The 57,671-nt window shown below is 48.1% G+C and carries 60 protein-coding genes and 1 tRNA gene (2 of these 61 only partly in view); 6 read left to right on the top strand and 55 right to left on the bottom strand.

The window, feature by feature from the left end; translation table 11 throughout:
- From B8987_RS14615 to B8987_RS14570, 10 genes are all read right to left on the bottom strand, one after another.
- Positions 1-1,071, bottom strand: the 5' portion of a protein-coding gene (locus B8987_RS14615) for an adenosylhomocysteinase (RefSeq protein ID WP_020373102.1). The gene continues 165 nt to the left of window position 1, outside the view; the window shows 1,071 of its 1,236 coding nt (coding positions 1-1,071); its start codon is at positions 1,069-1,071; its stop codon lies beyond the left edge, outside the window.
- Positions 1,072-1,104: 33 nt separating this feature from the next.
- Positions 1,105-1,902, bottom strand: a complete 798-nt coding sequence (mtnP, locus tag B8987_RS14610; protein WP_020373103.1) for an S-methyl-5'-thioadenosine phosphorylase — start codon at positions 1,900-1,902, stop codon at positions 1,105-1,107.
- Positions 1,903-2,153: 251 nt separating this feature from the next.
- Positions 2,154-2,942: a metallophosphoesterase gene (locus B8987_RS14605; RefSeq protein WP_020373104.1), complete on the bottom strand. Its 789-nt coding sequence runs from the start codon at positions 2,940-2,942 to the stop codon at positions 2,154-2,156.
- 5 nt (positions 2,943-2,947) lie between these two features.
- The gene (ndk, locus tag B8987_RS14600) at positions 2,948-3,361 is read right to left on the bottom strand and encodes a nucleoside-diphosphate kinase (RefSeq protein ID WP_020373105.1); all 414 of its coding nucleotides are present in this window, start codon (positions 3,359-3,361) and stop codon (positions 2,948-2,950) included.
- Positions 3,362-3,380: 19 nt separating this feature from the next.
- Positions 3,381-3,764: an adenosylmethionine decarboxylase gene (speD, locus tag B8987_RS14595; protein WP_020373106.1), complete on the bottom strand. Its 384-nt coding sequence runs from the start codon at positions 3,762-3,764 to the stop codon at positions 3,381-3,383.
- Positions 3,765-4,099: 335 nt separating this feature from the next.
- Positions 4,100-4,546 (bottom strand): type II toxin-antitoxin system RatA family toxin, encoded by a 447-nt coding sequence (locus B8987_RS14590; RefSeq protein WP_242823900.1) that lies wholly within the window; start codon positions 4,544-4,546, stop codon positions 4,100-4,102.
- A gap of 23 nt (positions 4,547-4,569) precedes the next feature.
- Positions 4,570-5,820: an aspartate aminotransferase family protein gene (locus tag B8987_RS14585; RefSeq protein WP_020373108.1), complete on the bottom strand. Its 1,251-nt coding sequence runs from the start codon at positions 5,818-5,820 to the stop codon at positions 4,570-4,572.
- Between the two features lie 297 nt (positions 5,821-6,117).
- Positions 6,118-7,863 (bottom strand): peptide ABC transporter substrate-binding protein, encoded by a 1,746-nt coding sequence (locus tag B8987_RS14580; RefSeq protein WP_084661677.1) that lies wholly within the window; start codon positions 7,861-7,863, stop codon positions 6,118-6,120.
- 517 nt (positions 7,864-8,380) lie between these two features.
- Positions 8,381-10,117, bottom strand: coding sequence for a peptide ABC transporter substrate-binding protein (locus B8987_RS14575; protein WP_020373111.1), 1,737 nt, complete (start codon positions 10,115-10,117; stop codon positions 8,381-8,383).
- Positions 10,118-10,274: 157 nt separating this feature from the next.
- Complete coding sequence (locus B8987_RS14570; RefSeq protein ID WP_020373112.1) at positions 10,275-11,189, bottom strand: magnesium transporter CorA family protein; 915 nt, start codon at positions 11,187-11,189, stop codon at positions 10,275-10,277.
- A gap of 258 nt (positions 11,190-11,447) precedes the next feature.
- Here B8987_RS14570 and B8987_RS14565 point away from each other — a divergent pair, with 258 nt between their 5' ends.
- Together B8987_RS14565 and B8987_RS14560 are read left to right on the top strand one after the other, a co-directional pair.
- Positions 11,448-12,359 (top strand): ABC transporter permease, encoded by a 912-nt coding sequence (locus B8987_RS14565; RefSeq protein WP_020373113.1) that lies wholly within the window; start codon positions 11,448-11,450, stop codon positions 12,357-12,359.
- Between the two features lie 14 nt (positions 12,360-12,373).
- The gene (locus B8987_RS14560) at positions 12,374-13,327 is read left to right on the top strand and encodes an ABC transporter permease (RefSeq protein WP_020373114.1); all 954 of its coding nucleotides are present in this window, start codon (positions 12,374-12,376) and stop codon (positions 13,325-13,327) included.
- A 38-nt stretch (positions 13,328-13,365) separates the two neighbouring features.
- Here B8987_RS14560 and B8987_RS14555 read toward each other — a convergent pair whose 3' ends face one another.
- Positions 13,366-13,794 (bottom strand): threonyl-tRNA synthetase editing domain-containing protein, encoded by a 429-nt coding sequence (locus B8987_RS14555; protein WP_020373115.1) that lies wholly within the window; start codon positions 13,792-13,794, stop codon positions 13,366-13,368.
- 83 nt (positions 13,795-13,877) lie between these two features.
- On the opposite strand from B8987_RS14555, the gene B8987_RS14550 reads away from it, so the two are divergent.
- A complete protein-coding gene (locus B8987_RS14550; protein ID WP_020373116.1) occupies positions 13,878-15,404 on the top strand; it encodes an ABC transporter substrate-binding protein in 1,527 nt (508 codons plus the stop codon).
- Positions 15,405-15,841: 437 nt separating this feature from the next.
- Here the strand turns inward: B8987_RS14550 and B8987_RS14545 are convergent.
- The 9 genes from B8987_RS14545 to B8987_RS14500 form a co-directional block, all read right to left on the bottom strand.
- Positions 15,842-15,918 (bottom strand) — tRNA-Pro (locus tag B8987_RS14545).
- 157 nt (positions 15,919-16,075) lie between these two features.
- Positions 16,076-17,029: an ABC transporter permease gene (locus tag B8987_RS14540; RefSeq protein WP_020373117.1), complete on the bottom strand. Its 954-nt coding sequence runs from the start codon at positions 17,027-17,029 to the stop codon at positions 16,076-16,078.
- 15 nt (positions 17,030-17,044) lie between these two features.
- Positions 17,045-17,938 carry an ABC transporter permease gene (locus B8987_RS14535; RefSeq protein WP_020373118.1) on the bottom strand — a complete coding sequence of 298 codons (894 nt, stop codon included), beginning with the start codon at positions 17,936-17,938 and terminating at the stop codon, positions 17,045-17,047.
- Between the two features lie 102 nt (positions 17,939-18,040).
- Positions 18,041-19,804 carry a peptide ABC transporter substrate-binding protein gene (locus tag B8987_RS14530; protein WP_084661676.1) on the bottom strand — a complete coding sequence of 588 codons (1,764 nt, stop codon included), beginning with the start codon at positions 19,802-19,804 and terminating at the stop codon, positions 18,041-18,043.
- A 226-nt stretch (positions 19,805-20,030) separates the two neighbouring features.
- Positions 20,031-21,509: a stage IV sporulation protein A gene (gene spoIVA / locus B8987_RS14525; RefSeq protein WP_020373120.1), complete on the bottom strand. Its 1,479-nt coding sequence runs from the start codon at positions 21,507-21,509 to the stop codon at positions 20,031-20,033.
- Between the two features lie 142 nt (positions 21,510-21,651).
- Positions 21,652-22,653: an NAD(P)H-dependent glycerol-3-phosphate dehydrogenase gene (locus B8987_RS14520; RefSeq protein WP_020373122.1), complete on the bottom strand. Its 1,002-nt coding sequence runs from the start codon at positions 22,651-22,653 to the stop codon at positions 21,652-21,654.
- Positions 22,650-23,966, bottom strand: coding sequence for a ribosome biogenesis GTPase Der (gene der, locus B8987_RS14515; RefSeq protein WP_020373123.1), 1,317 nt, complete (start codon positions 23,964-23,966; stop codon positions 22,650-22,652). Before der ends, B8987_RS14520 begins: the two co-directional genes overlap by 4 nt.
- 235 nt (positions 23,967-24,201) lie before the next feature.
- Positions 24,202-25,503, bottom strand: coding sequence for a transposase (locus B8987_RS14510; RefSeq protein ID WP_084660898.1), 1,302 nt, complete (start codon positions 25,501-25,503; stop codon positions 24,202-24,204).
- A gap of 248 nt (positions 25,504-25,751) precedes the next feature.
- A complete protein-coding gene (locus B8987_RS14500) occupies positions 25,752-26,339 on the bottom strand; it encodes a hypothetical protein (protein WP_020373125.1) in 588 nt (195 codons plus the stop codon).
- A gap of 165 nt (positions 26,340-26,504) precedes the next feature.
- Here B8987_RS14500 and B8987_RS14495 point away from each other — a divergent pair, with 165 nt between their 5' ends.
- Positions 26,505-27,068, top strand: coding sequence for a biotin transporter BioY (locus B8987_RS14495; RefSeq protein ID WP_020373126.1), 564 nt, complete (start codon positions 26,505-26,507; stop codon positions 27,066-27,068).
- 98 nt (positions 27,069-27,166) lie between these two features.
- Here B8987_RS14495 and rpsA read toward each other — a convergent pair whose 3' ends face one another.
- The 5 genes from rpsA to B8987_RS14470 all read right to left on the bottom strand — a co-directional run bounded on the left by rpsA (position 27,167) and on the right by B8987_RS14470 (position 30,425).
- Positions 27,167-28,408, bottom strand: coding sequence for a 30S ribosomal protein S1 (rpsA, locus tag B8987_RS14490; RefSeq protein ID WP_084661675.1), 1,242 nt, complete (start codon positions 28,406-28,408; stop codon positions 27,167-27,169).
- Positions 28,409-28,517: 109 nt separating this feature from the next.
- Positions 28,518-29,120, bottom strand: a complete 603-nt coding sequence (locus B8987_RS14485) for a lysophospholipid acyltransferase family protein (RefSeq protein ID WP_020373128.1) — start codon at positions 29,118-29,120, stop codon at positions 28,518-28,520.
- A complete protein-coding gene (gene cmk / locus B8987_RS14480) occupies positions 29,120-29,806 on the bottom strand; it encodes a (d)CMP kinase (protein ID WP_020373129.1) in 687 nt (228 codons plus the stop codon). Before cmk ends, B8987_RS14485 begins: the two co-directional genes overlap by 1 nt.
- Entirely contained in the window at positions 29,806-30,210 is a 405-nt protein-coding gene (gene aroH / locus B8987_RS14475) for a chorismate mutase (protein WP_037913546.1), read from the bottom strand. The genes cmk and aroH overlap by 1 nt, the downstream gene beginning before the upstream one ends.
- 59 nt (positions 30,211-30,269) lie before the next feature.
- Positions 30,270-30,425, bottom strand: a complete 156-nt coding sequence (locus tag B8987_RS14470) for a DUF2197 domain-containing protein (protein ID WP_020373131.1) — start codon at positions 30,423-30,425, stop codon at positions 30,270-30,272.
- 55 nt (positions 30,426-30,480) lie between these two features.
- On the opposite strand from B8987_RS14470, the gene B8987_RS14465 reads away from it, so the two are divergent.
- Positions 30,481-31,611 (top strand): hypothetical protein, encoded by a 1,131-nt coding sequence (locus B8987_RS14465; protein ID WP_020373132.1) that lies wholly within the window; start codon positions 30,481-30,483, stop codon positions 31,609-31,611.
- Here the strand turns inward: B8987_RS14465 and B8987_RS14460 are convergent.
- The 3 genes from B8987_RS14460 to B8987_RS14450 are packed head-to-tail and all read right to left on the bottom strand — an operon-like array spanning position 31,577 to position 33,899.
- Positions 31,577-32,620: a nicotinate phosphoribosyltransferase gene (locus tag B8987_RS14460; protein ID WP_081503112.1), complete on the bottom strand. Its 1,044-nt coding sequence runs from the start codon at positions 32,618-32,620 to the stop codon at positions 31,577-31,579. The genes B8987_RS14465 and B8987_RS14460 overlap by 35 nt on opposite strands.
- Positions 32,523-33,410: a pseudouridine synthase gene (locus tag B8987_RS20050; protein WP_020373134.1), complete on the bottom strand. Its 888-nt coding sequence runs from the start codon at positions 33,408-33,410 to the stop codon at positions 32,523-32,525. The genes B8987_RS14460 and B8987_RS20050 overlap by 98 nt, the downstream gene beginning before the upstream one ends.
- A gap of 24 nt (positions 33,411-33,434) precedes the next feature.
- Positions 33,435-33,899, bottom strand: a complete 465-nt coding sequence (locus B8987_RS14450) for a RidA family protein (RefSeq protein WP_020373135.1) — start codon at positions 33,897-33,899, stop codon at positions 33,435-33,437.
- Positions 33,900-34,044: 145 nt separating this feature from the next.
- On the opposite strand from B8987_RS14450, the gene B8987_RS14445 reads away from it, so the two are divergent.
- Entirely contained in the window at positions 34,045-34,578 is a 534-nt protein-coding gene (locus tag B8987_RS14445; RefSeq protein WP_020373136.1) for a spore maturation protein, read from the top strand.
- A gap of 270 nt (positions 34,579-34,848) precedes the next feature.
- On the opposite strand, the gene B8987_RS14440 is transcribed toward B8987_RS14445, so the two are convergent.
- The 27 genes from B8987_RS14440 to B8987_RS14310 all read right to left on the bottom strand — a co-directional run.
- Entirely contained in the window at positions 34,849-35,439 is a 591-nt protein-coding gene (locus tag B8987_RS14440) for a nucleoside recognition domain-containing protein (RefSeq protein ID WP_020373137.1), read from the bottom strand.
- A gap of 65 nt (positions 35,440-35,504) precedes the next feature.
- Entirely contained in the window at positions 35,505-36,359 is an 855-nt protein-coding gene (gene panC / locus B8987_RS14435; RefSeq protein WP_020373138.1) for a pantoate--beta-alanine ligase, read from the bottom strand.
- A gap of 13 nt (positions 36,360-36,372) precedes the next feature.
- On the bottom strand, positions 36,373-36,573 hold the full coding sequence (locus tag B8987_RS14430; protein WP_020373139.1) for a hypothetical protein: 201 nt from the start codon (positions 36,571-36,573) through the stop codon (positions 36,373-36,375).
- A gap of 36 nt (positions 36,574-36,609) precedes the next feature.
- Positions 36,610-37,041 carry a hypothetical protein gene (locus B8987_RS14425; protein WP_020373140.1) on the bottom strand — a complete coding sequence of 144 codons (432 nt, stop codon included), beginning with the start codon at positions 37,039-37,041 and terminating at the stop codon, positions 36,610-36,612.
- 173 nt (positions 37,042-37,214) lie between these two features.
- Positions 37,215-38,843, bottom strand: coding sequence for a DEAD/DEAH box helicase (locus tag B8987_RS14420; protein ID WP_020373141.1), 1,629 nt, complete (start codon positions 38,841-38,843; stop codon positions 37,215-37,217).
- Positions 38,840-39,733 (bottom strand): DNA polymerase domain-containing protein, encoded by an 894-nt coding sequence (locus B8987_RS14415; protein ID WP_020373142.1) that lies wholly within the window; start codon positions 39,731-39,733, stop codon positions 38,840-38,842. Before B8987_RS14415 ends, B8987_RS14420 begins: the two co-directional genes overlap by 4 nt.
- Positions 39,699-40,532, bottom strand: a complete 834-nt coding sequence (locus B8987_RS14410) for an ATP-dependent DNA ligase (protein WP_084661674.1) — start codon at positions 40,530-40,532, stop codon at positions 39,699-39,701. Before B8987_RS14410 ends, B8987_RS14415 begins: the two co-directional genes overlap by 35 nt.
- On the bottom strand, positions 40,529-41,296 hold the full coding sequence (gene ku, locus B8987_RS14405) for a non-homologous end joining protein Ku (RefSeq protein WP_020373145.1): 768 nt from the start codon (positions 41,294-41,296) through the stop codon (positions 40,529-40,531). The genes B8987_RS14410 and ku overlap by 4 nt, the downstream gene beginning before the upstream one ends.
- Before the next feature lie 10 nt (positions 41,297-41,306).
- Entirely contained in the window at positions 41,307-41,774 is a 468-nt protein-coding gene (gene ytfJ / locus B8987_RS14400; RefSeq protein ID WP_020373146.1) for a GerW family sporulation protein, read from the bottom strand.
- 66 nt (positions 41,775-41,840) lie between these two features.
- A complete protein-coding gene (locus B8987_RS14395) occupies positions 41,841-42,419 on the bottom strand; it encodes a hypothetical protein (RefSeq protein WP_020373147.1) in 579 nt (192 codons plus the stop codon).
- A 67-nt stretch (positions 42,420-42,486) separates the two neighbouring features.
- Complete coding sequence (scpB, locus tag B8987_RS14390; protein ID WP_020373148.1) at positions 42,487-43,032, bottom strand: SMC-Scp complex subunit ScpB; 546 nt, start codon at positions 43,030-43,032, stop codon at positions 42,487-42,489.
- Positions 43,033-43,038: 6 nt separating this feature from the next.
- The gene (locus tag B8987_RS14385) at positions 43,039-43,731 is read right to left on the bottom strand and encodes a segregation/condensation protein A (protein ID WP_020373149.1); all 693 of its coding nucleotides are present in this window, start codon (positions 43,729-43,731) and stop codon (positions 43,039-43,041) included.
- On the bottom strand, positions 43,728-44,720 hold the full coding sequence (gene trpS / locus B8987_RS14380; RefSeq protein WP_040766880.1) for a tryptophan--tRNA ligase: 993 nt from the start codon (positions 44,718-44,720) through the stop codon (positions 43,728-43,730). The genes B8987_RS14385 and trpS overlap by 4 nt, the downstream gene beginning before the upstream one ends.
- A gap of 33 nt (positions 44,721-44,753) precedes the next feature.
- The gene (gene lysA / locus B8987_RS14375) at positions 44,754-46,076 is read right to left on the bottom strand and encodes a diaminopimelate decarboxylase (RefSeq protein WP_020373151.1); all 1,323 of its coding nucleotides are present in this window, start codon (positions 46,074-46,076) and stop codon (positions 44,754-44,756) included.
- A 204-nt stretch (positions 46,077-46,280) separates the two neighbouring features.
- Positions 46,281-47,810 carry a spore germination protein gene (locus B8987_RS14370; RefSeq protein WP_040766809.1) on the bottom strand — a complete coding sequence of 510 codons (1,530 nt, stop codon included), beginning with the start codon at positions 47,808-47,810 and terminating at the stop codon, positions 46,281-46,283.
- The gene (locus B8987_RS14365; protein WP_020373153.1) at positions 47,797-48,366 is read right to left on the bottom strand and encodes a stage V sporulation protein AE; all 570 of its coding nucleotides are present in this window, start codon (positions 48,364-48,366) and stop codon (positions 47,797-47,799) included. The genes B8987_RS14370 and B8987_RS14365 overlap by 14 nt, the downstream gene beginning before the upstream one ends.
- Positions 48,367-48,383: 17 nt before the next feature.
- Positions 48,384-48,734, bottom strand: a complete 351-nt coding sequence (gene spoVAE / locus B8987_RS14360; protein ID WP_020373154.1) for a stage V sporulation protein AE — start codon at positions 48,732-48,734, stop codon at positions 48,384-48,386.
- Between the two features lie 59 nt (positions 48,735-48,793).
- Positions 48,794-49,819: a stage V sporulation protein AD gene (locus B8987_RS14355; protein WP_020373155.1), complete on the bottom strand. Its 1,026-nt coding sequence runs from the start codon at positions 49,817-49,819 to the stop codon at positions 48,794-48,796.
- On the bottom strand, positions 49,820-50,287 hold the full coding sequence (gene spoVAC / locus B8987_RS14350) for a stage V sporulation protein AC (RefSeq protein WP_020373156.1): 468 nt from the start codon (positions 50,285-50,287) through the stop codon (positions 49,820-49,822).
- A 100-nt stretch (positions 50,288-50,387) separates the two neighbouring features.
- Positions 50,388-51,164 (bottom strand): SigB/SigF/SigG family RNA polymerase sigma factor, encoded by a 777-nt coding sequence (locus B8987_RS14345; RefSeq protein WP_020373157.1) that lies wholly within the window; start codon positions 51,162-51,164, stop codon positions 50,388-50,390.
- On the bottom strand, positions 51,154-51,585 hold the full coding sequence (gene spoIIAB, locus B8987_RS14340; protein ID WP_037913565.1) for an anti-sigma F factor: 432 nt from the start codon (positions 51,583-51,585) through the stop codon (positions 51,154-51,156). Before spoIIAB ends, B8987_RS14345 begins: the two co-directional genes overlap by 11 nt.
- Positions 51,586-51,750: 165 nt before the next feature.
- Positions 51,751-52,086: an STAS domain-containing protein gene (locus tag B8987_RS14335; protein ID WP_026040466.1), complete on the bottom strand. Its 336-nt coding sequence runs from the start codon at positions 52,084-52,086 to the stop codon at positions 51,751-51,753.
- Between the two features lie 84 nt (positions 52,087-52,170).
- A complete protein-coding gene (locus B8987_RS14330) occupies positions 52,171-52,824 on the bottom strand; it encodes a TraR/DksA C4-type zinc finger protein (protein WP_020373160.1) in 654 nt (217 codons plus the stop codon).
- Between the two features lie 26 nt (positions 52,825-52,850).
- Positions 52,851-54,023 (bottom strand): D-alanyl-D-alanine carboxypeptidase family protein, encoded by a 1,173-nt coding sequence (locus tag B8987_RS14325; RefSeq protein ID WP_020373161.1) that lies wholly within the window; start codon positions 54,021-54,023, stop codon positions 52,851-52,853.
- A gap of 99 nt (positions 54,024-54,122) precedes the next feature.
- Positions 54,123-54,998 carry a site-specific tyrosine recombinase XerD gene (gene xerD, locus B8987_RS14320; RefSeq protein ID WP_020373162.1) on the bottom strand — a complete coding sequence of 292 codons (876 nt, stop codon included), beginning with the start codon at positions 54,996-54,998 and terminating at the stop codon, positions 54,123-54,125.
- Positions 54,999-55,182: 184 nt separating this feature from the next.
- Positions 55,183-56,301: an alanine dehydrogenase gene (gene ald, locus B8987_RS14315; protein WP_020373163.1), complete on the bottom strand. Its 1,119-nt coding sequence runs from the start codon at positions 56,299-56,301 to the stop codon at positions 55,183-55,185.
- A gap of 108 nt (positions 56,302-56,409) precedes the next feature.
- Positions 56,410-57,671: the 3' portion of an amino acid permease gene (locus B8987_RS14310; protein WP_020373164.1), read on the bottom strand. Its footprint extends 91 nt past the window's final position; only the last 1,262 of its 1,353 coding nucleotides appear in the window; the start codon falls outside the window, past its right edge — the gene reads right to left on this strand; it ends in the stop codon at positions 56,410-56,412.

Raw genomic sequence — 57,671 nt, 5'->3', positions numbered from 1 at the left:
AAGACCAAAGGTTAAATCCATAATTTCCACGGGATGTCCATCCCCGGCAGCCAAATTCACCAGTCGTCCTTGAGCCAGAAGCCAAAGGGTCTGCTTTGTCGGTAATACAAAGCCTTCAACATTCTCATTGCGACCGGGAATAACCTCAGTGGCCATGGCGCGTAGTCCTTTAACATCAACTTCCACGTCAAAATGACCCGCGTTAGCTAAGACCGCTCCATCTTTCATCTTGACAAAATGTTCAGGACGAATGACATCACGATTTCCTGTAACCGTTACAAAGAAGTCTCCATAGGGCGCAGCTTGGTCCATCGTCATCACTTGATGTCCATCCATCAGGGCTTCATTGGCGCGAACCGGATTAACTTCTGTGACAATGACTCGCGCTCCAAGCCCTCTGGCACGATCAGCCACCCCGCGTCCACACCAGCCATATCCCGCCACAACGACAGTCGTCCCCGCAATCAACAAATTGGTGGTACGCATAATCCCATCCCATGTCGATTGGCCAGTTCCATACTGATTATCGAAAAGATGTTTCATATCGGCATCATTGACGGCTATCATCGGATAGAGCAGCCGATGTTCTCCAGCCAGCGCCCTAAGACGCGTCACACCAGTAGTCGTTTCCTCTGCTCCTCCCAAAACATTTCGGGCTAGATCTTTTCTAGAGGAATGCAGCCGTTCGGTCAATTCTCCACCATCATCGATCAGTAAAGTGGGTTCAATATCCAATACATGTTGATGAAACTGGTCAAATTCTTCATCATTGGCCCCACGAAATGCATGCACTTCTACACCAGTCGTGGCCAATGCCGCAGCCACATCATCCTGGGTACTTAGGGGATTTGAACTGGTGATACTGACACTCGCTCCTCCAATATGTAACAATTCGGCCAATACGGCTGTTTTCGCTTCAAGATGTAAAGAAATTGCGATACGTTGCCCTTTAAAGGGCTGTTCCTTAACATAACGATCGCGCAGCGCGTTTAACACAGGCATCTTGCGGCGAACCCAATTCATTTTGTCGTGACCTAATGATGCAAGCCCGGGATCTTTTAATGTGGACATCGTTTCTTCCTCCTATTGAACTTGTGGTAGGCCTCACGATCCTCCTAATGGAGTATCTGCCGAATTGTGGCAGTAGCAATCTCGCTCTGATTGTAATAAAGGAATACTGGTGACAATCAATTGTTTTAAATATGTCATATTTTGGGCCATGAGATCCAATACTTCTTGATGAGTTAAATGATGCGGCGAGATTCCTGCGGCATAATTTGTAACCAATGCCAACGTACTATAACATAACCCTAATTCTCTTGCGAGAATCACCTCGGGAACACTGGTCATTCCGACCACATCACCGCCAAGAAGGCGAAAGGCTCGAATTTCGGCTGGCGTCTCAAACCTAGGCCCTTCTGTGGCCACATAACATCCCCCGTTGATAGTGGGGTAGCCTCTTGTTACGGCCTGCTGGTAAATGACCTTACGTATGTGAGGACAATACGGTTCTGTCATATCCGTATGGACCACGCCCTGAGGCCCGCCCTCAAAAAAAGTGCTTACGCGTGACTTGGTAAAATCGAGAAATTGATCACACAAAACAACGCTACCAGGGGGCATTGCCACGTTTAAAGAGCCCACAGCCGCCGTCGCCATAATCCGTTCTACGCCAACGTGTTTAAGGGCCCAAATATTCGCGCGATAATTGACTAGGTGCGGCGGAATCTGATGATGTGTCCCATGGCGATTCAAAAAATACACCGCATCGCCCTTTTGATTCACCTGACCTTGAATGATTTCCACGGGGCCGTAAGGTGTTTCTACCCGTAATTCTTGGCTAGAAGCAAGCCAAGACGAATCATAAACTCCTGTTCCCCCAATAACAGCGATTTTCATCATGTATGGCTCGAGATCTCTAAAAAGATCTCCCCGAGAATGAGCCTTTCCCTCCCTTGCGTTGGCGCAACCCTGTGCAGTGTCCAAGGTTGTTGACAACAGTCTTGTATGTTCTCGCCTACTCAATCAGAACGATGAATAGAATAGTCAGCTGCAAAGAACGTTTAGGCTTTTCAACGCATCCATTATGATTTGCGATCTCTGATCCCTGAAAAGACATTGATTGCATTGTACCCTTATCGGCGGTACATTGCTTACTCCCGAGATAATCTAATATAAACAATTTGTGGGCGGGCACCAAATCGTATGGGCAACTCAGAGGACCCTAAACCTCGCGACGTGATCAATACTGTCCCCCTTGGACCGATCCATTTGCCCCACGCATAGCCTTTGCCTACATGGGTGTGACGTACAGGAATAAACCGTCCACATACCGTCACTTGCCCACCATGCGTATGGCCCGATAAAATGAGTCCAAATCGCGAAGCATAGGGAGTTAATACCGCATCGGGACGATGCGAGAGTAAGATGGCAGCCGCCTCTTGAGGGATCTCTGCGTTAATTTTCTCCCAATCGGGTTGCCCTTTGACTAGATCAGGAATTCCTGCCAACCATAATGTATCTTCTCCACGCCGTAAAGGAATCACGCGATTATCTAATAGCCTTTCCCCCACGTTCCATGGCGTGACATCGAGGCGCCCATTGCGGTAATCATGATTGCCACTCACGAAATAAACACCCTCAGGCGCTCGAAGTTGATCGAGCGCATGGGCGATTCGTGATCGCGGCAATGTTTTCCAGGCAAACAAATCACCGGTTACCGCAACAATATCCGCTGTAATTTTCATTTTTTTCAAAAAAGAAAAGGCCCCCACCCGGCCGTGAAAATCGGATAGATGGAGGATAGAAAACCCGTCAAAAGACTTCGGAAGATTTGGAATAGCAATATCGTAACGCGTAAATTGAATCCACCGAGGTTCAATGAGCGCGCTATAAAAGATGAGTCCGGCCACAAGAAGTGGCGTGATGACAAATACCATCATAAAAGTTAAACAAGTTCTTCCGGCGAGAAATAAATGCTTATTTCTCGCTCTGCAGATTCTTCACTGTCTGAACCATGAACAATATTTTCAGTTATGGCCAAAGCGAAATCACCACGAATGGTGCCGGGTTGCGCCTTAACGGGATCCGTTGTTCCCATTAATGTTCGAGCCACTTGAACCGCCTCGCGCCCTTCCCACACCATAGGCACAGATGGACCCGAGGTAATAAATGATATCAATTCTCCATAAAATGGCTTGTCCCGATGCTCTTCATAATGTTTTCCTGCCAATTCCGGAGTAACCTGAATCAATTTCATGGCTTTGAGACGTAGACCTTTTTGTTCCAGTCGACGAATGACTTCCCCGACCAATCCCCGTCTCACACCATCTGGCTTGACCATAACAAATGTTTGTGCCACCTTGAGATCCCCCTAATCGTCAAATCGCAGCCTTTTGCGTACTAACGTTAGACTCGACCAAAACACCCCGGAGGGTTTCCGAAGCGGTAAAATTTTGGGCGCGGAACTGTTCGACGATATAGTTACAGGCATCCCAGGGGTTGACAGAATCGCCGCAAGTAAATACATCCACCGCGGCATAGCCGTGTTCAGGCCAAGTGTGCACGGCTAAATGCGATTCTGAAATGACCACCACCCCGCTTACACCTTGCGGACTAAACTTATGGAAAGCCACTTCACGCACCTCAGCGCCTGCCTTTAAGGCAGCTTGTACCATTATTTCCTCCACGCTGGTGATGTCGTTCAACACGTTGGAATCACAACCATGAATTTCTGCCAAAATTTGTCGACCCAATGCGTTCATCGCATTCCCAACCCCCTTATTTACCCGAGTTGAGCTCGCCTACAGTGTCCTGTCCGACGGCCAGAATAATTTTATCAAAATAAGTCCTTCTGTCAACAAAATAATGCATTTACCCAGAAAAAGATGGACTTTTTTTATTTCTTTCCGACAAAAACTCGTTCTTTCTCTGTTTTTTTCCTGATTTCGCAGTATTACTATGCCATAGATGGTAACCTTCTACAATAGTACCCCATAGGGTACTTGTGTCATCTTCCTTGCATAGCATATCCAATTGACCATCTGCTTCTCAATGGAAAAATATAAAAACAATGCCAGGACATAGAAAAATATTAAGATTACTGTGTTTGGCCTCGTACTTCTCCAGCTATGGCATGCACCATGGCTTTAGCGTTTTCTCTCAGCGCGAGCTTCGCCACGGGATTTAGAAGACTGGCCAACATGGGCATACCAAATTCGAAAGTGGTTTCAAGCGTGACTTCTGTGCCATTTTCTACCGGTTTCAGTTGCCAATATCCTTCAAACGTTTTGAGGTCCCCTTGAATTTGGCGGTAAGTAATGCGCCACAGATCTGGATAAAATTCATCACGCTCAGTCCATTTGAATGTTGCGCCTTGCAGTTTGATGACCCAGACCGAATGCGTATAATTTTCTCCCTGTTCTACAATCGTTACGGACTCCACATTTTTCATAAACCGTGGAAATTGCGCCATATCTGATAAAATGCTGTAAAGAGTATCAATCGGTGCGGGTACAACTTCTGTAATTGTCACCGTAGGCATCATGCGCCCCCCTATCATCGCTGAGTTTAGTCTTCTAGTAAGTCCTCTAAAATATTTTGAACCGTATCCAAAGACTCTCCTAAGGCTTCTATAACCTGATCAAGCTGTTGACGAGTAATAACGAGAGGGGGAATCATTCGGATAACTTTTTCGTTATTCAATGTATAGACAGCCAAAATGTGACGCTGAAAAAGTTCTGATATCAACGCCCCTCCCACTCCCGCATTAGGGACCTCAATACCGATCATGAGTCCTCGTCCCCTGACATCGGTGATCACTTGCGGATATCGCTTCTGTAAGCCTTGTAATTGACTCAAGAAATGGCTTCCCAGTGTCGCCGCTCTCTGAGGTAGTTCTTCTTCAATCGTGACCCGTAATGCCTCCTTAGCTATTGCACAGGCCAAGGGATTGCCGCCAAATGTCGAAGTATGAATCAGAGGCGATGAATCAAAAAAAGTCCAAGCACTAGGTCTTCCGACCACTGCGCCAATCGGAATTATTCCCCCACCTAGAGCTTTGGCAAGGCACAAATAATCCGGAACGATACCAGCATGCTCTACCGCAAACATACGACCAGTTCGACCGATACCCGTTTGCACTTCATCAGCAATTAATAAGGCTCCGGTTTGATCGCACATCTCACGAATTCTCGGCAAATAATCATCCGGTGGAACAATCACGCCGCCCTCGCCTTGGATCGGTTCAACGATGACTGCTGCAGTGTTGTTATCGATAATACCGGCAATAGCCTCGGCGTCTCCATATGGCACATGAATGATATCTGGCACTAACGGTTCAAAAGGAATCCGATATGTATCCCGTCCAGAAGCCGATAATGATCCCATGGTTTTGCCATGAAAAGCTCCATATGTTGCAATAATGCGTGTTCTTCCTGTCTGAATACGGGCAAACTTTAAAGCCGCTTCGACTGCCTCGGTACCGCTGTTACAAAAAAAACTATATTGTAAATCCCCCGGAGTAATGCGAGCCAGTTCTTCCGCCAAATCCACCATAGGACGGTTGAGTAAAATGCGTGAGGACATCGCCAACTCATCTAACTGGGCGTGCGCTTTGGCCACAATTTGGGGATTTTGATATCCTTGAACAAAAACCCCATATCCACCTGCACAATCCAGATATTCTTCTCCATCTTCCGTTACAACAACAGCTCCATGCCCAGTTTTCTCGATGGCATTCAATCCCATAAAACGCAGTGCCCGGGCTAAACCCGGATTGACGTATCTTTCATATCGCGCGATTAATTCTTCCGCATCCATTGTGATACGGTCCCCTCCTTGATTAACTTTCTACATGCGCTTGTCCATTAAGATGTGATTCCCACCTGCTTTAAGTCAAGCATTATGACCATCATACCGCGAATAACGGCCATATGATGCATAATCTTGAGTATACACCTCGGGACAAGCCTATGCCGAGTCATGACTTCGGCATGCCAACACCGTCCGGATTTCCCAAATTTAAACGAACTTTATTCTACTATTCCGCCAAATTTTCGGGCAACAAAAACCGGAGGCTATGCAAGCATAGCCTCCGACGAAGACCCGAGAATACGCTTAGTGATTAATTGTCCAGTAGTTGGGGTAGTTCAGATCTTCAATCGGGTTAAAGGCTGAATTGACACCATGAACGTAAGTAGCCACTTCGCTGAAAGTTGGGGTCCACGGCACCCAAATCACAGGCAAATCCTTCACGGCCCATGCCTGGTATGCATCCATCCGTGCCGTAATTTGGCTGGCTGTGCCAGGTTCATAAGTCTTCTTAATCAATGAGTCCATGGTCGAACTACTGTAACCGCCATAGTTAGCAGCTGACCCGGTTCCAAACAATCCGCCACCAGTGGGGTAATAATCAGGTTCATACGTCCAACCGCCGCCCCACCAGTCAAGTTGCCATTTCGTGGGGTCTCCCTGGTTAGCGTCTGAAATAATCGTGTCGAATGGCTGAGACAAGAGCGTCACCTGAATGCCTTCTTGAGCCCAATCTTGCTTCATCAATTGCACCTGATCCGTGATCGTGTTGCTACCGGAAACATAATCAAGAGTGAACGCAAGTTTTTGACCATTCTTGGTCATAACACCATTAACCAGTTTCCATCCATGAGCTTCCAAGAGTTTCTTTCCAGCTTGTGGGTTAAACGGTGCTGGATTCGTGAGATTGGGATCATCGAACTGCGTGGGCGGTTTCGATGGAATTGGTCCAAATTCGACGACACCGTGGCCGTGAAACAAGCTATTAATCATCCCTTGTTGATCAATACCCATTTCCAGTGCTTCGCGCACATACCGGTGACTGATGATTTGGCCAAACCCACCAGGAGCTTTGGCATTGTAATTGGGTTGGAGATAATTAAATCCGAACAGATATACAGTAGAAAACTTGTCCGCCGTGAGTTCGCCACGAGAATTCCACAGCGAGGGCGGCAAAAAGCCCACATTGACTTTTTGTGTCTTCAAATCAGCGAATTCCGCACTGGAGCTTGTCTCATATTTGTAAATTAACTTACTAATGCTTGCTTTATGCCCATCATAATTGGGGTTAGGCACAAAGGTCCAATATTGGTTGTTGGTCTTCGACGCCGCCGCATCAAATTTAAAGGCTCCATCGACAACATCAAAATATTTAGAACCGGGATCATTGGCAACGGATTGAATAAATTTCAATTCATTGTCGATATTTTTGTGAATATCCCACACCGATTTCGGTGCTGGTAGGATTTGCCCCAACCCGTTATGCAAAAACCACTGGGGGTTAGAGGGTTGAGTGAGTGTCACGACAACCTTGTAAGGTCCCTCGGCAGTAACACTCTTCCACCGAGTAGGAATTCCTCCAATCCCTGCTCCGCCATAACCCCATGGCAAAGACGAGGCGCCCGAACTCGCGGCCAACATGAGTTGTGTTGTCCATACCACATCCGCTGATGTGACAGGTTGGCCGTTAGACCAGTGCCATTTCTTGTTCAAAGTAATCGTATAAACTGTCCCTGTGCTGTTCCAAGTCACATTGGACGCTAACGACCGTTTGTAATCGATGCCGTCCGTCTTGGAAATGTGAATTAAGGGAACATACATCAACGACTGCATTTGGCTGTTTAAGTCACTATAAGCCGTTGATGCCACAACAGGAAACCACCAGTTTGGAGATGTCTGTGGAGCCAACGCGACCACCGCGACATTGCCCACAGGAGATTTAACTGCTTGGGATGAGCCTGTTGATGGTGTAGATGTTGATCCACAACCCGCTAAAACGAGAGACGATCCGATTATGCCCGCCGACAAGACGGCGACAGAACGACGCTTCATTATTATCCTCCTCAAGTAAGTATAAACAATGCATGGCATGAAGCCATTCTTTGTCCTCGTTTGCGGCACAATAAACACTGCCGAAATAAATTTGAGGCATATGGCAATTCGACATCATCATCCAATTTTCCTTCTTATTTTAATTCTTCCACTTTAGAATAAACCGGGTTAAAGCATCTTCTTGATCAAATTTTTTCTGTAGTCTTCATTTCTCAACCAAAAGTTACATTAATATATGCCTTCAAACAGGGGTTTTTGTGGATAGTTATACAAAGCAGTATGCCGTCGTTGAACACGTGTTATTCCCCAAAAAACAAGCAATTATTACCAACTTGTAACCGAATAATTTTGAGGAAATCCTTTATAACATTATCCTGCTGCAAGTATGCCCCACATTATTGTTTATACAATTATTGGTGCCGAACCAATTTTTTCTCCAAAAAAAAGCCGGCAGGAATCTCGTGATGAGATCCCTGCCGGATTAGTCAGTAGTTTCCCCTAATCGATTTACAGAACTTTAGTGATTAATGGTCCAGTAATTGGGATATTGCGTGTTGGTAATAGGATTATAAGTCGAATTAACCCCGTGGATATAGTTAGCGGTTTCGTTAAAGGTCGCCGTCCAAGGCATCCACAACACAGGAAGTTGTTTGGCGGCATAAGCCAAATACGCGTCCATCCGAGTCCGAATCTGACTCGATGTGCCAGGTTCGTAGGTGGCTTGGATGAGATTGTTCATCGTTGTGCTCTGGTAGGCACCATAGTTAGCCGATGAACCCGTCGCGAATAATCCTCCCCCAGTGGGGTAGTAATCAGGTTCATATGTCCATCCACCACCCCACCATACAACCTGCCACTTGTTTGCGTTAGCTTGGTTGGTGTCTGCAATCAAGGTGTTAAATGGCTGGGATTCTAAGTTCACCTGAATGCCTTCTTGAGCCCAGTCTTGTTTCATCAATTGCACCTGGTTCTCAACAGCCGACACGCCCGAGACATAGTCTAATGTAAAGGCTAATTTGAGGTTGCCCTTAGTCATAACCCCATTAACCAGTTTCCAGCCATGGTCTTCAAGCAACTTCTTTCCTGCGGCCGGGTTGTAGGGCGCTGGATTGGTTAAGTTCGAATCATAGAACTGCGTCACAGGTTTCGCAGGAATTGGACTAAATTCGGTTACGCCGTGCCCATGATAGAAACTATTGATCATGCCCTGCTGGTTAATTCCCATCTCTAAGGCTTGGCGAACATAACGGTGTCTAATAATTTGACCGAAGTTCCCTGGCGCCTTGTCACTAAAGTTCAACACCAGGTAATTGAATCCAAATGGATAAGCCGTGCTAAATCGGTCATCAACCAATTGGTTTCGCGAATCGTACAGAGAAAATGGCAAATACCCTACATTAATCTTGTTTTGCTTTAATGCGCCAAACTCTGCACTGTTGCTGGATTCATAGACATAGACCAATTTTTGAATGGATGCTTTGTGTCCGTCATAATTCGGATTCGGCACAAATGTCCAATATTGATTATTGGTCTTCGAAGCCGCTGCATCAAATTTAAAGGCTCCATCCACAACATCAAAGTATTTAGACCCGGGATCATTGGCAACAGACTGGATAAATTTCAGCTCGTTGTCCATGTTCTTATGAATATCCCATACCGCTTTAGGCGCAGGAACTATTTGCCCTAACCCGTTGTGTAAGAACCACTGAGGGTTAGACGGTTTGTTTAATGTCACGATCACTTTATAAGGCCCGTCAGCCGTCACACTTTGCCACCGGGTTGGCAATCCGCCAATACCTGCGCCCCCATATCCCCATGGGAGAGAAGAGGAATTTGAACTCGTTGCCAAAAGCAGTTGCGCCGTCCAAACCACATCTTGGGACGTAACGGGGGTTCCATTGGACCAATGCCATTTCTTATTTAGCGTAATGGTATAAACCGTACCGTTACTATTCCATGACACATTCGATGCTAAAGACCTCGCATAGTCAATGCCATCGGTTTTGGAAATATGCAATAACGGAACGTACATGAGTGAATTCATCTGGGAATTGTAGACCGAAAAAGCGGTTGAGGATTCCACTGGAAAAAACCAATTAGGTGACACTTGTGCAGGCAATGCAACCAACGCCACATTACCTACCGGTGACTTAATGGCCGACGCCGATGAGGCTCCTGAGGTTCCACACCCAGCCAATAGTAACGACGAACCCGCTACAGCTGATGCAAGTAAAGTCAAAGACCGACGTTTCATAATCTTTTGATGTCCTCCCCTGCTGCTCGCAATTTTCGCAAAAATACCAACAAATCACGACAACTTAATTCGACATTCCGAACCATGGAGCATTGTAGTCTAGTCATGGCAATTCGTCTAGGGGGAACATCCGTGCATTCATGCAATAGCGGTGAAGTTATATCCATTTTCTTCTTTTAAATATCCATAACAGAATAATTGAAATTAGCACAACACTGCCGATTACTAAATGAAATCCCCATGGATTACCGGCTCCCGGTATGTGATCAAAGTTCATGCCATATAACGCAGCAATCACGGATGCGGGCATGAACAATGCTGTCACAATGGTAAGGGTCTTAACAATTTCATTGAGGCGATTGGAAACGCTCGAAAGATAGATATCAAGCACGGTATCCATCATTTCACGGTATGTATCGGCCGAATCGGAGAGACGAATGACATGGTCGTACAGTTCAAAGGCGTAAATGGTATCCATACTGGGCTCACCACTCCAATAACGGGCAAGCTGGTAAGCAACATCACGTTCCGAACCAAGAATTCTACGAACCCGCATAATAATGCGTTTCAAACGAAAAATTTCTTCTTTTATCTGCGTATCGTCATTGTCATGCAATGTCTCATGTTCAATATGCGCAACCTTATCGTTAAAATAATCAAAAAATGGAAATGCCATTTCAAGCAGATCGTCAGCGACATAAAATGCCAAATGATTCGAAGACTGGATAAGTTGGGGATGTAATAGCAGCTTTTTGCGGGTTTCTTGAAAATCTTGCGCCACGGTAAAATCCGACGACCATGATAACATCACCTGAGGCGTCACAACAAAATGGACAGCAGCAATCTCGAGCTCATCAGTTTCCAATCCCGTTGGATTCAATTTGAATAAACGTAAATAGAAGAAATGGGGGTAGCGGTCAAACGCAGCTCGAGTATGGCCCTCACCGATAGGGGGCAGGGATATATTAAGAGTTCTTAGCTGGATGTCTAATTCTTGATGAGATGGTGAATTCATATGGACCCAACGGATTGGAGGATTACTATCCTTAAATGTGGTTTCTTGAATCCCCATATGCCACCTCCCACCACAGGGTGCCCCCTTTCCTCAAAAATCATTCATTAAATGGATAAGACCAAAACTAGGAGATGAGGCAGGAGACAATTGGTAGGATGACCAATGTCGATAATTGACATCAAACTCAAGCCCACATTATAATACATTGTCACTAGTTTTCAAACAATTACGGCGCTCATTAAGCTTTCGAAACTTAATGAGCTAAAATAACGACTTGTGCGGTGATAGACGGTTGAGGCAGGAGCGGATAACAACATGATTTCACCAGAACTCGAACTGCAAGATCCCCTTCAAGGGAATCAACCGGTACTGGAAAGAAAACGTAGTGCCTCTCGCGAATGGAGAGCATTTTGGAAAAATCCGCTTGCCCGTTTTGGCGTAGGTGGACTCCTTTTTCTTGTGCTGTTTACATTCGCTGGCCCTCTTTTTTATCATGCCAGTGCCTATCAACCCAATCTTCTCAGCACATTGCAGCCACCTAGCGCGAAATACCCGCTCGGCACGGATAGTTTGGGGCGGGATTACTTAGCGCGAATGATGCTGGGCGGACAATTGTCGCTAGAAGTTGGTTTTGCAGCAGCCTTAATGACAACCATTATTGGAGTCATTTACGGCTTAACGGCAGGTTTGATCGGCGGCGCCGTGGACTCGTTGATGATGCGTCTTGTCGATATTTTTATTGCGATTCCTAGTCTTTTCTTATTGCTCTTTGTAGATTCTGTATTTCGTCCGAGCGCTATTCTCCTCGTTATTATTATCGCTGTGTTGTCGTGGTTTGGCGTGGCACGTCTAGTGCGTTCTGAGGTGCTGTCCCTCAAACGACGCGATTATGTCGAAGCAGCTCGGGCTTTGGGAGCTACAAACTGGCGTATCATGATTAAACACTTATTGCCCAATGTCATGGGAGTTGTGATTGTGAACGCAACGTTCCAGGTCGCCGATGCGATTCTCACCGTGGCTGCCTTGAGTTTCTTGGGCCTGGGACTTCCCCCGCCAACGCCAAACTGGGGGGAAATGTTATCATCTAGCATGTCATACATGTTCCAAAATGCATGGTGGCTCATTTATCCTCCCGGATTGGCAATTCTCCTGGTCGAACTGTCAGTAAACTTTATTGGCGATGCATTACGGCAAGCATTTGATCCTCGCTTGCGGAAGTCCAGTTAGGAGGGCGACACGCGATGTTAAAATACATCTTTCGGCGCGTACTTCAGGCGATTCCCTCCCTTTTGGGTATTACGATAATTGGGTTTTTCTTGGTCCACATTGTTCCGGGAGGACCGGCACAAGCCATGCTGGGACCACGCGCGACCCCAGCTCGAATTGCTCAAGTGGACCAGGAATTTGGCCTTAATAAACCCTTACCTGTACAGTATATTCAATGGTTAGGGCAATTATTACACGGCAATCTGGGTACATCTTACTTTTATAATGAAACGGTGTGGCACTTAATCGCGGTAAATATGCCAAGAACGTTGTCCATCGTGGGTTTGGGTGTTTTGATTGCCCATATTCTGTCCATTCTTTTGGGCAGTTTACAGGCTTACTATCATGACACCAAGTTTGATTACATTATGACGGCGTTAACCTATTTCTTTTATTCGATGCCAATTTTTTGGTTGGGCATCATGATTATCATGTTTTTCTCAATCACGCTGAATTGGTTTCCCAGCGGAGGGCTCTCTAATCCCTTGAATCCCAATCCAGGATTTAGCTCATGGGTTGCCCATACAACATTACCGGTGCTTACAATTGTATTGACTACCGTCGCCGGTTGGGGCCGATACATGCGAACTGCTATGAGCGAGAATCTCATTCAGGATTATGTACGGACCGCACGGGCCAAAGGGATAAAGGAATCTGTTGTCGTCCTCAAACACGCTTTACGTAATTCGGTATTACCATTAATCACTTTGTTGGGATTTGCGCTGCCTAATCTTTTTTCGGGCGCGTTACTGGTCGAAGTGATTTTTAACTACCCGGGCATGGGCTTATTGTTCTGGGATGCGGCCAACCAACGAGACTATCCCGTTATCTTGGGAATTGTGGTTATTACAGGATTTTTAACCATTCTTGGAAATCTCTTGGCCGACTTACTTTATGGGCTCGTGGATCCGCGTATTCAATACAACTAACGCCGGATCTTTTTTCGAACGTCCAAGCAGGCAACACATTATCTGCTTGGGCGTTCTGCTATCTGTGCACAAAGAATGCGTCCTTTACTGCCTCTCTCTCCGACATCCGTCATGCTGATTTCATAAATCCAGCCAAATGTCGTAGACAAGATATGTTCGATGCCAGTAGCAACAAGTTGTTGCGGCAACCGTTCATACAGTTTTTTAGCTGGATTTAGCGGCATGGGACAATCGGACAAATGGTTGAACGAATGAATCACCACGGGCAAGCCATTACGCCGACGCTCCCTGATAAAATCGAGCAAACACCCACTCACACTCTGATCCGTATCTCCTTGTTCCAAGGCCAAGTAGATGACCGTTGCATATTTCACAGAGATAGCGCGGGGGTTTTCACTTGCACTACGGATCGCGGGTAGGGCAGGTAGGGCCGAAAACGCTTGGGTGTAAAAGTATAACGCCTTCACTGTCACATTCTCCTTGTCTGCAACTATTCCCCAAATTTTGTTGCGCCTCTTTGGTATAATACTAAAACATGAAGAAAGGACACATGACAGATCATTCTATGCCTATGCGGAAAAGAATACAGCAGTGGATGGGACTTTTAAGCGGCCTGATGGTGTTAACCGGATGCGGGACGAAAGTCAGTCTACCCCATCCGAGAATCTTTAATCGCCCTCAAATTGTCTTGGGATTCCCCCGGTTTGGACTGAATCCTTTCCAAAGTGCTGGACAACCACATGATTGGATTATGAGCGTCATGTATGACAGTTTGGTCAAAATTCGGCCCAACGGTAACATTGCTCCTGACATTGCCGATAAATGGCAAATTAAAAACCATTATACCGTTTACATTTTTCATTTGAATCCCCATGCCAAGTGGTGGAACGGGCGGCCTATCAGCGTTCACGATGTGGCCTGGTCTTATGAGCTCTACGCCAATCCTAAAGCTCCCATTCCCGCTTCCCAATCCCTGGCCTCGCTTATTCGCAATGTACACATTATTAATGCGAGCACCATTGAAATCCAATTAAGATATCCTGACCCCAGCTTTTTGGCAGACGTTGCCGGTGCCGGGAGCGGGCACTGGATCTTACCGGCGTTCATGGTACACAATGTCCGTATTAGCAAAATAGCTTCGTCGCCTGTTTTTAATAAAATCCCTGATATGATGGGTTCAGGACCATATCGGCCGGTAATGGCCTATCATGGAGGCATCAAATGGATTGCCAATCCTCATTATTTTTTAGGTGCACCTAAGACGCATGCATTAATCACGACGTGGGATAATTCGCCAACACCCGATATTAATTGGACGTCACAAACAATTGAAGGACAACCTCGTGTTTTGTACTATCAGGGACCCGAGTATTACATGTTACTTTACAACATGCAAGATGTGCCTTCAGCATTAGCCAAAGCACTCCCAGGACTCATCAATCGGATCGCCTTAGCGCGTGCTGAAGCAGAGCCATTTGTTCCGGCGTATGAACCCCTTGTGCCCGGAAGCCCTTATCATGTATCACCACCTCAAATCAATCCGCATACAATCCTCATGCAGGCCGGATATCAAGAGATTCACGGTGAATGGAGTCTTCCCCATCATCCGCCCCTGTCACTCACGGTGTTAACCGGTAATAGTCCAAGTGCCATGTTATTAGGCATCGCCATTCACCACCAATTGGCGCTAAGTGGCATTGCCAATCACGTGGTCACCACCGCAGATCTTCCTTCACTTCTAACCCATCACGCCTTTATGGTTGCCTTGATTGAACGACGGGCTTACCCCTACCCTCTTCTAGCCGAGGAATACGCTCCTATGAGTCCGCTCAATTATGGAGAATACCGTAACTTTAAGTTTCAGCACTCCTTAAAACATATCCTAAATGCGCCCAATTTGACGGCGTCAACCCAAAATGCCTTAGGCGTCCTATTACAATCTCCCCCTGGAGTCTTTTTGTTATGGCGCCAACATCAAGTCTTTGTGAATACAGAAGTCCAAGGATTTGAGATTAATGTTTTTGACCCATTATCTGGCATCCGTCACTGGAGGGTTCATCAACAAAAGACGCCATAACTACGCTCAAAAGATTCAGAAACCATCCCAATATTCCCCGGTCGGTTTGAACTTCGCGCGAGTTTTCGCGCTATCCCGAAACAATTCCAAAGACTTCGGAAGAATATTGTTCGCCAGCAATCGATTTAACCGAGCATTAAATTAGTGTGATGCGATGGATTAATCCATGATAGTGTCTGCCGAGTGACATGCTAAGCCGGTTCGTTTGAACAGCTCAAGATCTTGAGGATCCCCCACCATTCCGCGCTGCTACTAGCAATGCGGTCGCGGGACGAAGAATTTCCGGAGGACTACCTTGACCACCAAATCGGATCATGCTTTGGAGACATAGATGTCATCCTGTTCTTAAGAGAAAGAAATCGAACAGAATAAAAAATAAGCCCGTACACCTTAATTTTTCGTGTGTTCCGGGCTTTTTGATAATAAATTGTTGCAAATGGTCGGACTGGCGGGATTTGAACCCACGACCTCTACCACCCCAAGGTAGCGCGCTACCAAACTGCGCCACAGCCCGATTTCGTGCAAAGAGATTATATCATGGTGGCTATGTCTTAGCAACTGTTTTCTCTCGCTTTATTCCACTCAGCGTAACGAGCAAAACGAGAAGGATGGACCTTCTCGTTTTGCTTTTTTAGCGATGATAAAGCTCTTTCTTGCCTAAAAGCAGCTCGTCACTTGTAACTAATACGCGGATCAACCAAACTATATAGAATATCCGCTAAGAGATTGCCGACTACAGTGAGAAGCCCAATAATCATGATAATTCCCAACAGAATGGGATAATCCCGCTCATTGGCCGCGTTCCAAAACAAAAGGCCCATCCCCGGATAGTTGAACACTAATTCTACCACTAACGCTCCCCCAAACAGGCTCGGGATAGACAGGCCAAACAGTGTAATAATCGGTAGTAACGAGTTTCTCAATGCATGTTTAAAAACGACAGCCAGTTCGGACAGCCCTTTGGACCGCGCCGTACGGATATAATCTTGTAACATCGAATCGATCATAGAGGAACGCATAAATCGCGCCCATGATGCGACTGTCGCTAGCACCAAAACGAGGATAGGTAACGTGGCATGGTCAACATAGCCAACGAAACCTGCCGGTCCCCCGTTCGTAAAATTAATGCCTCCGGAAGGAAACCATCCGAGGTAAATCGAAAACACTAACACCACCATAATCGCCAGCCAGAATACGGGCATAGACCAGAAGAAAAAGGTGATCGTTGTAATCACATGATCAAACCAGCGGTTGCGAAAATATCCTTGAATCGTCCCAAGAATAATCGCGATGAGGTGAGAGATCATAATAGCAACCACCACAATCGCAATAGTATGCGGTAGATATTGGCCGATTACTGTCAGCACGGGTTGGTTGAAACTATAGGAATAGCCGAAGTTGCCATGCAGTAAATTGACAAACCATATCCAGAACTGAACGTATAGGGGTTTGTTCAGTCCGAGAGCGCGGTTAATGGCGGCAATCCGCTGAGGCGTTTGGTGTGGGCCCAACAAAGTTTGGGCTGGGCCTCCTGGAACAATATGCAAGAGAATAAAGCTAAAAATAGCAATCCCAATTAATGCAGGAATGGATTGAATTAACCGGCGAATAATATAGACCAACATGAGTGGCAACCTCCTTTATAAGCGAGTGTCAAGAGCGCTTTGCAACGCTTCCGAAATAAAGTTAATGGACAACAACGTCCACAACAGTGCAATACCGGGAGGATAAATCAACCACCATGCATTTTGAAACATGTAGTTCATCGAGGTCGACAGCATTTCGCCCCAGTTTGGTGCTGGAGCAGGTAAGCCCAGTCCCAGAAAGCTCAACGTCGCAATGGAAATAATGGAGCCCGCAATTTGAAAAATCGTCGCGACCATAACCGTTCCCATCACGTTGGGCAACAACTCGTGCAACATAATATGCCAATTACTTGCACCAAACGCTCGCGACGCCTCCACATAATCCCGTTGCTTGAGAGAAAGAACTTCAGAACGAACAATACGGGTCACACCAAACCATGACGTGATGGCAAGAATAATGGTAAGCAATAGAGCATTGGGTTGAAACACGGCATCTAAAAACAACAAGACAAATAAGGTGGGAATGGTCAGCAATACATCAATAATCCGCATCATAATGGCATCGACGACACCACCAGCAAGCCCACTAATCAGTCCATATCCGACACCAATAATCATTGAGGCAATAGCTGCCGCAAATCCTACAATTAAAGACACTTGCCCTCCCAGCATGAGACGGGCTAAATAATTGCGTCCCAGATCATCCGTTCCTAACGGGAACTGGGCACTCGGGGGCGACATTAATGCGTTGATATGGGTGGCATAGGCACTTGCAGGATAGATAAGAGGTCCAACAAAACAAAATAGCACAATCGAGGTCAAGCCAATGACGCCTGCAAGTCCTAAGGGATGGCGCCAAAAGGCCCGCCAGGTTCGAGACCGTAATGGTTTCTCCTCGTACACGGTCTGCTCTTCAAGTGTCAACGAATTTGGTGTCTGTGAAACCATGCGAGGCCATCCTTTCTGTTGTTAGACAATGCGTTTTATGCAAAACGGTATGATGAAAAAGACCGGAAGGGGCATAATATCCCTACCCCTTCCGGTTCTGACTTATTTCGATACCCACCAATAGTTCGGCGAGATGCCTCCGGTGAACGGATTAGCATATTTGACAACGTTATGAACATTCTTCGCCACTTCCGTATAAGAAGGAGGCCAAGGAACAAATAATACCGGCAGATCTTTCGCCACAAACGCTTGGAAGTTATACAACGCCTGCAACGATTGTTGCTGTGTGGGGTAGGGTTTATGCGTTAGGGCGATCAACTTGACCATTTCGGGATTGTAATATCCCTGGTTATCAAGCCCTTGGCCGGGTTTACCAAAGAGCCCGCCACCTGTCGGATACGATCCGCCCCAGGCAATCCCGCCGTAATCCATAATATCCCACTGGTTATTCGTCAGACCAATAATGGTACTAAAGGGTTCGGCCTTCAAAGATACATCAATGCCCTCTTTAGCCCATCCCTGTTGTAATAACGTCGCTTCTTGAACGAATGATTGCGACCCGCTAGAATACACCATCTGGAACTTCATTTGTTGGCCGTTTTTGGTCATCACGCCGTTGACTTCATGCCATCCATGCTCTTCCAAAAGTTTCTTTCCTTGAGCAGGATTGTAGGGATAAATAGTCTTCAATGACGGGTCAAAGAATATGGTCTTCGGCTTGGGAGGAATAATGCCGACCTCGTCGACCGCATTCCCATGAAATGCCGCATCATTTATGGCCTGTTGGTTGATGCCCATCTGCATGGCTTGACGCACGTACAGGTTCTTAAAGATATCCCCAACTCCATTAGGGGCATTGAGGCTCGCTTGGGAGTTGCCATGGTTCATATTGACGAGAACATCACCATAGGCCAAACTATTTTGAACTGACAAGTTATAGTTGTTATATAACGCTGCCCGTGATCCCCATAACGAGTTGGGCAAATATCCGACTTGAATTTGACCGGTCTTGAGTGCGGCAAATTCCGCATCGCCACTGGTTTCGTACTGGAAGATCAATTTCGAGACATAGGCTTTATGACCATCGTATGAAGGATTGGGCACAAAAACCCATTTTTGGCTGGACACCGCTTGACTCAACTTAAATGGCCCATCAACGACCTGATAGACACTAGACGTGGGTTCGGTCGCAACTTTAGCCAGATAATTTAATTCTTGGGTCATATTGGTTGGGTATTTATCAAAGACTGATTTGGGTAATGGCGTAAATTGCCCCAAACCATTGTAAATAAACCACTCTTGGTTAGCGGGTTGATTGAGCGTCACAGTAAATTGATACGGACCGTTAGCAACCACACTCTTTACACCCGAGGGAATGTCACCAGTCCCCGCACCAACATAAGGCCATGGGGCCGGCGCGTTCGACGCTGACGCGGCCTTAATCAAATCCCATGTAAAGACCACGTCTTGTGCCGTGACCGGATGTCCATTTGACCAGTGGTATTTTGGATTCATCGTCACCACATACTGCGTACCGGCAGCATTGGGTTTAATACTTTCCGCTATAGAGCGGCTATAATCTATAGATCCCGTGGGACCAACAGTAAACAAACTTTTATACATTAAACTCTGAACCCATGCATTATAAACACTGTCTGATGGACCATCCATAAGAGGAAAATACCAGGTCACATTACTATCCGCTGGCAAAGCCATCACAATCGTGCCGCCTGATTGCGGCTTTAACGATGCGGGTTGCCCTTGACTTGTCGTTGTCGGTGTACTGCCGCATCCTGCAAGAGCTAAACTCGCGGTCACAGCCAAGGCTGACGCGAGTGTGATTTTCTTCGACGTATTCCGCTTCAAGGAATCTCCTCCTAATCATGTTTACAGCACGACGAATGAATTAATAGAAGTACTTTTCAAGCGAATCAGTATTCGACAACGAAAAATGAAAATCCTTCTAAGAGCGGAACAAATTTTAAAATTTCACCGAAAAGACAAACATCCTAAAAACCCTTGACAAATAAAAAATCTGCCAATCATCTTTAACCTGGATGACTGGCAGTCAAATAAGCTAGAATCACAGGACTCAGATAATAATGCAGATAAGTCCTCCCGAACCTTCATTGATAATTCGCTGAAGTGTTTCCTGTAATTTTTCCTGGGCATTTTCTGGCATCTTAAATAACTTAGATTGAATGCTTTCTCGGACCAAATCATGTAAAGATTTGCCGAATAAGTTCGTTTCCCATAATTTTACCGGATCGTCTTCGAATTGCTCCATCAGATATTGGACCAATTCATCCGCCTGTCGTTCCGTCCCAATAATTGGCGTAATCTCTGTTTCAATATCGGCCCGAATCATGTGAATAGAGGGTGCCGTCGCCTTAAGTTTGACACCAAATTGCGCTCCACGCCGAATGGGCTCCGGTTCCGCTAAATTCAATTCGGTTAGGCTAGGCGCTACCATCCCGTAACCCGTTGCTCGGACCTCATGCACCGCTTCTTCCACTTTGTCCCATTCCGCTTTGGCCACGACATATTCCCGCCACAATTTCATGATGTCTCCGTATGTGGCAACATGGCGATCGGCTAATTCCCCGAGAACCCGGAAGAATAAATCGCCTTGGACCCCGACAAAAATTTCTGCGATGCCTGTTCCCAAATCCATATGCACCAGGCGAACGTCATCCAGATAGTCATAGCTCTTCAGGTTGTTCACGGCCGGATCGACGTCCCGAAGGCGGGTAATGGCTGCTTTGGCTTCGTCCAGAGCCGTGTCGATTTGTTTACGTAACCAGTGAGACGTCATTAACGCTTCGACCCAGTCCGTTAATTGGAAACTGATATCAGTCACTGGAAATTCATACAGAACTTGCTCGAGAATATGGACAATGTCCTCTTGCTGAAGCTCCTGACAATTAACAGGAATCACCGGGACATCGTAGTGTTCTTGGAGTTCTAAAGCAAGAGTCACGACCTCTTCTGAAGCAGGTTGCGAAGAATTTAACAAGACCACAAATGGCTTACCCAATTCTTTGAGCTCACTAATAACACGCTCTTCTGCGTCTAAATACGCATCCCGGGGTAAGTCGCCAAAGCTCCCATCCGTTGTGACAACCAGACCAATGGTAGAGTGGTCCTGGATGACCTTACGCGTGCCAATTTCCGCAGCTTCCTCAAACGGCATGGCTTCATCGGCCCAAGGCGTCATCACCATGCGTGCACCGTCTTCTTCTAAATAACCCAAGGCTCCGGGCACAGCATAGCCGACACAATCCACGAGTCTAGCCCGAAACGCAATGGCATCGGTGAGTTGAATTTCCACTGCCTCGTCGGGGATAAATTTGGGTTCTGTGGTCATGATGGTCTTTCCGGTACCACTTTGGGGCAGCGAATCTTGAGCCCGTTCCCGGTCATTGAGGTCTTCAATAGCTGGTAAGATCATACGTTCCATGAAACGTTTAATGAATGTTGATTTGCCGGTGCGGACCGGTCCCACGACGCCAATATACACATCGCCGCCGGTTCGTTCGGCCAAATCCTTAAACAGATCAAACTTTTCCATCCTTGTGGTTCCCTCCCTTTAGGTCTCCATGTGGGTTGGCGCCGGTCCCCGCCTGTCCCGGGATCACCCTAATGATGACAGTAGCAAGATATGAGAGAACCACCGGATTCATGCCCATGCTGGTAAAAAATCTCATAGAAATCTAAAAATCCGATTCCTGTACTCGTTCCCGGCTCATTAAATCCTGCACCGCTTGGCGCACAGGTTTACCATTAAAAATCTCCACCACTTCTGAGGTAATCGGCAAGGGCAAACGAAATTCATCCCCGAGGCGTTTGGCGACATAGGCAGTCGGCACACCTTCTACAACCATTGAGGTACTCGCAATAATTTCGTTCAAGGGGCGTCCCTTGGCCAACTCCTGGCCCAACCACCTATTTCGCGATTTGGGGGAACTGGCTGTAGCGACAACATCTCCCAATCCTGATAGGCCCGCTAATGTACTCCATTTCGCTCCGAGTTCCACGGCCAACCTGCCCATTTCATGAAGACCCCGTGTCATGATGGCCGCTTCGGCATTCGCACCGAGTCCCGATGCATTGGCAATTCCCACAGCAATGGCTAAAACGTTTTTCAATGCTCCACCTAACTCGACCCCGACAATATCCGGCTGACCATACAAACGCAAATTGGCATGACCCAAAAGTGGCGCCATCGCATCAAACAGGGCAGCACTACCAGCAATGACACTCGCTGCAGGTTGACCCAAACTAATCTCATAGGCCAAATTCGGCCCGCTTAATGCCCCAAGCTGTGCATTAACCTCGGGCCAACAATCATGCAGGACTTGTGTCATCCGTAGAGCGGTATGTTCTTCAAGTCCTTTAGCTGCTGAGACGACATGATGGGCATCAGTCACAAATGGGCGCAACCTTATAGCTAAGGTCCGCATGTGTTGGCTGGGAACAACCATGAGCCAATTATGGGAATATGCTGCCGCCTCGCCAAGATCATGCGTAAAGACCACATTCGGGGGAAGCTTAAGATGAGTAAGATACTGAGGGTGGGAATGCGTGCGCTTTAAAATATCACATAATTCTTGGCGTCTCACATACATCGTCACTTCTGTACCGGAGCGTGCTGCAATATCTGCCAATGTGAGGGCCCAATTTCCCGACCCAAAAATGGTCAGACGCGGTGTCATTGTTCAAACTCCCTTCTCGAGCGAGGACGGAACGAGAGTTGAATGGGTGAACCGCGAAATCCCCATTTTTCTCTTAAACGGTTCTCGAGATAACGCTCATAACTAAAATGAACCAGTTCCGGATCATTAACAAAGAGAACAAAATGGGGTGGCTTTGTCGATACTTGCGTTGCATAATAAATTTTCAAACTCCGCCCCTTATCTGTTGGTGGCGGATTTAAGTGCACCGCTTCTTGAATCAACTGATTGAGCTGGTGGGTTGTAATCCGCGCCGTAAAGCTTTGATAGGCCTGGGTTATCGCGGGCCAAATCATATCTAAATGCCATCCGGTCACCACCGAAATGGGAATAATGGTGGCATAGTCTAAAAATTTGAGTTCTTCACGAGCTTTGGTTTGGATAGGAACAGTGCTCCCTTTAACCAAATCCGATTTGTTGAGCAACACCACACATCCCTTGCGCGCCTTATGAATTTGGCCAGCAATGCGTTGATCTTGCGCGGTGAGTTGATCATTGGCTGCTAATAATAACAAGACAATGTCTGCATTGCGAATCGCATCTAACGTGCGTTGCACCGTTTTTTCTTCCAATTCATCAGATATCTTATTGGGTCGTCGCAATCCCGCTGTATCAAGAATGACATAGCGTTGCCCATCAATATCTAAGACACTATCCACAACATCGCGTGTGGTCCCAGCAATCGGGGTCACTAATGTCCGTTCCTCGCCCGTTAGCGTATTAAGAAGCGATGATTTGCCAACATTGGGACGTCCCGCTAACGCAATGCGAATCTCGTCACCAGATGGTTCCTCATCCGTGGCAGCCTGAGGTGGGAGACTGTCAACAATCCGGTCAAGTAAATCCCCTACACCTTCACCGTGCACTGCGGAAACCAAAACAGGGTCACCCAGCCCAAACTCATAAAATTCTATCCCAGTGATTTTAGGACTCTCGGCCTTATTGACAGCCAAAATCACCGGCTTCCGCGTTCTCCTCAAAATTTCTAGCACATCAAAATCTCCACCCGTGGGTCCCGCTTGACCGTCTACAACAAACACGATCACGTCTGCGTCGTTCAGAGCAATTTCGGTTTGGGCACGAGTCATTGATAATAAATCATCATCATCGCTAATCCATATGCCTCCCGTATCAACTAACGTAAACGTCCGACCATTCCAATCCGTATCCTCATAAAGACGATCACGCGTTACACCAGGCGTATCCTCAACAATAGCACGCCGGGTTTCTGTGATACGATTGAACAAAGCCGATTTACCCACGTTGGGTCTTCCGACCAAAGCTACTAATGCCAACCCAATCCCTCCAATGATTACGATTATCCCAGGGTCTTGGGACTCTGGCAAGACAAAGCCTTATGGAGTTTTTTCCGCTGTAGCCGATTTCAGTCAATCTGCGGCGACTCCACAGCCGTTTGTCACGCAGATCCCAGAGGGTGAATGGGCCTCAATTATGGCGGAACAGGATGAATCGACGCCGAAGCAGCGGCCCGACGGGCCGTTCCGGGATTTCGATGAATGGGGGTGGGGTTCACGACCCCACGAGGCGGCGCATCCGCTCCGGTTGCCGTTGCCGTATCCGCCCGAGCGCCATCGCCAACATCACGATGAGGGCCAACCCGCAGCGGAGTTGCATTTTCTTTAGCCCCCGAATGGTATGGAGTTCCAACCCGAACGACACATCCAACCGACTGTTCACCCGTTCCACCGCCGTGCGATGGGCATACTCGCGCTTCCATTGATAACTGGCCCGGTCCATGGGCGTAAAAATCCGCCGATCGGTCTGTAAGGGAATGCGCAGGCCCTGGACGACGGGGCAGGTGTCTTGACCCCGGCAGGACACGCCCGCAAAGCGGGCGGGGCACCGCTTTTTGAGACGTTGGCGCCTGACTTCGAATCCGCCGTTACTCATGGTGTGAACCTGACCCGTGACCGGATCCTGACAAAAGACGTCGCCACGATAATTGTAGGTCACCGTCGAATGGCCCGGTAGCACTCGCGTGGCATCCGGGTCCCGCCACATATTCCGGATATCGATCACCGGCTTAATCTGGTAGCTATCCCAGCAGGCGGCGATCAATTTGGTATCATCATAGCCCCGGTCGGCCGTTAAAAGGACGGCACGGGACAGCAGCACCCCGTGGCGATGGTGCAGATGATCCAACATGGGCATCGCCCGGGTCACATCGGACACCGACGCTTTCGTCACCTCCCACGCCACCGGCAATTCGTACGTCGAATCCACCACCAGGTGCAGCTTATACCCGAACCACTTGACCACTTTGGTCCAGGTAGTCCCGTCCTCATGCACACCGCGGTATTCCTTCCGTCCAAAATCGGCATCGACGTCCCGGCGCCCATCGGCGGTGGGGTTTTTGGCGGGCCGCACGGCCCGCGACGAGATACCCTTGCTGTCCATGGCCAAGCGCTGACCGAAATTCGGGAGCACGGCGGCGAGGTCATCCACCAGCTGCTCAAACATCCCGTCCACGGTATCCTGTTCGGCCATCAGACGATGCAGAAATCGGGTGTAGGCCGACGCGGGCGGGACGGCCGCGTTGCGGAACCCGCACAGCATGCGCAGTTGCGCATTGCGGGCCAGTTCTCGGCGAAGGCTCTCGATGCTGGGGTGTTGGAAAACCACCCCGGCCAACACCGAATTCCACATCGCCCGGACCGGGTACGCATTCCGCCCATGCCCACGGGCGGCTTCCAGGTGGGCCATGAGGGTTTCATCCGGGACCGTCTCGAGGACGAGCACGAGGCGTTCGAGGTCGCCTAATTCTTCGAGATCTTGCCACGAAAAGAGAGAAAGTTGTGGTATGATAGCCATACGGGAGAGCTCCTTTCGGAAAATTGTGGTTGGTACTTCAATTTTACCAGAGCTCGGCCCGTTTTTCTTAGGGTTTTGCGGGTTTCGGGGATCGCGGCACGGTGTGCCGCGGGTGGGGTCAAATCGGCCGCCGGCGGCCGACCGGGAACCGAAAAGCCGCATTCCTCCGTCCATGAATGGGGGAAATTCTTTATGAGCCTCTGCGAATCCCGCGCCCCTCTACGGTTTCAAGACAGCGCAAATGCCTCTTATGAATTCGACATTTCGGCACGCCGTTCGGTGTGAATCCAGTTCATGATCCATGACATATGCCAGGCAATAAGGGTCGAACTCAACACAAAAGCCATGTCGCGTGTCGTGCCAAAATGAATATGTCCCGCCAGCAATGTCAGGATGATACCGGATTGTATCGCGGCCATACCTGCTGATAAAGCCGAGTAAAAAGGGTCGTGAATGATAGAACCGATAAATACCCCCGTCATGACACTTTCCCACACAGCCCAATTCACCACATCTGCATGGTGAGGATTTATTGGACCGAACCCACGAACCACCGTAATCATGACAGCAATTATAAAGGTCTCCCACCATAATCGTGAACGGCCTCTTAATAAAAACACGCTGGCCATAAAGGCTTCCCAAGCTATATTTCCAAAATTGGCCTGGTGAAAAGGATAAAATGTTGCGGTAATGATAGCGAGCACACTCGTTATCAGCATAACCAGACCGATCCTGGCACCACGCAGCTGGTGCCTATCGAAAACTTCACGTCCGAATCCTGTCATCATTAAGATGGATCCCGCAATCCAAAAAGTAAACGTTGCTAAGAGGAACATCGTCACCGCCTCATTCCACACCAGTGCTCCGCAATCGACATGAAGACATGAATTATTGTCCCGCACCGGTGTCTTTCCATGCATTCAGGCTTTGTGATAAAATGACGCAGCTTATAGGGAAAGTGGTAGATGTCGCAATTTTATCCTGTTTCTAGGAGGAACCGTATGCCTCATTACATGCGTTTTTTGGTTTTGGCTTCCTTCATCACCGCCATTACCGCAGTGGGTGCTATTACATCTTTTACCTTACCGTTTTTAACCGTCGTTCCGTTTAGTTTACAGGTACTAGGTGTCTATCTGGCCGGAGGCTTATTGCCTCCTAAATGGGCGTTTCTCAGTATGATGACTTATCTGATTTTAGGCGCGCTGGGGCTTCCCGTATTCGCCGAAGGGGGTCACGGCGTGGCCATCCTTGTGGGCCCATTTGGAGGTTATCTGTGGGCATTCCCGGTCGCTGCCTGGGCAATGTCCATATTGACGGGATCGACCACACACAAAGGTCGGCTCATTGCGGGTCTAGCGGTTAATCTTATCATCATCTATCTAGGAGGCATGATAGGACTCATCTTAACAACCCATGCGACCGTACCGCACGCATTTCTTGAAGGCGTTGTACCCTTTATGGGATGGGATGCTCTGAAAGCCGTCATTGCCTTTCCGATTATTCGAAAAGCCCGAGCGTTTACGATCGCTCGATGGGGCGAACACAGTTACCGGCAAGCGGGGTAATTACGGAGGACATTTGCCAGAACATCCATATACTAACCCCCGAGGTCTACCTCGGGGGTTAGTAGTCACTTGCTGGTCGAAGCGTGTCACCTAACATTTTACGGTTCTTTTTCATCATCCCAGTTCCCTGCGTGATACGCATTTAAATGCTCACCGATAGTGGTCGAACCGCCATCCTCCTCGATGTGATCATGGGATGATAAAGCCCCATTGGCGATATCTTCGTCGGCCTGCCGTTTAGACAGTGAGATGCGTTTGTTCGCCGCATCGACCGAAAGGATTTTCACCCAAATCCTATCTCCCACAGTCACCACATCAGAGGGTTGATGAATCCGTTCGGGAGCAAGCTGTGAAATGTGTACCAACCCATCAACGCCTGGTTCTAGTTCGACAAACGCGCCAAATCCTGCCAGTCGAACGACAACGCCTTGATATAATTGCCCAACACGGTATTTTTCTTCGACACCTTCCCACGGATTTGGCAGAACCTGTCGAAGGCCTAGTGAAATCTTATTTTTCTCCGGATCCAGTCGCAGGACTTTCACATCAATTTCTTGGCCCACTTCTAAGACTTCAGACGGGTGGTTAATGCGTCCCCACGACATTTCACTGATGTGTAATAGACCATCCACCCCTCCTAAGTCAATGAAGGCACCAAAATCCGTTAAACTCTTGACAACTCCATGGCGTACTTGCCCTTCTTGAATAGTTTGCCAGAGCTGTTCTTTTTTCGCATTTTCCTCGATTTCCATTGCGATTTTGCGAGACAAAATCGCACGCCGTTTGTTGCGATCTAATTCAACAACCTTGAGCGGCACCACTTGTCCTAAATATGGTGTCATGTCACTGACATAGCCCCGGGCGATGTGAGAGGCTGGAATAAACCCACGCAGACCCACATCGACCACTAATCCACCCTTAACAATTTCTACGACGGGTGCATGTAAAATTTGGCCAGATTCTTGAGCCTCTTCAAGTTTTTTCCAGGCTTCTTGTTCGTCGGCCCGTTTTTTCGAGAGTTTTAAAACACCCTCTTCGCCCTCATAACCTAATACATAGACCGATATGACGTCTCCCAGCTTCACCACATCTTCGGGGCGCTCAATACGGCGGTGACTTAAATCCTGCAAATGGATGATTCCTTCGGATTTTGCCCCCACGTCCACGAGCACACCATCATTGGAAATATGGACCACTTTCCCTTCCACTATGTCCCCAGGATGGACATCCTCCATGGGCGCATAAGCGAGAGAATCTTCCATATTCATGATGTCTTCATGCTCTTGATTTTTAGCTTGCTCCGTGGTGTCCTCTGGCATTGTGTGTTCCCGTTCATCCATGATCGCCGGCCCCCTTGTCATTGCGCCTGTATGAAACGTGTTTCACATACTACTCCTTTACATATTACACCGGAAGTTGGCATCAATCCAAGAATTTTCATATGACGCGTTATCGCTTAATACGTTTTTTCCGCGAAAAATGTTCGACCTGATTGCCGGGAATTTGCTCGGCAATCTTACGCATAATCAACTTCTGGGCTTCATGCCTTTCCATGTCACGGGGAATGGTAAACACTTCCCCAATGGAATATCGAATCGTTTTGCGAAAACCATATTGCCCACTAATTCCAATGGGAATACAAGGGGCTCCCGTCTTTTGTGCCAAATAGACAGCACCTGCACGGGCTTCTTGCAAAGCACCTGTTTCAGAGCGGTGACCTTCAGGAAAAATCATTAAGGCCTTTTCCTGTTCTAAAATGCGTAAAGATGTGCGAATAGCTTGCCTGTCTGGATGACCACGGCGCACCGGAAAAGCGTGAAGATGTTGAATAAGCCAACCAAAAATAGGATATCGGAATAATTCCACTTTTGCCATAAAATACACGGGTCTCGGCATCAAAATAGCCGCCATGGGCGGATCTAATAATGTGATGTGATTAACTAAAATCAGTAATGGTCCTTTTCGCGGCACATTTTCTACGCCTTTAACCTCAATGCGGAAATATAACGAAAAGGCCCAACGTACCATCCAATATAAGACCCAATAAAACATTACGAGACGCGTTGCCGATAATACTCCAACATCATATCGACAACACGATCCACCTCCATATCGGTGGTGTCAATCAAAATGGCATCCTCCGCTTGACGCAAGGGACCCACTTCTCGGGCAGCATCCAGGGTATCCCGGTGACGAATTTCTTCCCCTAATGTCTCTAAATTGGGATGAAATCCTAAGGCCACCAAATCATTTAACCGGCGGCGTGCTCGAGCTTCCAATGATGCCGTCAAATAAAATTTTAAGTCCGCATCCGGCAAAACGTATGTACCAATGTCGCGTCCATCCATCACCACGCGTCCTTCACGCGCCATGGCGCGCTGCCTTCGAACCATTTCTTCACGGACCAGAGGAAATCCCGCGACCAACGAAACACTCGCGTTGACTTCCGGTGTCCGAAGTAGTGTGGTGACGTCTTCCCCATCTAACCACACCGATGGTTGTCCTTGACCATTGCCTATCAAATCAATGGTGGTCGACTTCAATAAATCGGCCAACTGTGATTCATCACGTAAATCAATACCATGTTGCAATGCCTTAAGTGCCAAGGCCCGGTACATTGCTCCAGAATCAAGATACAAAAAGCCCAATCGTTCCGCCATTTTTCGGGCCACGGTGCTTTTGCCTGCACCGGCAGGCCCGTCGACTGTCACGACTGGGCCTCGTCCCACAGCCTTCATTATCCCTGTGACTCCTCACGACTCTTTACGAGATCTTCGCGTAATACCACAGCACCATATTGATAGATGTGGCGGATTTCTTCTTGCGATTTTTGCGTCTCGGCTTGCATTAAAATGCGTACCGTCATGGGCAATCCATGAGGGACATCCAATTCTCGCATACAGATAACTGGCACATATTGCCAACCAATTTGTCGTGCCGCTTCCGCTGGAAAGGTCGCATGGAGATCAGGAGTCATGGTAAAACAAATACTGCTCATATCTTCTGGGCGTATATCGTTCGCGCGAGCCATCTCCAACAAAAGTTCCTGGGTGCGTTCTAAAATGTGATGCGCCTCATCACGATCGACCTGTGTCGCTCCTCGTATTCCCCGAATCAATCCGTCAACATCCTTTCTATCCATGATATCCACATGCTATTACGCCTGATCACAACATGATTTCGAGATTTTTGCAAGTGATTTTATGATTTCTGGCCTTCCTTAGCCTCCAATTGAATCTTTTGCTGACAGGTACGACAGATGTAAGGATGTTCAGGACTATACTTTAATAGCTCGTATTCTTTAGTCCAAGCGGCCACATCGCTTACTGTACCACAAATTTGGCAACGTACTTGCATCCTTATCCCTCCTAGCTCATGATGTGACTGAGAAAACCTTTAAAAGGGGGCCATCATGTCTCAAATAGTGTCCCAAAACCCGATGGACATCACCATAGAAATTGTTGACGAATATATAGGGCGAATTCCAGAGAAAACACTACGTTTAGCCCGTGATTATATCTATGAAGACCGCTGTATCCGCAAGATGAGGATGCCTGGCCGCCTCATTGCGGAACTGCGTGGTTACCATGACTCCTATATTCCACATTTTGAACTCTCTAAGGATTTGTGGCAAGGGGGCTGCACGTGTTCGCGCCCAGCACCATGTGCTCATATTGGAGCCTTACTGCTAAGTTTTCGCGAGCATCCCGAACAATTTGTTTTTCCACCGTACGCCTTTGCCATGGCATTACAAAATTCATGGAACGTTCTTTTTGAGGCTACAACAGGCAAGAATATTCTTCGCTTGGTGCCCGAAATCGCGCCATGGTGGATGCTGCCTCGCAACATCGCGCATACTAAGACCGAACCAATGGCTCTGGATAATTTAGAGCGCATTATTCATCAGCCTCAAATGCTCGTCGATCTCCATCCGAGTTGGTTAGATGATCCTGCGATTTTAAATGCTTTAAGGGGCTGGAAGAACCCACAGCTGATTCGCAAGCCGGGATTGTTGTTCTGGGTTAAACTGTGGGCTTATAATCCCTTTTTGCCGTTGGACCATATTTTTTCGAGTTTTCCTGGCGAAGTCGAGGCATTGACGCCCGTGATTCTTGCTGAGTTATGGAATCCGGGAGTGATTCCTTTTCCAAGAGAGCGGCAATGGCAACGTGTACAGCGTCTGTTATCCCTTTTGGAAGTGATACCTTCCGTGCCCATAGTTTTTTTATGGGATCAATTTGCAGCGATGGATCCGCTGTTTTTAGGGAGAACCCATGCCCTAATTCGCCAAGGCCAAATGGACCAGGCTATCCACTATATTGAACAGCACTGGCCCGAAGATGAAAAGGAACAACATATGGTGCGTCAGGCACTTATTAATTGGCTACCAGAGTCCAAAAAATTGCCGTATCTCATTGCCGATTGTCTAGAAACCGGATCGCTTCCTGAACTGCAGGAACTCAAGAAACATCTCACGCCCGAAGCCTATGAGGATTTAACAAACTTGTTCAATCGCCGCTGGGCATCCACTTACGAATCTTAAGATCTGGTGAAGGGGTCAGTCCAGGAATTCTCCCCCGTTTCGCCACGGGCTGACCATCAATCGCTTTGAGATCCATCGTCATATCAAGTGGTGGAGCCGCCGCAATGTAACTGCCCACACCAAATCCCGTAACCCCAGCTTCTTTTAAAGCAATAATCCGTTCCGGAGTGAGTCCGCCAGATACAAAGATTCCCACATGATTAATCCCTTTTTGGGCAAGACGAATACGGATTTCTCGGACTAACTCCGGTGTCACGCCGCCCCGTTCTCTTGGCGTATCCAGCCGGATCGCATTAAGCCGCTCTTTCAGAGCCTCCGCCACCCGAATTGCTTCCTCGGCCTCGTCTTTGAAAGTATCGACCAAAACCACTCGTGGAGCATCTTCTGGCATGATCCGGTCATAGGCCAAAGCAGCCTCGACAGTATCTCCGGCCATCAGAAGTAAGGCATGAGGCATAGTACCCGAGGGCATTTGATTCGCCTGACGAGCTCCCAAAATACTACTGGCTCCCTTAGCCCCGCCTACCAAGGCAGCCCGGTCCATCACCGAAGCCACCGCAGGATGGACATGCCGGGCACCAAACGAATAGACAGGAACGGGATCGGCAGCTTCCACAATCTCGCGAGTCGCGCTTGCCCAACCCGAAGAGGACGCCAAAATCCCCAACAATGCCGTTTCGTATAATCCAAAGTCCCCGTAACGTCCGGTTATCCGCATCACCACTTGTTTCGCGGTGATTGTTGTGCCCTCGTCTAACGCCTCCACCTGAACTGGCAAAGGCTCCAGTAATGACAAAGCCTCATCGATGCCTGCAAGTAGCCCAGGCCGATTGGCAAAAATTTCAGCGGTCACAATCTTATTGTTCAGTCCTAATTCCTTAAGAATTTGCTGGGTTCCCACGAAGTACACATCAGCGGTGATTCCGGCCTGAATTTCCTCGGGTGTGGCTGAGCGAATGCCGCGAGGGGACGGCTGGTATTGTTGAACGGCCTGGACGCTTGATACCACGTGCTGTAAATCTGGATTTGGTGAAGTCATTCGATTGGTCATCCCTTCGATTCCTGGAATTCTTTTGCCGTGCAGTTTCCACCATGCTATATAATGCCTTGACTTCGCGGTGTGTCAACGGTCGAAATTGCCCCTCTTCAAGGCCTTCCAATGATAACGGTCCAAAGGCGATCCGTTTTAAGGACAAGACGGGATGGCCGATGGCCTCAAAGATTCGCCGAACTTCCCGTTTTCGCCCTTCTGTCAACGTCAGACGAAACAGCGCATTGTTGTTTTCAGTCCGAAGAATTTTAATGTCTTGGGGATGGGCATATCCGTCATCCAGTTGAATGCCTTTTTCCAATCGCAACAGATGATTGCGTCGAGGAACGCCTTGAACCCATGCCTCGTAAACTTTAGGTACGGCATACGACGGATGCATTAGATGATGCGCCAACAACCCATCATTGGTCATAATGATGAGACCCGATGTCTCTTTGTCGAGACGGCCCACAGGAAAAACTCGCCCGAATCGAGCGGGCACGAGCTCAGAAATTAGATGCTCCGCGTGACGGTCTTTCAGCGAAGTGGTATAACCTACCGGCTTATTGAGGATTAAATAGGTTCGTTCGGTTTTGAGTTGAAGGGGACGGCCGTCCACGACAATTTGATCGGTCTCTGGGTCTACCACTTGACCCAAATGTGCCTTCTGACCGTTGACGAGGACCCTTCCTGCATCAATCCATGTTTCCGCTTCACGCCGCGAACAGAGTCCGGCTTGCGCTATAACTTTTTGTAGACGGGAATTCATGCCGTCCCTCCTTTGATGAACAACCTATTCACGAATCAAAAAAATACATTCAACTTCCACGGCAGCATTAAGCGGCAAGGCATTGGTGCCCACAGCTGAACGGGCATGCCGTCCCTGTTCTTGGAAGATTTCTTCCAAGACCCACGACGCTCCATTAATGACTTGTGGTTGATCATGAAAATCCGGCGCCGATTGTACAAATCCCACAACCTTAATAACGGCTTCCAAACGATCTAAATCCCCAACAGCTGCCGCTGCCACACTAATCGCATTTAAAGCAGCTTGACGAGCCGCTTGTTGCGCCTCTTCGAGACTCACACTATCGCCCACTTTGCCCTCCGCAACAAGTTTCCCCTCTCGAAAAGGCAACTGCCCCGATGTAAAACACAACGATCCGGCCACACGCGCAGGCACATAAGCGGCTACCGCTTTAGGAGCTTCAGGTAAGATAATTCCTAGTTCTTGTAATCGTTTAGATAATAATCCCATTTTTGTCCTCCATTCATGCTTGTCACGGCTGTATCATATCTTTTCCTAGACAAGACGTCGCCACTCGGGATTTTCCGGATCAGTATACCAGGTTGTCCCATCTATTTCGACCGTCACCGTGTATCACTAAAGGAGCAAAGACCATATGACCGCGATTATCGAAACGGTATCAGTTTGGGCCATTCCCTTTCTCATCGGATTTATTCCGATTTATGGGTGGCTTAAAGGAATCAAAGTGTATGAAACCTTTGTCGAAGGAGCCGAAGAAGGATTTCGTATGGCCGTCCGGATGATTCCTTTCTTAGTTGGTATTTTGGTTGCCCTCAATATTTTCGAAGCTTCTGGAGCTCTTGATGCCGTCATACATTTTCTTTCCGGCCCTCTCCGCTTTTTAGGTGTTCCAGCGCCGGTGGTTCCCTTGTTGCTAGTGCGTCCTTTATCAGGAGGTGCGGCATTAGGAATTACCACCGGATTATTGCACCGCTACGGCCCTGACTCTTTTGTTGGCCGGTTGGCATCGACCGTGCAAGGAAGCACCGATACCACGTTTTATGTTGTCACCCTCTATTTTGGGTCAATCGGTATCAAAAAGATTCGCTATGCGCTGACCGTCGCGTTGATTGGGGATTTGGCCGGATTTATTGCCGCGGTATTTATCTGTCATCAACTCTTTGGATAATCCCTTGGGTCATGACCTCAAGCACGATGGGCGTGATGGTTCGAAGTTTTGCCTAGACCAAAAGAAGAAAAGAGTAAAACGGATTTGTTGGCAAAACCAATGAAAAATGTCCTAATTCACAGGCCCTTGTGGTCGGAACCTCAGGCACATGGGCAGGGGATGAAGACCCCATGCCCGATGCCCCCAACCTTCCTAAAATTTGTTCGGGGTGGCAGACGATCACGATGCAGTCAATCTATTCAAGATGAATTCCGGGAACTCGAATCCCAATTATAGTTTATCGTTGCGGTGAAAATGGCGGAAGAGGCGCTCTGCGGTAATGGCGACGACGGAAGCCACGGTTGTCGCGACAATGGTCGGTCCAACAATTTCGGTAGGGTTTTTCGAGCCGGCCGCTACCCGTAAAGCAATGACGGTAGCTGGGATAAGATTAATCGAGGCCGTATTGATCGCTAGAAAGGTAATCATATTGGCCGACGCTGTATCTTTGATGGGATTAAGTTTTTGCAACTCCTCCATCGCTTTTAGTCCGAAGGGCGTTGCCGCCCCTCCCATCCCCAGGATATTGGCGGCCATATTCATTAACATATTTCCCATAGCTGGATGATCTTCGGGAATCCCAGGAAATAACCGCGAAACAAATGGCGCGAGCAGACGAGAAAACGCTCGCATCAACCCCGATTCTTCCGCAATTTTAGCCATGCCTAGCCATAGCGCCATAATACCGATGAACCCGAAAGCCACTTCGACAGCCTTTTCACTCCCTGTCACAATCGCCTGCGTCACCGACATCATGGAGTGATGTATGGCACTCACTACCAAGCCACCAACAATTAACACCAGCCAGACAATATTAACCATGCTAATCCCCCCAATATTCTCGGGAAGATTATATGTAGCTCGTCCGGGTAAAAGACTCGCCTGCTCTAGGGCACCAATACAACATTATCAATTAAACGGGCTTGTCCGATGCGCGCAGCAAGAGCTATCAAGGCAGGAGAATCTGTAATCACCTCAATGGGTTCGAGTGTTCGTTGGTCGACAAGAGCAATATATTCGGGATCGATGTTCTGACTTTGTAGGACCTGTTGAACTTTGTGTATCAGCTGATTTGCTCTACGTTCCCCGTTCTCAAACAGTACCTGCGCCGCATATAGACCCTGATAAAGAAACGCGGCCTGTTCTTTTTGTGACGGCGTTAAATATTGATTGCGTGAGGACATGGCCAGACCCGATGTCTCTCTCACGGTCGGTACGCCAATAATCTTGATGGGAAAATTTAAATCCTCGACGAGCTGTTTGATAATGGCAAGCTGTTGAGCATCTTTTTGTCCAAACAAAGCCATATGGGGCCGCGTAATATTAAATAGCTTGGCGACAACCGTCGCGACCCCATCAAAATGGCCTGGCCGGCCTAATCCACACATGACCGTGGTCATCGAAGGTACTGTAATGATCGTGCGACTGGGTCCATGCGGATACATTTCCATAACCGAAGGAGCAAATACCGTAAGCGGATGATAAGGCTCTAAAATCGATAAATCGTTCTCTAAATTACGCGGGTACTTCTCGAAATCTTCATGCGGTCCAAATTGCATGGGATTGACGAAAATGCTAACAATGACAACAGGCGCCAACGTCTTGGCCTGTTCCACCAACGCCAAATGACCGGCATGTAACGCGCCCATTGTCGGCACTAACGCCACTTTTTGATGGGACGGGACACTATCGCGAAAGCGCTTCATCGCGTCCAAGGTTTCTAAACACGTGATCCGTGACACCGAAAGGCTCCTCTCATGGCTCTAGTAATCCCTTAAGTTGACGAATAAAGTGATCTTCACTTAAGGCACCTTCAAAACTGTGTTTCACACTTAAATCCTTCACCGTCATAACCGTTTTGGGAACTGCGTAAACGCCTTCTTCCTCCGACCATTCCGCAAACTCGTTAGCCTCGATGGATTCTCCACGGATTCTTGCCGGATTGGCCAAAGCCATCTGATGGACCAGGCGAACCGCCCGGGGACAATGCGGTCACGTGGGCGTTACAAAAACTTGCAACAGCACATCATGTTCCAAATTGCGAATATAATTCATGGTCTTCTCACTCAACCGAGAGCGGCCAACCGAAACATCGAGAATATCTTCAATGAGTACAGCGAATTCATAACCTGATGGTATCCCTAAAATACGAATGCCCGTATCATCCTCGTTTTTGTCGCGCAAAATTAATGTCGGAACGTGATCGACACCATAGAGGGCGGCTAATAATTGATTTTTGTGAAAGTCGTAGACTTCAAGATGTAAAAGGTCCGGCATTAAACTGACCACTTCACTGAGAATCCCGTGCGTATGCTGACTCCACTCTTGGTCGGGATCCAAAAACAAATCGACATGCACAGGAAATTTGAGGTCCCGAAACATTTCTGCCAAGGTTTGCCGATCCCGTTCATTTAAAAATCCCATAGTTGTCCCTCGCTGCCAATAATCAGATCACACACTCCACAATGCCATGAAAACTTGTTGAGAACATCACTGAGTTCCCTCGTTGCTGATACTTTATGACACCGAGGGTCAATGGGTCACCCCGAATCTTTGGTACGTTGTACCAGACATTATACTGCTCTCCCTGCCAAAATTCAGTTAACAGATTCTTTCGGATTTTGCCCCGTTGACTCAGGCGACGTGGAGGATTTGTCCAGATGTGGCCAACTCAGACGCCGGCGCGCCGCTAAAAACTCTTGGCCCAAAGCCTCTAAACGCATTTCAATAGCTTTGCGATCATCTTCCCAGAAAAAGATATCCAGCAACCGTTTTTCCAGGCTTCCTCGGCGTTCTAAATGTCTGAGAATCACATCAAGTTCCCCAATCACATGGCGAAACAAATCAATTTTCTCATGCAGTAGATGTAATATATTTTCTTCAATGGTGTCAACCGTGAACAAGTTGTAAATTTCCACCGGATGTTCTTGGCCCATGCGGTGAACCCGACCGATACGCTGCTCAATACGCATGGGATTCCAGGGTAAGTCAAAGTTAATTAACTGGTGACAAAATTGCAGGTTTAATCCCTGTCCACCAGCCTCTGTGGATACTAAGACATGGTCCCCGTCGGCAAACCAGGCAATCAAGCGGTCACGCTCAGTGCGGGTTAATCCTCCATGAAAAGCTTCAGCCAAAATGCCTTGATCCCTTAAGAAGTCGACAATCATTTGCTGACTGGCCCGGTATTCCGTAAAAATGAGCACTTTACCTCCAATCACTCGAATCAAATCACTAATCGCTCGAATTTTGGCGGTCACCGGGATGGACCGGGCCAGCTCTAACAGTTCTTCTTGGAGGGATCCTAACCAGGTGGAGGATTCCAACGTCGGAATTAGGGCCTGCGGTGACGAACATAATTCTCGTTGCAACGTAATTAAAGGCAGCACCGTCTGATTGCCTTGAAGGCGCTGGCGGTATTCCACCTTCAAAGCGTGGGTCATCGTGTCATACAGGCGGCGTTCTGCCTCACTGAGTACAATGGGCCATAATGTGACTTCACGGGGAGGCAACGATAATCCCACGTCCTGTCGTTGATTGCGAACCATCACTTGAGACAATAACTTTTTTAATGCCCGTGCATTTTTAGGCGTCCGTTTGTCCAAGATAAATTGGCGATAAAAACGTAAATAATTGCCAAATAATCCGGGTTTCACCAAGTTGACCAGGGTATATAATTCTGTCAATTCATTTTCCATCGGTGTGGCCGTTAGTAAGACTAAATACCGCGACTGAAGGCCTTCCACCAACTGGTAATTTAAGGTCTTCGTATTCTTCAGGTGATGCGCCTCATCGACAATGACTAAGTCCCAAGGCACATATTGTAATTGTTGATAAAGGGGAGGTCGTTTAGCCGTATCAATGGATAATACCCACAACCATCCTTGATCATGCGCATTGTGTAACGCTTGCCAGCCAAACTTATTTTTTAGTTCTTGAATCCATTGGGTAATCAACCCCGCTGGCACTAAGATCAAGACCCGATCGACAAGACCTTGAGCCTTCAATTCTGCGATAATTAATCCCGCCTCAATGGTTTTGCCAAGTCCCACTTCATCAGCTAAAATGGCTCGACCTTGAAGATGATTGACCACCGTTAACACACTGTCGATTTGATAACTGTGCAAAGACAGCCCCTTGTCGACAAAAGGAGCGATCGTCGGCCAACAATGAAGATGGCCCATTAAGTGCTCAAGAGACGGCGTTTGTCGCGATTTTCTGGTCATTGGCCCCCACCCTCCAACGAGTGATTTAAGGTGGGAGGAACCATGATTCCTTGATCTTTAAGATGCTGGCGTAAAGAAATGACAGGTGTAAAAACGCCGAAAAGATCACCATAGCGCCCAATTCGTTCTATAACACGCGGCATTGTCCACCACGTGGGCAAAATATCCACTTCGTCAAGCATGACAGGACAGGAAACAGATGCCGTCTCAACCGCGCGCACGCTGTAGACTCCCGCCATAGTCCGGTGATATCCGTTTTGCAAGAAATCGATATAGACCCGTTGTCCTCGCTTAACTTTTAGACGTTCTGTGGTGAATAAATGAGGGTAGCTCTTGACAGCGATCTCGGCAATAAGATGACACGCCATGGTTACGGTTTCAGAGGGTTCAGGCTCAATTCGAATATAAATATGCATCCCTTTATGACCCGAGGTTTTTAGAAGATAAGGAATACGGAGTAATTCCAAAAGTTTGGCCATGATTTTTGTTGCCTCTGCGACTTTCTCCCACCCTACCTCATGGGGATCCAAATCGAAAACTGCCCAATCATGCTGGTCCGGTTCCTCAATTAAACCGAGCGGAACATGCCATTCAATAACCCCCAGTGCCACCCATTGTAACAATTCTTTCCATGAATAAATTTGAATCATCTGCGAGGCATTGGTCCGAACCCGCTCATGTTTTTGATAAAACATCGGCCCGTGAATTCCATGGGGCCACCGTTTCACCGTCAAAGCACGATGCGAATAGTGCGGCAAAATCACCGAGCTCACGGCAGCATAATAGTCCAATAAATCGAGCCGGGTCACCCCGATTTCTGGGAATAACACCCGCTCAGGGTGCGAAACATGAAGGCTAATTCGATGTTCGCCATTGACGAATTCGACCATGCCGCATCTTTCCTTCTGCTGTGAGTTCTCGGTATTCGACTTCCACGTCAATGGGACAGGGTAAGCGCCAGACGATATCCGTCCCTCTTTTTTCCCTGACCAATGATGAAACGTCTACATTCCAGTTTTTAGGGGCTAATAATTTCGTCATCACATGTCCACCGGCATTGTCCCCACTCACCCACCACATCCACTGACCGTCCTCGGCTTCTGAAATGATAGGGACTACGGCCCACTGACGGTTCATCACCAAAAATTTTTGCCATGTCCTCACGCGTTTGCCTGGCAAATAGGGACTGTTTAAGTGCTTCGCCATGACCCCTTCAAGACCATGTTCCCTGGCCGCCTTCCACAACGCCATGCCCTGTTCGACCACACCATCCGCCACGACAATTTTTCCCTGCGTTGACACCACATTATTCAAATATTCAAGGCGTGTTTTCAGCGGTTTGGTCAAAAGCCATTCACCCTCGGCATATAAACAGTCAAACACAATCACTCGGTGCTCCCCCACATGACGTCGTTGAAGAGCCGAAAAAGACGGTTTGCCATTCTCCCACGCAATCAACTCCCCATCTAAAATGACAGGCCGATCGAGCACCTTAGCAACATCCGATAAATCCGGAAATTGCCTGAGTAAGCTTTCTCCCTTACGCGAAAAGATTTGGAGATGGTCGGTCCAATGGATTTGACAGCGGTAACCATCCCATTTAATTTCATACCGCCACTGGACATCATCAAAGGGATGAGGTACGGTAACCGCCAACATGGGAGCAATGAAGGTGTGAGGATCTCTCATACCCTTTGGGCTGTCTGCGACACTGATGCCCGTAATTGTTCCATCAAGGACATCACCTCCCGGGTTGTATGGGTTTCCTCCGGGGTTATTGCTGAGGGCATTAATGCTTGTATCCGTTCTAACAGCTCTCGCTTGGCTTCATTGGGATAGCGTTCGGGGACAAATGGCTCCTGCATTTGTTTCACTAACATTATGGCCATATCCCGTTCTTTGTCAGATATTTGCACGGATACATCACCAAAGTTTTTTCCTTCTTCACGCAAACTTTCCGGAAAATACAGGGTGTGCATCATCAAGGTCGACGAGTGAAAGGTCCGGACCACGGCTAAGGACGGCTTAGAGCGAAGCGTCAGCTCCGCCAACGCGACTAAATGCGTATCCTGCATTGTCTCCGCTAATAACCGGTAAGCCTTGTGCCCACCTGGCAGAGGTTTTAGCCAGTAGGCTTGCCGGAAATAAACCGGATCAATGGCATCTAACAGATGAAAACTCATGATGGTCACGTTATGGTCTTTCGACGGTTGGATGATGTCCTGATCCTCGAGCACCACATAACGTCCATCCGGTACAGGAGCCCCTCGCACAATTTCACCGGGTTCGACTTCAACATGGCAGATGGGACAATATTTGCGATATTGAATCCTGGATCCACACACCTTGTGAAGCCAATGAATCTCCACTTTCTCATCATCCATCGCTTTATACACCTGGATGGGGATAGAGACCAGACCAAAACCAATAACCCCTTTATACAGGCTTCTCACGAGCGTCCCCCTATTGAGACAAGTCTTGGGGATCGACCAGCGTTGTGGTGTGGTCTTGGGCCTTCGGTTTACTGTTGCCGCTGATGAGATGCTGGATTTGGTCGATAAGTTGAGGCACATTATTCACAATCGATTCGAGCACATCTCCGCGATCGACAGAGAGTAACCGGACATTGTCTCCATGAGCCACCAGAAATCCCACGGGATGAACCGTCACTCCGGCTCCACTCCCACCGCCAAAAGGATGCCCAGGCCCGTCACTTTCGCGTTTCCAATATTCACCACCCCCCGCGGCAAATCCAAAGGAAACACGTGACACCGGAATAATTGTGCCGCCATCAGGCGTCTGAACTGGTTGACCCACCACCGTATTCACATCAATCATGCCTTTAATCGATTCCATGGCGGTTTTCATGAGACTTTCAATAGGATGTCCCTCTTTATATGCATGCGAGTCCGTGTTGGTGATATGTTCCACAACGTTCACTCCTACCTCAAAGTTTTGTCTGGCTGCCGCTTGTCGTCGTAAAATGTTCCTACACACCTATTTGTGGTAACGCCCATGGATCAAGAGGAAAATGGCTCGAATCAACGCCGCGAGGGATGCTTCGACCAGATTGATGATCCGAAATCGTATCGTCGCGTTAAATTCTCCTTGGAATTGCACGCGATCCCATACGGGATAAATCCCATAAACCGGGCGGCGGGAACTTCTCGGTGCTATGCGCAAGCTTACCCAAGGCCCCAGCAAATTATTCAACAGGCCAATAATTAGGGCCGTGCTGGCGGCTTCCGCTAGCCCTAAATACAACACACAAGAAAAGTTGGTTACGGACGTTCTATCCCATAGCGTTTTCACAAAATGGCTATAGATTTTAAGACCCGTGAATCCTTGCGACACCCTTTTGGGGTCAAACCCTGTAGTCGGCTTAACCTTTTGTGCCGGAGTCATGGGAACACGCCAGGCATGGTTACTGTGCCAACCGAGAATTGTGGCGTTAAAGCCCATCGTCCATTGAGTTCCTTGACCAAACACCTTGATCGTGGTTGTGACCGGTACCAACAAGACTCCGACAACCACAACCCCAAAACTGGTAGCCAGGAAGACTGCGATTGCGATCACCCACTACACGAAATTGACATGTATAGGGTGTCACAACCCTCAGAAAATTATACGCGTGCTGCTAATATTATCCGGATGTGGAAGAGTCTTGCGGTAGGAGCGGTAAAGGAGGGAGTTGCTCTAAAGAATCCAGGCCAAACTCTTTGAGAAACTGTACTGTCGTGCCATAAAGAATGGGGCGGCCAGGAGCTTCTTTGCGGCCGACTTGTTCAATGAGTTCGCGATTTACAAGGGTATCAAGAGCCCGTTCCGAATTCGTTTGGCGTAAAGCCTCAATTTCTAAACGGGTGATGGGCTGTTTATACGCAATAATCGCCAAGACTTCCCAAGCTGCAGCTGACAACGGTTCAGGCGCCTGTCTGCCCAATCGCTCGTCTAGAAAGGAGGATAAATCAGGTGCCGTGGCCAATAGATATCCTCCAGCGATCTGACGCACACATAATCCGGATTGCCGTGATTGTAAATATTGACCAAAGGATTCCAGAAGATCGGGAATATGCCGGGGGTCCATGTCTAACCATAGAGCCAGTTGGTCACTGGAGACTGGATCCTTTTGCGTAAATAATAGGGCTTCAACTTTTCGCATTATCATCAAATCATATTGCAAGCTCATTATTCATTATCCTCCAAGCGAAATCCAAATCGGATCGAAGGCGCCAGGCTGTTCCACCTGAACTTCTTGACGATGCCATAAATGCACCATAGCTAAAAATGTGGTGACAACCTCCGAGGGCTGATGGGCATTGACCATCAGCTCGAAGGGCACAGGACGCTCGTAAGAACGGAGGCGACGCATAAATTGATCCATGCGGACCTCCAACGGATCATTCTCAGCCGTCACCACCCGTTCGGGAATAGACGATTTGGGGACATGCAAGCGGGGCCAAGACCACGCCAACTTCCACACTGTCGCCCCCTTAATGGGCCGATAAGGATGTGCACTTTGCAACGATACCGGGCGCGAATAAAAGGCTTGAGCGCTATGCCAAAGTTGTTGCAAAGCCATTGTTGCCGGTTCAATCCATGCCTCATCATGCTCTTCCACCGGCTCCAAGACTTCAGGTTCATTTTCCGGTTCCACCTGGGGTAATACCACGTCCGACTTCCGCCGGATAATCCAGGCTGTAACGGGAGCCTCTTCACTCACTGTTTGCAAGTCGCTGACCGTACGCCAACGTTCTGACAAAAAGCGAACCAATTGCAACAACCGTAATTCTCGGGCAAAAAGGGGCCGGCGTCTCACTTTAAGAGCCAGTGCCTGCACATTTTCTTCCCATCCGGGATCTAGGTCTTGCTGCTCACTGGATATCATTGCAGGGCGTTCAGATGCATGGCATCTTTAACCTCGTCCATGGTCGCTTGGGCTAATTTTTGGGCAGATTTCGCACCCTCTTGAAGAATTTCTTCCACTTGTTCTGGATGGGCTTCCCATTGAGTGCGCCGTTCCCGAATCGGATCTAAGCGGGTATTGATTGACCCGGCCAAAAGCGCTTTGCAATCTACACAGCCAATCGTAGCGTTCCGACAAGCCTGATCAATTTCCTCAACGGTTTGCTGCTCACTAAACACTTTATGCAAACTAAATACCGGACACACTTCAGGGTGACCAGGATCAGAACGCTTTACCCGTGCGGGATCGGTCACCATGACGCGGATTTTCTTTGTGATGCTGTCGGCTGGTTCTCCTAGGGCTAACGTGTTCCCATAACTCTTACTCATCTTTTTACCGTCTAATCCCGGAAGCACACGCGCCTCAGTTAAGACCGCTTCCGGTTCGACCAAGACATCGCCATACAACGTGTTAAACCGGCGAACAATTTCCCTGGTCAACTCAACATGAGGAACCTGATCTTGACCCACAGGGACCTTGTTTGCACGATAAAGAATGATATCCGATGACATTAAAACCGGATAGCCTAAAAATCCATAGGTATGAATATCACGCTGAGCTAATTCCTTCAATTTTTCCTTGTAACTGGGAACCCGCTCTAACCATCCCAGAGGTGTAATCATGCTGAGTAAAAGATGTAACTCCGCATGTTGAGGTACCATGGATTGGCGAAAAATAATGGATCGTTGCGGATCCAGTCCCGCAGCTAGCCAATCTACGACCATATTAAAGACCATAGAAGGAAGCTGACGGGTGTCATGATAGCCTGTCGTAAGGGAATGGAAATCTGCAACCATAAAATACGAGTCGTAGATGTCTTGCATTTTCACCCAGTTATCTAATGCACCCATCCAATTCCCAATATGAAGTGCTCCAGAAGGTTGCATTCCTGATAAGACACGATCCTTCATCGTTGTGGCCACACTCACTGTCCGTCCTCTTTTCTATAGGAAATCACGCAAGTCGGCAGGATCTCGCCAAGGCAGATCTTGCGCAACCAAATCTTGATAGGTTTCACGTTTCACCCATAACTGGCTGTGTCCATCCGCGACCAAAACTACTGCTGGTTTAGGGACACGATTATAATTGGACGACATGGCATAATTGTACGCACCGGTACCGAACACCACCACGTAATCTCCCACTTCTACAGGAGGCAAGACGACGTCGCGGATTAAGATGTCTCCGCTTTCGCAATATCGTCCAGCAAGGGTATAAAGGGCAACCCCGTCTATGGGCTTCCCATCAACCTGCGCCATATATTCGGCTTGATAAAGGGCGGGACGAATATTGTCCCCCATTCCCCCATCTACAGCGATATAGTTTTTACCACCGGGAACCGTTTTGGTGGCATTAACCTGATAAACGGTCACGCCGGCTTCGGCGACTATAGCCCGGCCCGGTTCAATAAATATTACCGGTGGTTCGCATTCCCTAGGCGTCAGGGCTTGAACGGCTTGATTGACCCGGGCCAAAATGCTCGGCACTTCCGGAGGATCATCCTTGTGGGTATATTGCACACCGAATCCTCCTCCGATATCCAAGACCTCCGGCCAAAATCGGCGCTGTTCCCATAAAGATTGGATAAATTCCATAAGCCGCATGGCATTATGCACAAAAGGATCTTCATCGAAGATCTGAGATCCAATGTGCGCATGAAAGCCCTTTAAATCGATATGTGAAGACGCTAGTGCCACACTGACGGCTTCCTCGTGAATGCCATCCTTCATGCTAAATCCGAATTTCGAATCAAATTGTCCCGTTTGGATAAATGCGTGGGTATGCGCCTCAATCCCCGGAGTAAGTCGTAAAAGGACTGGAGCTTTGATTGACATGCGAGCAGCAATCTCATCGATAAGATGTAACTCATCAAGTGAATCAACCACCACATATCCCACGTTATGCTCCAGCGCCAATTGGATTTCTTCAGCGGTTTTCACATTGCCATGAAACACAATGTTTTGCATATCAAATCCGGCCGCGATAGCGGTATATAACTCGCCGCCCGACACAACATCGAGACCCATGCCGTGAGCATTTAAGAATCCCGCCATCGCCGTAGTCAAAAAGGCTTTCCCAGCATAGAAGGCGCGGCCCGGTGGAGTCATTTCATTTAATGCCTCTTGAAAAGCATGAATACGGTGTAACATTGTCGCATAATCCAATACATATAAGGGTGTGCCGTAAGCTTCAGCCAACTGGCGAATCGGCACGCCCCCTATGGAGATTCGGTTGTGCTCATCCCTCTGATACGTATCCGGAAACATCAAATCCCCCTCATGGCCTACAATTGACCCGTTGTCCTGATCATTGGTTTTAGCCTATCATTCGATCGCAAGAGGGTCAACGATCTGACACCACTTATTCATGGGCGAATTCCTTGATATATGAATAACAAGACGAGTCATCGGAGTTTCACACGGTGATGACTCGTCTTGGGTCAAGCGCTTTAAATTTTGCCCTCAACTCCACTAAACTTTGGGTTTGGGGCGGCGGTGCGTTTTATCAATAGGCAGCGTAATCGATGGCCTTAAGAATTTACGGTTCAAGGGTTTGCGGATAAATTCCGAGCCTAATGCACTCCCATCTAACGGATACACAGGCCATGAATACCGCATACCAAATGAATTGGTCCTCACGAGGATAATGATGGGGATGAGAATACCTAAGAAAAATCCGTCCCACGGTACACCTACTAACTCTCCGAGCCCGGTCATAATGAGCAGGAAAATTCGCAAGAGACGCACGGCCATACCAAAGTCGATATCCGGAGCGGAAAAGGTGCCCACCGCGGCAATAGCCACAAAAACCATCACTTGGGCATCAATCAGTTTCGCTTTCACAGCAATATCGCCTAACAGGATGGCACCAAAAAATCCCATCGATTGGGTCAGGGGATCAGGACTAAATGTCAGAGCCAAACGCAGGAGATCCACGCCAATCTCGGCACCAATGAGCTGCCAGATGATGGGAATTTCCGTCACTGTAGGATGAATGAGGGTCTGCCATCCATCTGGTAAGTGGGTGTGACTGACGAGCATAGCGTACCATAACGGCGGAAGAAACCATGACAATGCCACCCCCAAAAAACGGACCCATTTTAAATAGGTTCCAACCATCACATCTTCATGATATTCCTCAACCGATTGCAAGAATGAGAAAAAGGATACCGGTAAAATCATCGCGTTGGGCGATGTATCAATCATCACCAAAACATGGCCCTCGGTCAGGTGTTCCGCCGCCACATCCGGTCGCTCTGTAAATCGGCTATTGGGAAAGGGATTCCACCACGGCTTATGCATAATCCATTCCTGAAGAGCTTTTTCCGACATTGTCAGCGCATCCACGTTGATATCCTTAATCCGTTTGCGAATCTGTCGAACAAAATAATCGTCCGCAATATCCTTAATATAAATCAATGCCACATCCGCTCGCGAACGTCGTCCCACTTCATGAATTTCAATCCGTAAATTGGGATCGCGAAGTCGTCTTCGAATAAGAATCGTGTTAAAAATAAGGGTTTCCACAAATCCGTCCTTCGGCCCCCGTAAAACACGCTCTAATGATGGCTCGCTGGGATTGCGATCCGGATATTTTCGGACATCCATAATGATAGCGTGGGTAATGCCGTCTACTAATAAGGCAGCGGGCCCTGCTAAAATTTGGTCTGCTGTCTTATCCAACGCGGTTTCCGGAGTGATTTCGATAAACGGAATTTTGCGGTTGAGCAAAATCGCCAAACTGGGATGGTTTAATTGATCATCAGGCGTTTTAAATAATTCCTGCATAATTAAGGTCAAGTCTGTCTGACTGACGAAAGAATCAAGATATACTAAAGCGACTTGTCGGGATCCAATCTTAAATTCCCTTACAATCAGATCAAACGTTTCTTTATATCCTAAATATTCCTTTAACCACTGCACATTTGCCTTGAGGTCGCGCGAAATCTCATGGGAGTGGACCATGGCTTTACCGTGCAACAAATAGTCAACTGGCATCATACCCACTCCTTTGCAAAATCTCTTCCAAAGCCCTTTTAGTCGCGGGAACACCATGTTCAACACTGTCGTTCCCATGCATTTTGCCCGGATCGCCTAGCCCAATTATGGGTACGTGACCCGCATCATCTTCGAGGACATCTACTGTATCGCCGTAAAGGCGCGACGAGGTCACTTGGTGTCCCTCTTTATCCACAGCATGGGAAATAATACGCCCATGATCTGTCACCGAGGAATCAATAGGGACCCCGTCCACCGGATGGGTATTGGCGGCCACCGCAATAACGCCCAACACATTCAATTCTGGAGCGTTCATGAGAACTTCCAGTGCCTTTTCTCCGGCTCCCGTTCCGGCCTCGCCCCGGTCATCGACCATGACTACGACGGGTTCCTCAGGTACGCGAGTAATAGCTTTGACTAACTCCTGGCCACTAAGGGGAGTGGGATTCCCTTTTGATTCTTCTAATACATAGAGATTTAACGATTCACTCGCGGCTTTTAAGGCTTCATAAGCCGTGTTGTCACCATCTGTGACAATAATGACGGGTTTAGCACGCATAATGATCCCCCTTATGATTAAGTCTTCGGCTTAAACACCAAAGCCGCTGTTAGTCCAAACAACACGGCTGCTTTAATGCCGCCCGCAGCAGCCGTGAGTCCTCCAGTGAGTAAGCCTAAGACCCCTTTGGTCTTCACGGCTTCCCCAATTCCCGTTACCAATGTGTATCCAAACCCCGGCAGGGGAACTGTCGCTCCAGCCCCGGCAAAACTGACTAACTTGCCATAAAGCCCTACTCCGCCGAATATGGCTCCTAAAACGACAAACAACACTAAAACGTGAGCCGGTGTTACTGGAAACAAATCTAAGACCAGCTGTGCCAAGACACATAAAAGACCACCTATGACGAAGGCCCATAAAAATGTCATGCTGTTACCCCCTATTAATAATCAACCCACCGGGCTGTCATTTTCCCGACTTCTTTACGTTAATCAGCTCGGGAGATGGCGACAGCATGGGCGATGGAAGGAATGCTTTCACCTTGTTGATAGCTTGTGGGAGAAAATAAAGCCCCTGTAGAGACAAGTAAAATGCGGTGAAACTGTCCATGTTGAAGTTGGTGATAAAGAAATCCTGAAAAGACACTGGCCGAGCATCCGGCACCAGATCCCCCATTGTGAACATCTTGTCTTTCAATATCATATAAGGACCGCCCACAGTCATTGAGTCGATGAGACCAATCGAATCCTTCTTTACTCGCCAAGGCATCAAGCAACTTCACACCCAATACGCCCAAATCGCCCGTATAGATTTGGTCATAATCCGAAATATCCCGGTTAAAATCCTCAAGATGTCGTTTAATTGTGTCAAATGCTGCTGGGGCCATCGCGGTACCCATGTCATTGGGATTTTTTGATCCCCAATCTACAACCCGGCCAAAGGTTGCGGCTTCTATGACAATATCTCCGGAATCCACAGATGAGCTCCCAGACAATAGACAGGATCCGGCTGCAGTTGCCGTCCATCCTGCCGTCGGCGTTCGTTGATATCCCAGTTCAATGGGATAGCGAAATTGCCGTTCCGCGGCCATGTGATGGCTGCTTGCTCCAACCAAAACCGTTTTAGGCCCCTGGCCGGCAATGGCTAGCGCCCCTAGGCCCAAGCCTTCAGTAAACACGGCACAAGCGGAAAAGAGTCCCAGTAAAGGTCTTTGATGTTCGCGGGCAGCAAAATTGGTCGAGATTAATTGGTCTAAGAGATCGCCGCCCATGACAACGTCCACGTTAAACCAATCCTGCTCGCCTTTCTGCAACGTCAGATTTTGCGCTTCAACCAATAAGGCTCGTTCCGCGACTTCAAAACTCGAATGATTATTCAGTTCAGATGGCCAAATCCGGTCAAAGTACGAGCCCAAGGGGCCTTCCCCCTCTTTTGGCCCCACCACAGCCGCCGCAGAGCGAATCACCACACCATCAAATGCATAGCTCGATGCTGACCGGCGATGCACACCCACCTAGGCCACCCCCGTCAATAAATATCGAATCAATCCGACCACAAAGGCTGCAGCTAATCCATACGTTAAGACCGGTCCTGCTACGGTAAACAGTTTGGCACCGACGCCCAACACTAAGCCTTCGGTACGGTATTCCATCGCTGGAGCGACCATCGCATTGGCAAAACCGGTAATCGGTAATGATCCCCCCATGCCCCCACGCTTCACGATCCGGTCATACCATCCTAATCCGGTCAATAAGGCGCCGAGCCCGATCATCACAACCGTCGTGGGAGATGTGGCTTCTTTGGCGCTCATACCTTGTTGCATAAAAAACCATTGAATTCCCTGACCGACTTCGCAAATCAGACCGCCAACAAAAAATGCCGTAATTGCATTTTTAAGCATGGGTTTTTTAGGACGGATCTGACTGGCCATGTTCTGATAATCTTGCATTTCCTGACTTAACTGTCTGGCTTGGTTGGCCATGGATTTCCCTCCTACATCCAGTGAATGGCAGAACAACTGGCAAAGAAAAACTCCTTGAACCCACGGGTTCAGGAGTAGTATGTTCCAAACACAGATTTTTTTATCCCTCATGAGGATTTGGCGGTGGATCATCGTTTAAGGCCAATTTCAAACGATCCAAGGCGCGGCGTTCTAATCGTGAGATTTGCACTTGCGAGACATTCAATCGCCGCGCGACTTCGGTTTGTGTTCGTCCTTCAACGAAGCGTGCACGCAAAATAAATCGCTCTCGTTCGTCCAAGGCTCCAAATGCTTGAGTGAGTGCCATTTGTTCCAACCAGTCGGATTCTCCCACATCATCTCGTACGGTATCCCCTAAATGCGTTTCCGAGCCATTGGGAGATTCGATGGGTTGGTTAAGAGAAGCTGGTGCTCGAATTGCTTCCATGGCTTCCGCAATATCACTAGGATCCACGCCCATTTTTTCAGCCACTTCTTGTGGCGTCGGATCCCGTCCCAATTGCTGCGACAACATCGAACGGACCTGTTCGACCCGCATTCCTAATTCCCGTAGGGATCGGGCCACCCGAATGGGCTGATCATCGCGCATATGGCGCCGGATTTCGCCCATTATTAAGGGCACAGCATAAGTAGAAAATTTTAATCCCCGGTCGACATCAAAACGATCAATCGCTTTGAGTAAGCCAATAGCTCCTACTTGAAACAAATCTTCGGGATCATATCCCCGGCCTTGAAACCGGTGGACAATATGCCAAATTAAGTTCCAATGTCGCTCCACCAACTCTTCCCGTGCCGTCAGATCCCCTGCTTGGGCTAAGCGATATAACTGGGCTTCGTCGCGGGGTGAGTGCCAATGGGTTTGGCCTTCATTGGGCATCGCGTGATAGTTCTCCTTGAATCGTTGCAAATCGCTGCATTTCGACGCGGGTGCCCTTTCCCACCGTCGATTCCACATGAAGTCCATGCATAAAAGACTCCATAAATACAAATCCGAGTCCCATTCGTTCGGGGTCACTAGAAAACGACGGTTGCCGTGCCTGTTCAATATCTGCAATACCAACGCCAAAATCTTCAACGACAATGGTTAATCCCAGTTTGTCAAGCGTTCCCGTTAACTCGACCCAACCGTCAGGTTTGCCTTTATAGCCATGAATAATAGCATTGGAAACTGCTTCGGAAACGGCCACCTTAATTTCGTCAATATCCGATAGGGAAAAGGGTGCCTGACCCGCTAATGCTGCGATGGCGACCCGGGCTAGTCCCACATTGTCAGGCACAGATAAAAATCGCATTTGCATCGTATTTTTCACTCAAAGTTCCTCCTAGCTTAGTTTTTTGTATGATGCCGTGGTTCTCTTAGAGAGTGGCATCCCCGTGAACCAAAACCGTTCCGGAATAATCTCTACGAGACAAGGGATAAAATAAATAGACCCAAAATAAGGTTTAAAGCCTGCCAAGGGCGACTACACATGTTGATCCTTCACAGCTGGTTTAAAAGCATCAGTGACTGATATAATCGCAGTAATCCCGGCCAGCTCCAGCACAGCCTTGACGCTAGGCTTCACCCCAACTAGAGATAACGATCGGTTTCCCATCCGGCGGTATCGTCCGAGGATGACACCAAGACCAGATGAGTCAATAAACTCAACTTCCGATAGATCTAACACTAGCGCTTTTTCCCGGTAGCGGTCCAATAATTCATCTAAAGCTTCACGCAGGGGTGCTGCCGTCGTTAAATCGAGATCACCATGAATGGCGACCAAAATTCGGTTCCCCTGAATCGTATGAACAATGGTCATGAACAATCCTCCCGCAAATCCAATATTTTCCTGACCACTATCATACACGCTTCAGGCTGCGAAAAAAGGCGGCTTTTGGCCGCCTTAAAAAGGATATTCATCACTTTCCTTGTCGGTACTTCGGGCTTGACGCTTCATTTTCTCTCGGGCAGCATCCAGAAGTGGTTCACCTTGTTCATCGACAACGGATTCGACTTGTTCGACAAAACTGACCGGTTCATCAAATCCGACATACGTTTCATGGTAATCCACCGCTGGCGGAGTATCTTGAGGACTATTTGAGGTCCCCCATTGTGCGACACTTTGCCAGATGTCTTCGCCATCGGTTTCGACATCCCCATGGTGAATATCGGGTCGGTCGCCAAAGGGCATAGGAATCACATGGTGCGAAACAGGCACATATCCTTGTTCTTGTTCTTGTTGACACGGCAAACAATAGACAGACTCGGGGCGCGCTTGAAGACGCTGTGCATCAATAGGATGATGACAGCGATCACAGATGCCATAACTATCCTCGTCAATCTTTTCGAGAGCTCGTTCAACCTCGGCAAGGTGATGAGCCAAGCCCCGTTCTAAACCTACATCCAATTCCCGCTCAAAGGTATCAGTACCTAAATCGGCGGGATGATTGTCATAGGCACTCAATGCGTGCACCGAATCGGTCTCTTTCACCGCGAGTTGTTGGCGCAAATCTGACACCATATCTTCTAACTGATTTTTAACCGCGTATAAATCCATACCTGTCCTCCTATCCTGCCAGACCTTTAACTAAAGAGCTTCCATAAATACCGCCATGTCAGTTGTCCAATCGTAATTTTGTCAACGGACTGGCTAGCACGGATGGGAATGCGTCGGACAACCTTTTTCTGACTCGTCACCGTTAAGTAGCCTAAAATTTGGCCTTTTTGGACAGGAGCTGCAATGTCTGCCGGCAATTCCTTAGAAGATTGAAGGCGTCCGGCCGTACTAGGCTGGGTGATCGCCACAGCATGATCAACCACCGCGTCGACATAGGGCTTAGTACCGCGAATGACCCGTACCCGGCCCAAAATTTCATGCGCCTTTACAACGGATGTGGTGCGAAAGTTTTGAAATCCCCACGACATCAGGGCCGCGGCGTCTTGGGCCCGCGCCTTACCCGTTGGCGCTCCTAAGATGGCCACAATCATGCGCGTGTTATCTCTTTTGGCAGTAGCCACCATGCAATAGCCAGCCTCATGGGTAAATCCGGTTTTTAAGCCGTCACAGCCTGGATATGTGCGAAGTAATCGGTTGTGGTTCACAAGCCACAACGTTCCCCCTTTACCATTACGGATACTCCGATCTTCCCACATAGACGTGTAGTGGAGCAGCAACGGCATTTTCACGGCTTGCTGACCTAATAGGGCTAAATCATGCGCCGTGGTATAATGTCCTTGCGCGGGCAACCCATGAGGATTAACAAAATGCGTATGCAACATCCCCAATTGATGCGCCGTTTGATTCATTTTTTGAACAAATGCCGACTCGGAACCTCCGATAAAGGCTCCGAGAGCATAAGAGGCATCATTCGCAGAACCTATCGCCACGGCTTTTAACATTTGATCAACGCTCAGGCGTTCTCCTGGTTCCAGCCAAATTTGTGATCCGCCGATACGGTAGGCTGTCTCATCAGCCGGCACCAAATCCTTTAAGCTAATTTGATGCTGGTCAATCGCTTTGACAGCCAAATACAAAGTCATTAACTTTGTCACACTCGCCATCGGAAGTTCTTGATTGGGATTTTTCGCATAAAGAACCTGACCCGAATTGGCATCAATTAATTCCGCGGCCTTCGCCTGCACAGGTGGAGGTTCGGTAATTGTTTGTGCAAAGATTAATGGTGTCGAAAATATGTTCCATACAAAAACCGTGCTAATAATCCAACGAAGACGTTTTAGGCCTCCTCGAAGCCCCATCTTTCACCCTCCCCACAAGATTGTCTGGCTGATAGTATGGGGCAAAAGAGTGGGAATTCATGCAACATGGTCCTCCTGTTGAAGCCTATGATCGTGTCCTTAGGCCCGCGGGTGAGTCTGGTCATAAACGGGACGAAGACGTTTTTGGCTGACATGGGTATAAATTTGCGTGGTCGAAATATCTTGATGGCCTAACATTTCTTGCACAGCACGCAAATCGGCCCCGTTTTCTAAAAGATGGGTGGCAAAGGAATGGCGAATCATATGAGGCGTAATCGGTTGGGTGATGCCTGCCTTGATAGCGTATTTTTTAAGCAGTTTCCAAAATCCTTGGCGAGTTAAGGCTTTCCCCTGCCGGTTAAGAAATAATGTGGGTTCCTGTATATCTTTGATGAACTGGGGTCGGGCTACATCGACATAACGCATCAACCATTGTGCCGCAAGTTTTCCTAGAGGAATATAGCGCTCCTTGGAGCCTTTGCCGAGGCACCGGATTTTCGGCGGATCTAACCACCAATCATTCATGGTTAAATGACATAATTCACTGACACGCACTCCGGTGGCATACAACAATTCTAACATCGCCCGGTCCCGGATACCGGTCATGGTACTCAAATCGGGCGCTTCAATGAGTCGCGTAACCTCTTCAATACTTAAAACATGAGGAAGGCGCCTATTCAGTTTGGGAGCAGATAATAGTTCTGTGGGGTCACTACTCAAACCCTGGTCATTCACCACAAAACAATAATAGGCTTTAATCGCAGCCAGTCGCCTGGCTTGCGTCGCGGGAGCACGGTGTTCCTGTTGTAAGAACTGCAAATAATGAATCACATTTTGTTCATCCTCTTGGCGCCCATGGGTATCTACAAAATCCATATAATCAATTAAATCTCTTTGATAGGACTCAATCGTATTGGACGATAGGTTTCGTTCATACCGTAAATAATCTAAAAACTCATGGATCCGCTGATTCACATCTTTTCGCCTCATTATCAGGAAATGAAATAATTATGTTAACCATTCGACGATATTAGAACAATTCCTGCTGAGAACTTCCTAATGGCACAAAAAATCGGCAACAGATTTTAGACACAAAAAACTGACCCTCATCACCTCTTGAGGGTCAGCCCATGTGTCAACACGGTGTAGAATGGATAATCTACGACCAGATTTCTTGAGGAGCAACATACGGCTTTTGGTGAGCTTCTGCCACCGCTTTGAACGTAATCGCTCCCTGATAAACATTGAGCCCTTTGGCTAAGGCCGGATCACGCCGCATAGCTTCCACAGCACCATATTGAGCCAATAATCTGGCATAACGCAGCGTCACGTTGGTGAGTGCCAACGTGGAGGTCCGGGCTACCGCTCCGGGCATATTCGCCACGGCGTAATGGACCACCCCATGCTTGACGTAGGTCGGATGACTATGGGTCGTCACATGATCAATGGTTTCGATTGATCCTCCCTGGTCAATGGCTACATCCACAATCACCGAGCCAGGCTGCATCGTGGCGACCATCGCTTCACTCACTAAATGCGGAGCGCGGGCACCAGGAATCAGAACAGCCCCCACGAGTAAGTCACAGGTTTTGACGGCCTCCGCAATATTGTATTCGTTTGACATCAGTGTCCGGACATGTCCATGGAACATGTCATCTAATTGCCGAAGACGATCCGCATTGATATCGACAATCGTGACATCCGCGCCGAGTCCTAATGCAATCCGCGCAGCATTTGTTCCGACAATTCCGCCCCCGATAACCAAAACGGAACCCGGCAGAACTCCCGGTACTCCTCCTAACAGAATGCCCCGGCCCCCTTGAGGTTTTTCAAGGAAATGAGCGCCAATCTGCGTAGCCATCCGTCCAGCCACTTCACTCATCGGCGTGAGCAAAGGCAGTGACCCATCGGCTGCTTGCACCGTTTCATAAGCAATGGCCGTTATCCCCGAATCCACCAGAGCCTGCGTAAGTTCTGGCTCGGGAGCCAAGTGCAAGTATGTAAAGAGCACTAAATCCTTTCGAAAATATCGATACTCCTCAGGCAAAGGCTCTTTGACTTTAATGACCATTTCGGCCCCGGTCCAAACGTCTTCTGCCGTCGGCACGAGCGTTCCGCCCGCGTTACGGTACTGGTCATCGGAAAAGCCGCTTCCAAGTCCCGCACCTTGTTGAATAAGCACTTGGTGGCCGTCTCGGGTTAACGCCATGACGCCGGCGGGCGTTAAGGCCACGCGATTTTCATCGGGTTTAATTTCTGTAGGCAAACCTATTTTCACGACATAGTCCCTTCTTCCCCAATTATACGCACCTCAAATCCTCCGGTTATCTCGCGCAGGATCAGCATTCATTCTAACACACCAAAATTCGACGACACAGAGGGTCCGTCATTTTTCGTGCTGCTGCTTTAACCGTTTTGCCCGAACCGGCAAATACGCAATAAAAAATATCACCGATGCCCCAATACTAATTTCCAAAGAAATCATTTCATGTGGCGCTAATGGGGCGGTCGCAATTACGCCGACAATCAGAATCACCGCTAGAATCGAAGAATAGGGATATCCTTTTAATCGAAACTCAAGATCCTTTCCTTCTTTTAACAAAATCTTGCGGTAAACGATTTGCGTCACAATGATCAAACCCCAAATAAATAAGGCTTGAAATCCGGTCGCGGTGACTAGATATAAATAAGCCGTTTTAGGCAAAAAATAAGCCAAACCACTAATCACCACGAATAAAATCCCTGTCACGAGATTCGCCATCCGGGGAATGCCGTGTGATTCCTTGGCAACCACTTTAGGAGCAGCATGAATACGGCCAAGCGTGGCGAGGACGCGGTCTGTTGCAAATAGCCCCGCATTCATCGCACTCAACACCGCTAAAAGAATCACCAAGTTAAAAACATTAACCAGCCATCCCCAGGGGAGAGTGCGCAAGGCTGCCGTAAAAGGACTTTGCGCTGTGGGAACCGTATACCAAATCAAAATTGAGGTTAAGGCCAAAGCGGCCCCTACATATAAGATATAAATGGCGATAATGGTATTGCGAATGCTTTTGGCAATGGTGGTTTCAGCATTTTTAACATTGGGTGCAGCGAGTCCTAGCACGCCCGTGCCCGACATCGAAAAGAGCACCAGTACCATAGCTGCTAATACCCCTTTAATGCCGTGTGGGAAAAAGCTCGGCATGGCATACCAGCCCCGGATACCCACGGGATGTTTAACGGGCAAAATCCCTGCAATGGCTAAGATGCCAATCAAAATAAACACAACCGTCGCCGTGATTTTCGTACCGGACATCCATGATTCCACGGTGCTAAATCCACGAACCGTTAAAAAGTTTATCCCTACAACGATCAAAGCATAACCCACGCTAAAAACATAAACGGGAATTTGGGGAAACCAAAGACGTGTGAAAATGGCACCCGCAGTGGCTTCAGCAGAAATGTTGAGGATGCTAGAAAACCAAAAAATCCATCCTCCCACAAAGGCGGATCCCGGTCCCAACGCATGGTGGGCAAAGGCCAAAAAAGAGCCACGTTCCCTGTCAGCCGCAGCCATTTCAGCAAGGGCTGCCACTTCCAAGGCCATAATCGTCACCCCAATTAACAATGAAATCGCGATGGCCGGACCAGCCAAACGAATAGCTT

It is taken from the genome of Sulfobacillus thermosulfidooxidans DSM 9293 (genome assembly GCF_900176145.1).
Lineage (GTDB): Bacteria > Bacillota > Sulfobacillia > Sulfobacillales > Sulfobacillaceae > Sulfobacillus > Sulfobacillus thermosulfidooxidans.
The sequence above is the reverse complement of the archived record's forward strand: the minus strand, read 5'-3'. Positions and strand labels throughout refer to the sequence as shown.

Bases quoted from the DNA above. Each gene is read 5' to 3' on its own strand.
- B8987_RS14370 (WP_040766809.1), bottom strand. From the start codon at position 47,810: ATGATGCCAGTTGACTATTTGTTGCACGGTAAAGCCATGGTCCACTCC.
- B8987_RS14440 (WP_020373137.1), bottom strand. From the start codon at position 35,439: ATGGTTAATATTGTCTGGCTGGTGTTAATTGTTGGTGGCTTGGTAGTG.
- B8987_RS14570 (WP_020373112.1), bottom strand. From the start codon at position 11,189: ATGGGGATTCAAGAAACCACATTTAAGGATAGTAATCCTCCAATCCGT.
- B8987_RS14510 (WP_084660898.1), bottom strand. From the start codon at position 25,503: ATGGCTATCATACCACAACTTTCTCTCTTTTCGTGGCAAGATCTCGAA.
- speD (WP_020373106.1), bottom strand. From the start codon at position 3,764: ATGAACGCATTGGGTCGACAAATTTTGGCAGAAATTCATGGTTGTGAT.
- B8987_RS14495 (WP_020373126.1), top strand. From the start codon at position 26,505: ATGCCTCATTACATGCGTTTTTTGGTTTTGGCTTCCTTCATCACCGCC.
- B8987_RS14575 (WP_020373111.1), bottom strand. From the start codon at position 10,117: ATGAAACGTCGGTCTTTGACTTTACTTGCATCAGCTGTAGCGGGTTCG.
- B8987_RS20050 (WP_020373134.1), bottom strand. From the start codon at position 33,410: ATGAATTCCCGTCTACAAAAAGTTATAGCGCAAGCCGGACTCTGTTCG.
- B8987_RS14410 (WP_084661674.1), bottom strand. From the start codon at position 40,532: ATGAGAGATCCTCACACCTTCATTGCTCCCATGTTGGCGGTTACCGTA.
- mtnP (WP_020373103.1), bottom strand. From the start codon at position 1,902: ATGATGAAAATCGCTGTTATTGGGGGAACAGGAGTTTATGATTCGTCT.
- spoVAE (WP_020373154.1), bottom strand. From the start codon at position 48,734: ATGACATTTTTATGGGCCTTCGTCATAGGTGGTCTTTTATGTGTCTTG.
- B8987_RS14345 (WP_020373157.1), bottom strand. From the start codon at position 51,164: ATGCCCAATGAAGGCCAAACCCATTGGCACTCACCCCGCGACGAAGCC.
- B8987_RS14465 (WP_020373132.1), top strand. From the start codon at position 30,481: ATGTCTCAAATAGTGTCCCAAAACCCGATGGACATCACCATAGAAATT.
- B8987_RS14430 (WP_020373139.1), bottom strand. From the start codon at position 36,573: ATGGCTTTGGCCAATCCGGCAAGAATCCGTGGAGAATCCATCGAGGCT.
- B8987_RS14450 (WP_020373135.1), bottom strand. From the start codon at position 33,899: ATGGGATTATTATCTAAACGATTACAAGAACTAGGAATTATCTTACCT.
- B8987_RS14565 (WP_020373113.1), top strand. From the start codon at position 11,448: ATGATTTCACCAGAACTCGAACTGCAAGATCCCCTTCAAGGGAATCAA.
- cmk (WP_020373129.1), bottom strand. From the start codon at position 29,806: ATGAAGGCTGTGGGACGAGGCCCAGTCGTGACAGTCGACGGGCCTGCC.
- B8987_RS14585 (WP_020373108.1), bottom strand. From the start codon at position 5,820: ATGGATGCGGAAGAATTAATCGCGCGATATGAAAGATACGTCAATCCG.
- B8987_RS14330 (WP_020373160.1), bottom strand. From the start codon at position 52,824: ATGGATTTATACGCGGTTAAAAATCAGTTAGAAGATATGGTGTCAGAT.
- B8987_RS14605 (WP_020373104.1), bottom strand. From the start codon at position 2,942: ATGATGGTATTTGTCATCACGCCACTTCTTGTGGCCGGACTCATCTTT.
- B8987_RS14500 (WP_020373125.1), bottom strand. From the start codon at position 26,339: ATGTTCCTCTTAGCAACGTTTACTTTTTGGATTGCGGGATCCATCTTA.
- B8987_RS14550 (WP_020373116.1), top strand. From the start codon at position 13,878: ATGACAGATCATTCTATGCCTATGCGGAAAAGAATACAGCAGTGGATG.
- spoVAC (WP_020373156.1), bottom strand. From the start codon at position 50,287: ATGGCCAACCAAGCCAGACAGTTAAGTCAGGAAATGCAAGATTATCAG.
- B8987_RS14590 (WP_242823900.1), bottom strand. From the start codon at position 4,546: ATGATGCCTACGGTGACAATTACAGAAGTTGTACCCGCACCGATTGAT.
- B8987_RS14470 (WP_020373131.1), bottom strand. From the start codon at position 30,425: ATGCAAGTACGTTGCCAAATTTGTGGTACAGTAAGCGATGTGGCCGCT.
- B8987_RS14420 (WP_020373141.1), bottom strand. From the start codon at position 38,843: ATGACCAGAAAATCGCGACAAACGCCGTCTCTTGAGCACTTAATGGGC.
- aroH (WP_037913546.1), bottom strand. From the start codon at position 30,210: ATGGATAGAAAGGATGTTGACGGATTGATTCGGGGAATACGAGGAGCG.
- B8987_RS14325 (WP_020373161.1), bottom strand. From the start codon at position 54,023: ATGGGGCTTCGAGGAGGCCTAAAACGTCTTCGTTGGATTATTAGCACG.
- B8987_RS14335 (WP_026040466.1), bottom strand. From the start codon at position 52,086: ATGACCATTGTTCATACGATTCAGGGGAACCGAATTTTGGTCGCCATT.
- B8987_RS14560 (WP_020373114.1), top strand. From the start codon at position 12,374: ATGTTAAAATACATCTTTCGGCGCGTACTTCAGGCGATTCCCTCCCTT.
- B8987_RS14580 (WP_084661677.1), bottom strand. From the start codon at position 7,863: ATGAAGCGTCGTTCTGTCGCCGTCTTGTCGGCGGGCATAATCGGATCG.
- B8987_RS14425 (WP_020373140.1), bottom strand. From the start codon at position 37,041: ATGGGATTTTTAAATGAACGGGATCGGCAAACCTTGGCAGAAATGTTT.
- trpS (WP_040766880.1), bottom strand. From the start codon at position 44,720: ATGAAGGATCGTGTCTTATCAGGAATGCAACCTTCTGGAGCACTTCAT.
- B8987_RS14385 (WP_020373149.1), bottom strand. From the start codon at position 43,731: ATGATATCCAGTGAGCAGCAAGACCTAGATCCCGGATGGGAAGAAAAT.
- B8987_RS14415 (WP_020373142.1), bottom strand. From the start codon at position 39,733: ATGGTCGAATTCGTCAATGGCGAACATCGAATTAGCCTTCATGTTTCG.
- lysA (WP_020373151.1), bottom strand. From the start codon at position 46,076: ATGTTTCCGGATACGTATCAGAGGGATGAGCACAACCGAATCTCCATA.
- B8987_RS14540 (WP_020373117.1), bottom strand. From the start codon at position 17,029: ATGTTGGTCTATATTATTCGCCGGTTAATTCAATCCATTCCTGCATTA.
- B8987_RS14535 (WP_020373118.1), bottom strand. From the start codon at position 17,938: ATGGTTTCACAGACACCAAATTCGTTGACACTTGAAGAGCAGACCGTG.
- spoIVA (WP_020373120.1), bottom strand. From the start codon at position 21,509: ATGGAAAAGTTTGATCTGTTTAAGGATTTGGCCGAACGAACCGGCGGC.
- scpB (WP_020373148.1), bottom strand. From the start codon at position 43,032: ATGAGCTTGCAATATGATTTGATGATAATGCGAAAAGTTGAAGCCCTA.
- B8987_RS14520 (WP_020373122.1), bottom strand. From the start codon at position 22,653: ATGACACCGCGTCTGACCATTTTTGGGTCGGGAAATTGGGCCCTCACA.
- B8987_RS14485 (WP_020373128.1), bottom strand. From the start codon at position 29,120: ATGTTTTATTGGGTCTTATATTGGATGGTACGTTGGGCCTTTTCGTTA.
- B8987_RS14365 (WP_020373153.1), bottom strand. From the start codon at position 48,366: ATGCGTGCTAAACCCGTCATTATTGTCACAGATGGTGACAACACGGCT.
- rpsA (WP_084661675.1), bottom strand. From the start codon at position 28,408: ATGGATGAACGGGAACACACAATGCCAGAGGACACCACGGAGCAAGCT.
- spoIIAB (WP_037913565.1), bottom strand. From the start codon at position 51,585: ATGCAAATGCGATTTTTATCTGTGCCTGACAATGTGGGACTAGCCCGG.
- B8987_RS14445 (WP_020373136.1), top strand. From the start codon at position 34,045: ATGACCGCGATTATCGAAACGGTATCAGTTTGGGCCATTCCCTTTCTC.